The 50173-nt window shown below is 72.0% G+C and carries 45 protein-coding genes (1 of these 45 running past the window's edge); 14 read left to right on the forward strand and 31 right to left on the reverse strand.

The window, feature by feature from the left end:
* Together ACFWIC_RS16505 and ACFWIC_RS16510 are read left to right on the forward strand one after the other, a co-directional pair.
* Window positions 1–193, forward strand: the 3' end of a protein-coding gene (locus ACFWIC_RS16505; protein ID WP_380519133.1) for a hypothetical protein. It extends 1280 nt beyond the left edge of the window; 193 of the gene's 1473 nt are visible here — the last part of the coding sequence; the start codon falls outside the window, past its left edge; it ends in the stop codon at window positions 191–193.
* Window positions 194–386: 193 nt separating this feature from the next.
* Window positions 387–1646: a TerD family protein gene (locus ACFWIC_RS16510; RefSeq protein WP_329948694.1), complete on the forward strand. Its 1260-nt coding sequence runs from the start codon at window positions 387–389 to the stop codon at window positions 1644–1646.
* A gap of 117 nt (window positions 1647–1763) precedes the next feature.
* Here ACFWIC_RS16510 and ACFWIC_RS16515 read toward each other — a convergent pair whose 3' ends face one another.
* The 3 genes from ACFWIC_RS16515 to pruA all read right to left on the reverse strand — a co-directional run bounded on the left by ACFWIC_RS16515 (window position 1764) and on the right by pruA (window position 5443).
* Entirely contained in the window at window positions 1764–2459 is a 696-nt protein-coding gene (locus ACFWIC_RS16515) for an RraA family protein (protein WP_380519135.1), read from the reverse strand.
* A gap of 292 nt (window positions 2460–2751) precedes the next feature.
* Complete coding sequence (locus ACFWIC_RS16520; RefSeq protein ID WP_329876311.1) at window positions 2752–3681, reverse strand: proline dehydrogenase family protein; 930 nt, start codon at window positions 3679–3681, stop codon at window positions 2752–2754.
* Window positions 3682–3814: 133 nt separating this feature from the next.
* On the reverse strand, window positions 3815–5443 hold the full coding sequence (pruA, locus tag ACFWIC_RS16525) for an L-glutamate gamma-semialdehyde dehydrogenase (RefSeq protein ID WP_329876313.1): 1629 nt from the start codon (window positions 5441–5443) through the stop codon (window positions 3815–3817).
* 256 nt (window positions 5444–5699) lie between these two features.
* Between pruA and ACFWIC_RS16530 the strand changes: the two genes are divergently transcribed.
* A complete protein-coding gene (locus tag ACFWIC_RS16530; protein ID WP_329948650.1) occupies window positions 5700–7301 on the forward strand; it encodes a helix-turn-helix domain-containing protein in 1602 nt (533 codons plus the stop codon).
* 110 nt (window positions 7302–7411) lie between these two features.
* On the opposite strand, the gene ACFWIC_RS16535 is transcribed toward ACFWIC_RS16530, so the two are convergent.
* Window positions 7412–8893 (reverse strand): alkaline phosphatase PhoX, encoded by a 1482-nt coding sequence (locus ACFWIC_RS16535; RefSeq protein ID WP_329876317.1) that lies wholly within the window; start codon window positions 8891–8893, stop codon window positions 7412–7414.
* A gap of 214 nt (window positions 8894–9107) precedes the next feature.
* Window positions 9108–10439, reverse strand: a complete 1332-nt coding sequence (locus tag ACFWIC_RS16540; protein WP_380519138.1) for a hypothetical protein — start codon at window positions 10437–10439, stop codon at window positions 9108–9110.
* 182 nt (window positions 10440–10621) lie between these two features.
* Between ACFWIC_RS16540 and ACFWIC_RS16545 the strand changes: the two genes are divergently transcribed.
* Window positions 10622–11065, forward strand: a complete 444-nt coding sequence (locus ACFWIC_RS16545) for a VOC family protein (protein ID WP_329948648.1) — start codon at window positions 10622–10624, stop codon at window positions 11063–11065.
* An 81-nt stretch (window positions 11066–11146) separates the two neighbouring features.
* Here the strand turns inward: ACFWIC_RS16545 and ACFWIC_RS16550 are convergent, their stop codons facing one another.
* A complete protein-coding gene (locus ACFWIC_RS16550; RefSeq protein WP_380519140.1) occupies window positions 11147–12823 on the reverse strand; it encodes a hypothetical protein in 1677 nt (558 codons plus the stop codon).
* A gap of 322 nt (window positions 12824–13145) precedes the next feature.
* Between ACFWIC_RS16550 and ACFWIC_RS16555 the strand changes: the two genes are divergently transcribed.
* On the forward strand, window positions 13146–14477 hold the full coding sequence (locus tag ACFWIC_RS16555) for an MFS transporter (protein ID WP_355399838.1): 1332 nt from the start codon (window positions 13146–13148) through the stop codon (window positions 14475–14477).
* A gap of 146 nt (window positions 14478–14623) precedes the next feature.
* Here ACFWIC_RS16555 and ACFWIC_RS16560 read toward each other — a convergent pair whose 3' ends face one another.
* From ACFWIC_RS16560 to ACFWIC_RS16595, 8 genes are read right to left on the reverse strand one after another with little or no spacing between them, the layout of a single operon-like run.
* Complete coding sequence (locus ACFWIC_RS16560) at window positions 14624–15010, reverse strand: metal-sulfur cluster assembly factor (RefSeq protein WP_329876327.1); 387 nt, start codon at window positions 15008–15010, stop codon at window positions 14624–14626.
* Window positions 15011–15032: 22 nt separating this feature from the next.
* Complete coding sequence (gene sufU, locus ACFWIC_RS16565) at window positions 15033–15485, reverse strand: Fe-S cluster assembly sulfur transfer protein SufU (RefSeq protein ID WP_329876329.1); 453 nt, start codon at window positions 15483–15485, stop codon at window positions 15033–15035.
* Window positions 15486–15504: 19 nt separating this feature from the next.
* Entirely contained in the window at window positions 15505–16752 is a 1248-nt protein-coding gene (locus tag ACFWIC_RS16570) for a cysteine desulfurase (protein WP_329948692.1), read from the reverse strand.
* A 23-nt stretch (window positions 16753–16775) separates the two neighbouring features.
* The gene (gene sufC / locus ACFWIC_RS16575; protein ID WP_329948645.1) at window positions 16776–17540 is read right to left on the reverse strand and encodes a Fe-S cluster assembly ATPase SufC; all 765 of its coding nucleotides are present in this window, start codon (window positions 17538–17540) and stop codon (window positions 16776–16778) included.
* Between the two features lie 6 nt (window positions 17541–17546).
* The gene (locus ACFWIC_RS16580; protein WP_329948644.1) at window positions 17547–17864 is read right to left on the reverse strand and encodes a bifunctional 3-phenylpropionate/cinnamic acid dioxygenase ferredoxin subunit; all 318 of its coding nucleotides are present in this window, start codon (window positions 17862–17864) and stop codon (window positions 17547–17549) included.
* 4 nt (window positions 17865–17868) lie between these two features.
* On the reverse strand, window positions 17869–19101 hold the full coding sequence (sufD, locus tag ACFWIC_RS16585; RefSeq protein WP_380363238.1) for a Fe-S cluster assembly protein SufD: 1233 nt from the start codon (window positions 19099–19101) through the stop codon (window positions 17869–17871).
* A 58-nt stretch (window positions 19102–19159) separates the two neighbouring features.
* The gene (gene sufB, locus ACFWIC_RS16590; protein WP_329876337.1) at window positions 19160–20575 is read right to left on the reverse strand and encodes a Fe-S cluster assembly protein SufB; all 1416 of its coding nucleotides are present in this window, start codon (window positions 20573–20575) and stop codon (window positions 19160–19162) included.
* A 9-nt stretch (window positions 20576–20584) separates the two neighbouring features.
* Window positions 20585–21430, reverse strand: coding sequence for a MarR family transcriptional regulator (locus ACFWIC_RS16595; protein WP_329948642.1), 846 nt, complete (start codon window positions 21428–21430; stop codon window positions 20585–20587).
* Between the two features lie 323 nt (window positions 21431–21753).
* On the opposite strand from ACFWIC_RS16595, the gene ACFWIC_RS16600 reads away from it, so the two are divergent.
* The gene (locus tag ACFWIC_RS16600; protein WP_329948641.1) at window positions 21754–22680 is read left to right on the forward strand and encodes an ABC transporter ATP-binding protein; all 927 of its coding nucleotides are present in this window, start codon (window positions 21754–21756) and stop codon (window positions 22678–22680) included.
* 41 nt (window positions 22681–22721) lie between these two features.
* Entirely contained in the window at window positions 22722–23441 is a 720-nt protein-coding gene (locus tag ACFWIC_RS16605; RefSeq protein ID WP_380519176.1) for an ABC transporter permease, read from the forward strand.
* A gap of 36 nt (window positions 23442–23477) precedes the next feature.
* Here ACFWIC_RS16605 and ACFWIC_RS16610 read toward each other — a convergent pair whose 3' ends face one another.
* The 5 genes from ACFWIC_RS16610 to ACFWIC_RS16630 form a co-directional block, all read right to left on the reverse strand.
* Window positions 23478–24011, reverse strand: coding sequence for a hypothetical protein (locus ACFWIC_RS16610; RefSeq protein WP_329948640.1), 534 nt, complete (start codon window positions 24009–24011; stop codon window positions 23478–23480).
* 158 nt (window positions 24012–24169) lie between these two features.
* Window positions 24170–25870, reverse strand: coding sequence for an alpha/beta hydrolase (locus ACFWIC_RS16615; RefSeq protein WP_380519145.1), 1701 nt, complete (start codon window positions 25868–25870; stop codon window positions 24170–24172).
* Between the two features lie 3 nt (window positions 25871–25873).
* Window positions 25874–26308 (reverse strand): WXG100 family type VII secretion target, encoded by a 435-nt coding sequence (locus ACFWIC_RS16620; protein WP_380363245.1) that lies wholly within the window; start codon window positions 26306–26308, stop codon window positions 25874–25876.
* Window positions 26309–26592: 284 nt separating this feature from the next.
* Window positions 26593–27342, reverse strand: a complete 750-nt coding sequence (locus tag ACFWIC_RS16625) for an LAETG motif-containing sortase-dependent surface protein (protein ID WP_329948637.1) — start codon at window positions 27340–27342, stop codon at window positions 26593–26595.
* Window positions 27343–27644: 302 nt separating this feature from the next.
* A complete protein-coding gene (locus ACFWIC_RS16630) occupies window positions 27645–29069 on the reverse strand; it encodes a choice-of-anchor A family protein (RefSeq protein WP_380364458.1) in 1425 nt (474 codons plus the stop codon).
* A 267-nt stretch (window positions 29070–29336) separates the two neighbouring features.
* Here ACFWIC_RS16630 and ACFWIC_RS16635 point away from each other — a divergent pair, with 267 nt between their 5' ends.
* Window positions 29337–30350, forward strand: a complete 1014-nt coding sequence (locus ACFWIC_RS16635) for a COX15/CtaA family protein (protein ID WP_329948635.1) — start codon at window positions 29337–29339, stop codon at window positions 30348–30350.
* A 73-nt stretch (window positions 30351–30423) separates the two neighbouring features.
* On the opposite strand, the gene ACFWIC_RS16640 is transcribed toward ACFWIC_RS16635, so the two are convergent.
* Window positions 30424–30762 carry a hypothetical protein gene (locus ACFWIC_RS16640; RefSeq protein ID WP_329876355.1) on the reverse strand — a complete coding sequence of 113 codons (339 nt, stop codon included), beginning with the start codon at window positions 30760–30762 and terminating at the stop codon, window positions 30424–30426.
* 84 nt (window positions 30763–30846) lie between these two features.
* On the opposite strand from ACFWIC_RS16640, the gene ACFWIC_RS16645 reads away from it, so the two are divergent.
* Window positions 30847–31488 carry a DUF2461 domain-containing protein gene (locus ACFWIC_RS16645; RefSeq protein WP_329948634.1) on the forward strand — a complete coding sequence of 214 codons (642 nt, stop codon included), beginning with the start codon at window positions 30847–30849 and terminating at the stop codon, window positions 31486–31488.
* Between the two features lie 167 nt (window positions 31489–31655).
* On the opposite strand, the gene ACFWIC_RS16650 is transcribed toward ACFWIC_RS16645, so the two are convergent.
* Window positions 31656–32597, reverse strand: coding sequence for a heme o synthase (locus ACFWIC_RS16650; RefSeq protein ID WP_329876359.1), 942 nt, complete (start codon window positions 32595–32597; stop codon window positions 31656–31658).
* Window positions 32598–33104: 507 nt separating this feature from the next.
* On the opposite strand from ACFWIC_RS16650, the gene tkt reads away from it, so the two are divergent.
* The 5 genes from tkt (at window position 33105) to pgl (ending at window position 39938) form a co-directional block, all read left to right on the forward strand.
* Window positions 33105–35201: a transketolase gene (gene tkt, locus ACFWIC_RS16655; protein WP_329876361.1), complete on the forward strand. Its 2097-nt coding sequence runs from the start codon at window positions 33105–33107 to the stop codon at window positions 35199–35201.
* 92 nt (window positions 35202–35293) lie between these two features.
* Entirely contained in the window at window positions 35294–36433 is a 1140-nt protein-coding gene (gene tal, locus ACFWIC_RS16660) for a transaldolase (RefSeq protein ID WP_380519149.1), read from the forward strand.
* A gap of 63 nt (window positions 36434–36496) precedes the next feature.
* Window positions 36497–38053 (forward strand): glucose-6-phosphate dehydrogenase, encoded by a 1557-nt coding sequence (gene zwf, locus ACFWIC_RS16665; protein WP_329948691.1) that lies wholly within the window; start codon window positions 36497–36499, stop codon window positions 38051–38053.
* On the forward strand, window positions 38050–39153 hold the full coding sequence (gene opcA / locus ACFWIC_RS16670; RefSeq protein WP_329948632.1) for a glucose-6-phosphate dehydrogenase assembly protein OpcA: 1104 nt from the start codon (window positions 38050–38052) through the stop codon (window positions 39151–39153). Before zwf ends, opcA begins: the two co-directional genes overlap by 4 nt.
* The gene (gene pgl / locus ACFWIC_RS16675) at window positions 39150–39938 is read left to right on the forward strand and encodes a 6-phosphogluconolactonase (RefSeq protein WP_329876366.1); all 789 of its coding nucleotides are present in this window, start codon (window positions 39150–39152) and stop codon (window positions 39936–39938) included. The genes opcA and pgl overlap by 4 nt, the downstream gene beginning before the upstream one ends.
* Before the next feature lie 89 nt (window positions 39939–40027).
* Here the strand turns inward: pgl and ACFWIC_RS16680 are convergent, their stop codons facing one another.
* The 10 genes from ACFWIC_RS16680 to ACFWIC_RS16725 form a co-directional block, all read right to left on the reverse strand.
* Window positions 40028–40315 (reverse strand): RNA polymerase-binding protein RbpA, encoded by a 288-nt coding sequence (locus ACFWIC_RS16680; protein ID WP_329876448.1) that lies wholly within the window; start codon window positions 40313–40315, stop codon window positions 40028–40030.
* A 205-nt stretch (window positions 40316–40520) separates the two neighbouring features.
* Window positions 40521–40757 carry a preprotein translocase subunit SecG gene (secG, locus tag ACFWIC_RS16685; RefSeq protein ID WP_329876368.1) on the reverse strand — a complete coding sequence of 79 codons (237 nt, stop codon included), beginning with the start codon at window positions 40755–40757 and terminating at the stop codon, window positions 40521–40523.
* An 87-nt stretch (window positions 40758–40844) separates the two neighbouring features.
* Complete coding sequence (tpiA, locus tag ACFWIC_RS16690) at window positions 40845–41630, reverse strand: triose-phosphate isomerase (protein WP_329876370.1); 786 nt, start codon at window positions 41628–41630, stop codon at window positions 40845–40847.
* 7 nt (window positions 41631–41637) lie between these two features.
* The gene (locus tag ACFWIC_RS16695; RefSeq protein ID WP_380519152.1) at window positions 41638–42843 is read right to left on the reverse strand and encodes a phosphoglycerate kinase; all 1206 of its coding nucleotides are present in this window, start codon (window positions 42841–42843) and stop codon (window positions 41638–41640) included.
* A gap of 151 nt (window positions 42844–42994) precedes the next feature.
* Entirely contained in the window at window positions 42995–43999 is a 1005-nt protein-coding gene (gene gap / locus ACFWIC_RS16700; protein ID WP_329876374.1) for a type I glyceraldehyde-3-phosphate dehydrogenase, read from the reverse strand.
* 306 nt (window positions 44000–44305) lie between these two features.
* Entirely contained in the window at window positions 44306–45286 is a 981-nt protein-coding gene (gene whiA, locus ACFWIC_RS16705) for a DNA-binding protein WhiA (protein WP_148642545.1), read from the reverse strand.
* Entirely contained in the window at window positions 45277–46407 is a 1131-nt protein-coding gene (gene yvcK, locus ACFWIC_RS16710) for a uridine diphosphate-N-acetylglucosamine-binding protein YvcK (RefSeq protein ID WP_380360186.1), read from the reverse strand. Before yvcK ends, whiA begins: the two co-directional genes overlap by 10 nt.
* A 64-nt stretch (window positions 46408–46471) precedes the next feature.
* Window positions 46472–47413 carry an RNase adapter RapZ gene (gene rapZ, locus ACFWIC_RS16715; protein WP_380360184.1) on the reverse strand — a complete coding sequence of 314 codons (942 nt, stop codon included), beginning with the start codon at window positions 47411–47413 and terminating at the stop codon, window positions 46472–46474.
* A gap of 88 nt (window positions 47414–47501) precedes the next feature.
* On the reverse strand, window positions 47502–49568 hold the full coding sequence (uvrC, locus tag ACFWIC_RS16720) for an excinuclease ABC subunit UvrC (protein WP_329948629.1): 2067 nt from the start codon (window positions 49566–49568) through the stop codon (window positions 47502–47504).
* Between the two features lie 51 nt (window positions 49569–49619).
* The gene (locus ACFWIC_RS16725; protein WP_329876385.1) at window positions 49620–50066 is read right to left on the reverse strand and encodes a Rieske (2Fe-2S) protein; all 447 of its coding nucleotides are present in this window, start codon (window positions 50064–50066) and stop codon (window positions 49620–49622) included.
* Window positions 50067–50173 lie beyond the last annotated feature (107 nt).

Here is a 50173-nt window from a genome sequence, read left to right on the forward strand (position 1 = left end):
GCCGAGTGCCGCCCCGCGCCCGGCCACCGCGCCGGAGACCTGGAGCGCCGCGGCCTTCGGCATCCAGCACCCCCGCGCGGTCGCCGCCCTCGGCACCTTCGCACCCCCGACGGACGCACCCGGCGCCCCCGCCGGACCCTCCGCGTCCGCCGTACCGCGCCCCCGGGCCCACGCGACCGCACCGGCCCGCTGACCTGGCCCGCTGCCCCGGCCCGACCACCGGGTCGCCCGCCGGAGGACCGCCCGGCCACCGGACGGGTCGGCTCCCTTTCGGGCTCATCTCGGCCACCTCGTTCGTTACTGTGGTCGCCAGTCGGCACAGCCGTCCCGTCCCACGGGGCCGGCCCCGCACCACCGCATCCCAGGAGGAGTTCGTGTCCACGGTCCTGACCCAAGGCGGAAACGCCCCGCTGACCACCGCGCGGGTGACCGTCGAGGTCACCGCACCCAAGGCGCTGGACGTCTCGGGCCTGCTGCTGACCGATGACGGTAAGGTCCGCTCGGACGCCGACTTCGTCTTCTACAACGCCCCGAACGGGCCCGGCGTGACCCACCGTCCGGCTTCCGCCGGCGGCCCGGACGCCATCGCCATCGACACCACCGCCGTCCCGGCCGGCATCACCAAGATCGTGGTGACCGCCAGCCCGGACGAGTCCGGCGCGACCTTCGCGGGCATCGAGCCGACCGCCACCGTCCGGGACAGCGCCACGGGCGAGGTGCTGGTCACCTTCACCCCGCCGCCGCTCGGCCGGGAGACCGCGCTGATCGTGGTCGAGGTCTACCAGCGCAACGGCGCCTGGAAGGTCCGCGCGGTCGGCCAGGGCTACGCCGACGGCCTGGCGGGCATCGCCACCGACTTCGGCGTCAGCGTCGAGGAGCCGGCCGCCCCGGCCGCCACGGCCCCCGCCGCAGCCCCGGTCGCCCCGCCCGCCGCGCCGGCCCCCGCCGCGCCGACGGCCCAGACGGTCCAGACGCCCGTCGACCCCCGGGTCGCGATGGCCTCCGCCCCGCCGATGCCGCAGGGCGCCCCGCCCGTGCCGCCGGCGCCCCCGGCCGCACCGTCCCTCACCAAGGTCACCCTGGACAAGGGTCGGGTCAGCCTCACCAAGGGCGGCTCGGTCTCCCTGGAGAAGAACGGCAAGCCCTTCCTCTCCTCCATCCGGATGGGCCTCGGCTGGGAGCCCGCGGGCCGCGGCCGCAACATCGACCTCGACGCGTCCTGCATCGCCTTCGACGCGAAGCGCGAGAAGCTGGACACCGCCTGGTTCATGAAGCTGGGCATCTTCAACGGCTCCATCGTCCACTCCGGCGACAACCTGACCGGCGAGGGAGGCGGCGACGACGAGTCGATCACCGTCCACCTCAACGGCCTGCCGCCGGAGGTGTGCGGCCTGGTGTTCGTCGTGAACTCCTTCTCCGGGCAGAAGTTCACCGACGTCAAGAACGCCTACTGCCGTCTGGTCGACGCGTCCTCCAACCAGGAGCTGGTCCGCTTCGACCTCACCCAGTCCGAGCCGCGCACCGGCGTGGTGATGTGCAAGCTGGTCCGCCAGTTCTCGGGCGAGTGGGTGATGACCGCGATCGGCGAGTACGTCGACGCCAAGACCGCCCGGGCGATGGTCAAGCCCGCCGCCTCGATGCTCTGACCGCACCCGCACCGGTGCCGGCACCGGCACCACCGAGGGCCCGGCCGCTCCCGCGAACAGGAGCAGCCGGGCCCGTCGGCTCCCTGCCGCGTCAACCCGTTCGCGCCCTCGGGGCGGCTACTCCTCGATCGCCCCGCCCACCTGCCGGAGGTGCCGGCGGAAGGTGTACTCCGGCTCCCGGGCGCGGCGCTCCAGGTACTGGTCGAACGCGGTCTGCCGGCGCAGCGTGTCACCCGAACGGATCCGCTCCGCCTGGACGCGCTCGGTGCGGGCGATCCCGACGGCGGTCTCCAGTACCTCGTCCACCCGCGGGCCCGGGACGAACAGCGCGCCGTCCGCGTCCGCGAACACCACGTCCCCGGCGCTCACCAGGTGCGGGCCGAAGCGGGCCGTGGTCAGCGCCTCCGGCTCCCGGTCGTCCACCCGGACCGGCCCGAGCGGCAGGCTGCCGTAGCTGAACACCGGAAGCCCGATCTCCAGCAGCTCCGGCGTGTCCCGGTGCAGCCCCCACACCACCAGCCCGGCCACCCCGGCGGCCCGCGCCTCCAGCACCGCGAGGTCACCGACGCACGCCTCGTCGACCCGCCCGCCGTTGTCGATCACCAGCACGTCCCCGGACTCCGCGGAACCGTACGCCTCCAGGAAGACGTCGACGCTGCCGTAGTGCCGCACCGGCAGCACCCGCCCGGCGACGCGGCTCCCCGGGGCCACCGCGACCACCCCGGCGGGCGCCACCCGCACCTCGACGCCGAGCCGCACGCACGCGTCCGCCACCAACGGCGTCGACAGTTCCGCGAACCGCTTCATCACCATGCCAACTCCTTCTTCCCGCAGCCCAGTTCACCAGCGGGAGGATCCTACGCCGCAGCCGGCTCACACCATCGGGTGAAAGACCGTCGCGAACGGCGCAACTCCCCCGACCCGCCATTGGCGTGACGCGCATCCGAAGGAGGGGCATCAGGAGTGCTGTGGTGCATGACATGAGCAACCGATCACGGGTTCCCTGTCGCAGGAGGACTTCCTCCGAGCTCCGGCCCCGGACGACGAGAACGGCCCGCACCCCTCCGCGCATCGGGGGTACGGGCCGTGTCCTCGGCGGCGGTCGTCAGCCGCGGGTCGCCATGGCACGCAGGAAGAACGTCAGGTTGGCCGGGCGCTCCGCGAGGCGGCGCATGAAGTACCCGTACCATTCCTGCCCGTACGGGAGGTACACGCGCATGGTGTTGCCCTCGCCTGCGAGGCGCAGCTGCTCCTCGGGGCGGATGCCGAAGAGCATCTGGTACTCGAACGAGTCCCGCTTGCGGCCGTTCCACTGGGCCAGCTGGCCGGCGATCTTGATCATGTTGGGGTCGTGCGAGGCGATCATCGGGTAGCCCTCGCCGGCCATCAGGACCTTGAGCGCGCGGACGTACGCGAGGTCGACCTCGTGCTTGCCCTGGAAGGCGACCGACTCGGGCTCCTTGTAGGCGCCCTTGCAGAGGCGGACCCGGGAGCCGGCGCCGGAGAACTCACGGCAGTCGGCCTCGGTGCGGCGCAGGTAGGCCTGGAGGACGACGCCGAGCCACGGGTAGTCGGCGCGCAGCTCGCGCGCGATCGACAGGGTGGAGTCGGTGGTGGTGTGGTCCTCCATGTCGAGGGTCACCGTGGTGCCCGCGTCGGCGGCGGCCTCGCAGATGCGGCGGGCGTTCTCCAGCGCGATCTTCTCGCCGTCCACCGGGAGGAACTGGCCGACGGCCGAGAGCTTGACCGAGACCTCGGCGCCGGCGGCCAGGCCGGTGTCCTTGAGGGCCGCGAGCAGGTGCTCGTAGGCCTCGGCGGTACCGGCGGCCTGGGCCGCGTCCTGGGTGTCCTCGCCGAGGTGGTCCAGGGTGACCTTGCGGCCGGTGGCGACCAGGTCGTCGCAGGCGGTGACGGCGTCGTCGAGGGCCTCGCCGGCGACGAAGCGCTCGACTATCGCGTGGGTCGGCGGGAACTTCTCGACGACGGTGCGGACCTGCGGGGAACGGGAGGCCGCGAGGAGGGCGGAACGGAGCATCGTGACTCCTGGAACTGGTGCTTCTAAGGGTGGCAGAAAGGCGGGCGGCGGACCGGGGGGTGGGGTCCGCCGCCCGAGGGACGCCCGGTTGCGGGACCGGGCGTCAGGGGACAAGGTCCCGGGGGGAGGACGTTCAGCCCATGTGCGGGTAGCGGTAGTCCGTCGGCGGGACGAAGGTCTCCTTGACCGAACGGGTCGAGGTCCAGCGGGCCAGGTTCTGCTTGGCGCCGGCCTTGTCGTTGGTGCCCGAGGCGCGGGCGCCGCCGAACGGCTGCTGGCCGACGACCGCGCCGGTCGGCTTGTCGTTGATGTAGAAGTTGCCGGCCGCGTTGCGCAGCTTGAGCATCGCGTGCTGGACGGCCTCGCGGTCCTGGGAGATGATCGCGCCGGTCAGGGCGTAGTCCGACACCGACTCCATCTGGGTCAGCATCTCGTCGTACCGGTCGTCCTCGTAGACGTGCACGGCGAGGACCGGGCCGAAGTACTCGTCACGGAAGTACTCGCTCGCCGGGTCCTGGCAGACCAGGACGGTCGGGCGGACGAAGTAGCCGACGCTGTCGTCGTACGTGCCACCGGCCAGCACCTCGACCTGCGGGTCGGCCTGGGCGCGGTCGATCGCGGCCTTGTTCTTGGCGAACGCCCGGTCGTCGATGACGGCGGACATGAAGTTCGACAGGTCGCTGACGTCGCCCATGGTGAGGCCGTCGACCTCGTCGCGGAACTCGTCCTTCAGCTCGGCCCAGATGGACGCCGGGACGTAGGCGCGCGAGAGCGCCGAACACTTCTGGCCCTGGAACTCGAAGGCGCCGCGGGTCATCGCGGTCTTCAGGACGGCCTTGTCGGCGGACGGGTGGGCGACCAGGAAGTCCTTGCCGCCGGTCTCGCCGACGATCCGCGGGTAGGTGCGGTAGCCGGAGATGTTGGTGCCGACCTCGCGCCACAGGTGCTGGAAGGTGGCGGTGGAGCCGGTGAAGTGGATGCCGGCCAGCGCCGGGTGCTTCAGCGCGACCTCGGAGACGGCCAGGCCGTCGCCGGTCACCATGTTGATGACGCCCTTGGGCAGGCCCGCCGCCTCCAGCAGCTGCATCAGCAGGTGCGCGGAGAACTGCTGGGTCGGCGACGGCTTCCAGAGCACCACGTTGCCCATCAGCGCCGGCGCGGTCGGCAGGTTGCCGGCGATGGCGGTGAAGTTGAACGGGGTGATCGCGTAGACGAAGCCCTCCAGCGGGCGGTGGTCGCTGCGGTTCCACACGCCGTCCGAGGAGATCGGCTGCTCGGCCATGATCTGCCGGGCGAAGTGCACGTTGAAGCGCAGGAAGTCGACCAGCTCGCAGGGGGTGTCGATCTCGGCCTGCTGGGCGGTCTTGGACTGGCCGAGCATGGTGGCGGCGGCCAGGGTCTCGCGCCAGGGGCCGGCCAGCAGGTCGGCGGCCCGCAGGAAGATCGCGGCGCGGGAGTCGAAGGAGAGCGCCTGCCAGGCCGGGGCAGCGGCCAGAGCAGCATCGACGGCGTCCTGCGCGTCCGCCTGGGTGGCGTTGCGCAGGGTACCGAGCCTCGCCGCGTGGTTGTGCGGCTGGACGACGTGGATCTCGGCGCCGGCGCCCATGCGGCGCTCACCGTTGATCGTCATGGTCAGCTGGACCGGCTCCTGGCCGCCCAGCTCCTTCAGCTTGGCCTCCAGACGGGCCCGTTCGGGGCTGCCCGGGGCGTAGCTGTGGACCGGCTCGTTCACCGGCGCGGGGACCTGGGTCACAGCATCCATGAGCGCACGCTCTCCTTCATGTCTTGCGGGGATGCCGGCGCGGGTCGCACGACGGCCACAGGACGAACGCTATTCCCGCACCGGGGCCCGCTTGATTGGCCGGGCGGCTAAAATCATTCGCACGGCGTTGTCCAACTGGATGAACAGCCGGCCGATCGCGCCGATCGACGCGCCGACCGCCGCAACGGCGAGGCGGCGGAAGGAAGGCGGACCGGTCCCCGGACGGGGCCGGCCGGTGCCCGAAGGAGGCGGACCGATGACCAGCCCGGGCATCCCGCTCCGCCAGTTGCTGATGTCGCTCGGCGAGCCGCTGGTCGAGCTCCAGGCCGCCCCGCACGGACTGGACGTCGCCGTCCGCGACGTGGCGATCCTCGACCCGGAGGACCCGCCCACCGCCGCCACCGGCGAGCTGGTGCTCGCCATCGGCGCCCGGGGCCGGGCCGCCCTCCCGGCGCTGCGTGCGGCCGGACGGGCCGGCGCCGCCGCGGTGGCCGTCAAACTGGACGCGCCCGGGCAGGCCGACGCGCTGCGCGAGGCGGCCACCGAGGCGGGCGTGGCCCTGCTCTCGGTCCGCCGGGAGACCCGCTGGGAGCACCTCGACTCGCTCGCCCGCGCGATCATCGCCGGGCCGGACACCCCGGACTCGCCGGGCACCGCCGAGCACAACGCCGGCGACCTCTTCTCGCTCGCCCAGACGGTCGCCGTCCTCACCAGTGGCATCGTCTCGATCGAGGACACCTCCAGCCGGGTGCTCGCCTACTCGCGCTCCTCCGACTCGGACGAGGTCGACGACCTGCGCCGGCTCTCCATCCTCGGCTGGCAGGGCCCCGAACCGTATCTGTCGAAGCTCCGCGAGTGGGGCGTCTTCCAGCACCTGCGCACCTCGGACACGGCGATCGCGGTCGACCCGCACCCGGAGCTGGGCCTGCGCCGCCGGCTGGCGATCGGCATCCGGGCCGGCGCGCAGCCGCTCGGCACCATCTGGGTGCAGGAGGGGGCCCAGCCGCTCGCGCCGCTGGCCGAGCAGGCCCTGGTCGGCGCGGCGCGGGTGGCGGCGGCCCAGCTGGTGCGCCGACGCCGGGAGCTGTCCGCGGACGTCCGGCTGACCCGGACGCTGCTCACCGGCCTGCTGGAGGGCTCCACCGGCGCGCAGTCGCTCGCCACCCACCTGGGGCTGGACCTGCGCCGCCCGGCGACCGTGCTGGCGTACAGCGCGGGCTCCACCGAGGAGCTGACCCGGGCCGAGGTGACCGGCCTGATCTCGGTGCACACGGCGGCCCGGCACCGGACCGCGCTGCTCGCGCCGATCGAGTCCCGGGTGTACGTGCTGCTGCCGGAGCTGCCGGCCAACCTGCCGATGGCGACGGTGCGGGACTGGGCGCAGGAGGTGGTCGAGGCGGCCCGGGACCACCTGGGCGTCCCGCTGCGGGCGGCGATCGGGTCGACCGTGGAGGGCCTCGCCCAGGTGCCCGACTCCCGGGCGCAGGCGGACCGGATCCTGGACGCGATGGGCCGCGGCGGGGTGGACCTGGAGGTCGCGGCGCTGATCGACGTGCAGGCGGAGGTACTGGTCAGCGAGGTGCTGGCGCTGCTCCAGGAGCGCGGCGGCCTGCGCGACCCGCGGCTGACCGCGCTCACCGCGTACGACCGCCGGCACGGCACCCGGCTCGGCGAGTCGGTGCTGGCCTGGCTGGACGCGCTGGGCGAGGTCAGGGTCGCGGCGGACGCCCTGCACATCCACCCCAACACGCTGCGCTACCGGGTCCGCCGGGCCGAACAGCTGACCGGCATCGACCTGGCCCAGCCGCAGCAACGCCTGCTGGCCATGCTCCAGCTCCGGCTCCCGGCCGAGCCGTAGCCCGCCCGCTCCCCGCCCGGCCCTGGTCCGGGCCCCCGGGGGGACGCACCCGTCGGGGGACGCGACGGGGGCCCGCCGAAGCGGGCCCCCGTCACTCACCTGCGGTCGGTTCAGGCGCCGTAGCCCTGGCCGCGCTTGTGCTCGTTCAGCCGGTGCCACGGGCCGGTGATGGCCAGCTGGATGCCGGGGACCTGGATGTTGGCGAAGAGGGTCTTGCCGTCGTCCGAGAAGGTCACACCGGTGAACTCGCTGAACTCGGGCTTGGTGGCGGTGCCGATGTTCAGGTCGTTGCGGGCGATCGGGTAGGTCAGCCCGTCCTCGGTGGCGCCGAACAGGTGGGACACGCCCTCGCCGTCCTCGGCGATCACGATGCCGCCGTACGGCGAGACGGTGATGTTGTCCGGGCCGTCGTAGTTGTCGTGGTCGCCGAAGACGTCGGTGTTGACGCCCAGCAGCACCTTCAGGGTGATGGTGCGGCGGACCGGGTTGTAGAACCAGACCTGGCCGTCGTGCTGCACCGGGCTCTCGGAGCGGGCGAAGCTGGAGACGAAGTAGAAGCCGCCGTCACCCCACCACATGCCCTCCAGCTTGCGGGCGCGGGTGACCTCGCCGTCCTTGAACTGCTTGCGGATCGAGACGGTGCGGGCGTCGCGGTCCTCGACCTTGACCCAGTCCACGCCGTAGGTGGTGCCGACCGTGGTGGCGCGGGAGAGGTCGTCGACGAACTTGCCCTGGGCGTCGAAGACCTTGAAGGCCTCCAGCAGACCGGCGTCGGCGGCCAGCTTGCGCAGCTGGTAGCGGCCGTGCTTGAAGCCGGCCGGCGGGGTCCAGCGGAACAGCAGGCCGTTCGGGTTCGAGGCGTCCTCGGTCAGGTAGACGTGGGCGCGCTTCGGGTCGACGACGACGGCCTCGTGGGCGAACCGGCCGAAGGCCTTCACCGGCTGCGGGTCGCGGTTGTAGTCGTCGTCGAACGGGTCGACCTCGAAGATGTAGCCGTGGTCCTTGGTCAGGCCGTTCTTGCCGGCCTTGTCCTCGGTCTCCTCGCCGGACAGCCAGGTGCCCCACGGGCTGACGCCACCGGCGCAGTTGGTGGAGGTACCGGCGATGCCGACCCACTGCTCGACCTTGCCGTTGGCCTTGGCGTGCACGATGGTGCAGCCGCCGGCCGCGCCCGGGTCGTAGACGTGGCCCTCGATCAGCGGGACCGGGTTCGGCCAGTTGGCACGGCCGCCGGACAGCTCGTGGTTGACGACCAGCAGGTTGCCGCCGCGCTCGTCCTCGAACGCCGCGGTGCCGTCGTGGTTGCTCGGGGTGAACTCGCCGGTGCGCAGCTTGGTGACGCCGGTCCGGTTGACGACCTTGTACTTGAAGCCCTTGGGCAGCGCGAGCAGGCCCTCCGGGTCCTGGACCAGCGGGCCGTAGCCGACGGCCACCCGCTCGGCCTCGGCGACGGCGGCGGCCGGCGCCTCGCCGCCGACCGGGGCGGCGATCGCGCCCGGCGCGCTGGCCAGCGCCTCGGCGCTGCCGGCGATCAGAACACCGGCCCCGACGACGGTGGAACGGTTGACGAAGTCCCGGCGGGACAGCGACATGGCAGTCACTCCTGAGGGGTGGCGCCGACCGGGACGGTCCCCGGTGCATGGCGTGCGAGGTGTCGAGGCTGGACGTCGACGCCCAGAGACTCCGCCCGTTCGGTGAACGCACGGTTAAGCAGATGCCTCGTCAGGGTGGTCATTTGCCGACCGTATTCGAACTCATGATCCGCCCTTCCCCGACGAACCGCAGGTCGAGCGGGCGAACGGGGGCTCAGCGACCGTTCCGGGCCACCCGCCACTGCTCCCAGGAGGCCAGCCAGAGCTGTTCGCAGAGACGGTGCTCCTCGCCCTCCCCGAGCCCCTCCGGAACCCGGTCCTGCGGCCCCCGGCCGGCCCGGCCGCGCCGGACCTGTTCCCAGGCCCGCTGCGCCGGCAGGCTCGCCACCTCGCTGGCGAACACCGTGTACCGGATCACCTCCTCGACCGCGGCGTCCCCCTCCGGCGTCCCCACCACCCAGTGGGTCAGCTGGGAGAGCCGGTTGAGCTGCTCGACCATCGACGCCACCGCGGCCAGCGCCTCCTCCCGGGTCTCCGAGGCGAGCCGCATCTGCTGCCGCACGGCCGTCTCCCAGCGCAGCGCGCCCGCCTCCGCGCGGGCTCCGCGGGACGGCCTGGGCGCCCGTCCGGCCCGGACCCGCGCCTCGACCGCGGCGGCCTCGCTGATGCCCTGGGCGATCACCGCCCGGTGCGCCTCCAGGCCGGTGGCCAGGGCGAGTTCGCGCTCGCCCAGGGGTACCTGACGGCCCCGCCGGACGGCCAGGTCGCGCAGCATCGCGGTCCGGCCCCGCAGGTACCGCTCCTGGTCACCGATCCGGGCCAGCTCGACGCCGCCGGGCGGCACCCCGCGGCCGCAGACGGTGACGGTCAGCCCGTCCAGCCGGAGGCGGCCGGCCCACACGGGTTCGGCCCCGCTGATCGGGCAGCAGCCGGGCAGCGCCGCACCGGACCAGAGCCCGCGCCGGTCCTCGTGCACCTCGACCGCGCGCGGCTCGCCGTCCACGGTGATCCACTCGCGCAGCGCCCGGACCCGGCCGGGGCCGTCGCCCTCGTCCACCCCGAGCTGTTCGTAGACGCGGTCGCGCTCGTCCTCGACCACGTCGTCCAGCTCGGGCAGCGGCCCGAGGCGCTCGACGCCGGGCCGGTGGGTGCGCACGGTGATGAACGGGCCGTCGGGGGAGCTCCAGTCGCCGGAGCCGACCTCGATCCAGCCCGGCCCGGCGACGGTACGGACGCCGCCGAATCCCGCGCCGGCCGTCCCCGTACCGCCGGACCGCGCACCGGACGCCTCGGTGCCGGCACCGCCGGAGGCGGCGCCACCGGCCTCGAACGCGACCAGCACGGCCCCGCCCGGCCCGAGCAGGGGCGCGGCGCCGTACACCGGGAAGGAGGCCGAGGCGAGGGTGCGGCGGGCGAACTCCTCCTGGGCCGCCAGGCACTCCTCCAGGTCGTCACCGCGGCATCCGTCCGGCCGGTCGAACCGGTCCACCGTCCCCGCGCCGTCCCTGTGCCGGCCGTCCCGCCCGCTGCCGCTCGCCCGCGTCATCCCGCGCCGCACCTCCTGGTCCTCGCCGTGCCCCGTCGACTGCGGGCAACGATACGTGGCCCGACCTGCCGGGTCATCAGGCCCTTTGCCGCAGCGGGCCGATCGGCCCGGCAAACGGAACCGGCGGCCGGCGGCCGTGTCCGGGCGCCCGGCTGTCGGTCCCCCTTCGTACGCTGGCCGGCATGACAGCAACCACGGAATTCCCGGCCCGGATCAGCATCGTCACCCTCGGGGTCACCGACCTCGACGAGAGTGCCCGTTTCTACGAGGCACTGGGCTGGCGCCGCTCCTCCGTCTCCAGCCCGGAGATCGTCTGGTTCCGCACCGCCGACTCGGTGCTCGGCCTCTTCCCGCACGACGAGCTGGCCGCCGACGCGGGTGTGCCGGCCGGCGGCGAGCCCTCGTTCCGGGGCGTCACCCTCGCGGTGCACCTGGAGTCGCCCGCCCAGGTGGACGCCGCGCTGGAGCGGGCGGCGGCGGCCGGCGCGACGGTGGTCAAGCCGCCGGCGCCGACCAGCTGGGGCGGCTACTCGTGCTACTTCGAGGATCCGGACGGCCACCTCTGGGAGCTGGCCCACAACCCGTTCTTCCCGATCGCCGAAGGCGGCTCGCTGGACCTGCCGTGAGGCCGGCGACCGATCGGGCGGGCCGGGCGCCCCGCCGCCCCCGCAGCCGGGCCACCCGCCACCCGGGCGGCCCCGGGCGGCTCAGCCCTTCGACCGCGCCTTGAACGCCGCCTTGCGGGCCTCCTTGGCGACCGTCCGGTCCAGGTGCAGCTCGCCGACCGCCTCCAGCACGTCCGCCGTGTACGGGTGGTCGACCCGCCACAGCTCGCCGAAGTAGCTCGCCGGATTGCCGGTCACCGGCAGGTCCGTGATCAGCTCGCGCAGCTGCTCCGGGTCGCCGCCGGAGTCGAGCAGCTGGGCCGCGAACGCGTCGACCACCGTCCACAGCGCCATCGCCCGCTCGGGCGCGGGCACGTCGGCCGCGCCGAGCGAGACCAGCCAGGTCCGCGCCCCGCCGCCGAGCTCCGGGTCGTCCAGCACCTCCCGGACGGCCGGCTCGGCGGGCCCGCCGAGCATGGTCAGCGCCGAGTGGCAGAGCATCCGGCGCATCGGGGCGTACGCGTCGTGGCCGCGCGCCGCGGCGAGCAGCTCGCGCGCCGCCTCCACCGGGTCCCGGTCGGTGATCCAGACCCGCAGTTCCTCCTCGGGCAGCACGTTGGCGGCCTCGCTGATCCCGCTGAGCAGCGCGGCGGCGTCGCCCCCGGCCAGGTCGCCGACCAGCGGCGCGTCGTAGCCGTCCTCCAGCAGCCACTGCCGGATGCCGTACTGGCCCAGCGGCGTGAGGCGGACCAGCCCGAAGCGGGCGGACTCCGCCTCGTCCAGCGGCTCCTCCGTGCCGGCCTCCGGCGCCGCGGCCTCGCCCTCCTCCTCGTCGAAGAGGTCCGGGTCGATCGGCCGGTAGTCCAGCAGGCCCAGCTCGGCCAGGTCCGCGAGCATCGGGTCCAGGGCGACCATCACGTCGGTGATGTCACCGAGCAGTTCCTCGCTCGGTTCCTCGCCCTCCGGCACCACCAGGAGCGCGGCCAGCACGCCGAGCGGCACGGTCTCGCCGCCCGGCTCTGCGAAGGCCGTGGTCTCGTACAGCACCTGGAGCGCCTCGTCGAGCAGCTCGGCGGCCTCGTCGCGGGCCTCCTCGACCTCGCTGAGCCGGTCCTCGTCGTCCTCGTCCTCGTCCGCCGAGGTCTCCGAGCCCTCGGTGTCCTCCCCGTCCTCCCCGCCCGCGTGACCGCCGTGCCCCTCGTGACCCGGCTCGGGCATCGAGTCGGCCTCGACGGCCAGCTCACGGACGATCCCGGCGGCGGTCAGCCACAGCTCCAGAACGGTCTCCGGGTCCCCCTCCTCGGCCGGTTCCAGGTCCGGCCCGGGAACGGCGACGTGCTCGCCGGCCGCCGTGGTACCGATCTCGATCAGATCCAGGTCACAGGCCAGCGACCAGGCGCGCATCGCCTCGACCACGGCCTCCTCCGACACCTCGCCCTCCTCCGGCGCGAGGCCGAGCAGCCGGGCGGCCGGCTCCCGGTCCGGGTCGGTGAGGTCGCCGAACTCGTCCACGGTGCGGTGCGGGGCCGTCCAGCGGGCCAGCTCCAGGGCCCACCCGAACATCGGGACGGCCTTCGCCTGCGCGGCCAGCTCGGCCTCGGGCGGCAGCGTCACCGGCGGCACCAGCACGGCCGAGTCGTCCAGGTCGTCGTCGTCCAACCCGTGTGCGGCGAACGCCCCGTACAGATCCTGCAGCTCCAGGTCGGCGGGCAGCACCGCACCCTCGCCCGGCGTGCCCGCCTCCGAGGTCCCGGCGTTCTTACGACGTCGTGCGGCCATCGTTGCGCGTTCTCCCTACCCCGAGGTCAATCCGCCGGCCCCGCGGCATCACCCGCGCGCACCGGTCCATCACCTCAGCGTATAGGCCGCGCACGCCCGATGCCCGGCCTCAAGGGGCGCGCGCCGCGAGCGCGCGCCTACCCCTTATCCTTCGAATCGGTACCGCGCACACCCCGCGCGGGCCCACGGGCAACGAAGCCCACTTCAGCTCACCCGCTCCACCAGGGAGCCCCGCACCGAGGCCACCACCACAGCGCCCAGGACGGGCGCGCCGGCATACCCCGCCGACCCCGGTGGTGCCCGGCCACAGGAGACCCCTGCCATGGCGGACCTCTCCCCCGCCGGCTCCGGCCTGCGCACCGCGCAGCTCGACGGACGCCGACTGTCGGAGGCCCTGCTTCCCCTGGAGCTCGCGCCCCGCGCCCAGCTCCGGCTCGCCGCGATCAGCCGCTGGAACGCGCTGCGCGGTGTCCGCGTCGGCCTCGTCGCCGCCGCCCTCCTCTTCATGCTGATCGGCGCCAACCTGGCCACCCCGATCTACCCGCTGCTCCAACAGCGGCTGTCCCTGACCGCGCTGGACACCACCGTCCTGTTCACGATCTACGTGTTCGCGCTGGTCCCGGTGCTGGCCGCGGTCGGCCACTGGTCGGACCACCTCGGCCGGCGGGCGCTGATCCTGCCCGCCGTGGCCCTGGCCGCCGCCGGGGACGTCGTCTTCGCCACCTCCGGCAGCTTCTGGCAGCTCGCCGCCGGCCGCGCCGTCCAGGGCGTCGCGGTGGGCCTGTCCACCGGCGCCGCCGGGGCCGCCCTCGGGGACCTGCTGCCCGACCACCCCACCCTGGCCGCCAAGCTCACCCTCGCCTGTTCCGCGGGCGGTGTGGCGCTCGGCCCGGTGGTCGGCGCCCTGCTGGCCGGCGGCTCCGACCCGCTGCTGACCCCGTTCCTGCTGCACGCGATCGCCCTGCTGGCGCTCTGCGTGCCGCTCGCGCTGGTCCACCCCCGGATGCCCGGCCGCAACCGCCCGCCGGCCTCCCCGCCCCGCATCACGACCCCGGCCCACCTGCGTCCGCAGCGCCTGGCCCTGCCGATCACCGGCCGCCGCGAGTTCCTGCTGGCCTCCTCGGCCGGCTTCATCTCCTACGCGGTCTTCGGCGTCTACCTCAGCCTGGCCCCGGCCTTCTCCGCCAAGCTGCTGCACACCGACTCCCGCCTGACCGGCGCCGTCGTCGCGGCCCTGCTGCTCGGCTCCTCGGCCGCCGCCCAGCTGCTCGTCCCGCCGACCGCCGACCGCCTGGTCATCGCCCTCGGCATGGCCGGCCTGGCCACCGGCCTCGGCCTGGTCGTCACCGCCCAGTACACCGGCACCCCGGCCCTGCTGTTCATCGGCAGCGTCCTCGGCGGCGCCTGCCAGGGGATCGCGTTCCGCTCGCTCTTCACCGGCGCCGTCGCCGCGATGAACCCGGAGCGCCGGGGCTCCGAGCTCTCCTCCCTCTGGGTGATCGTGTACCTCGGCTCGTCCCTCCCCATCGTCGCCGTCGGCGCGCTCGTCCAGGCCTACGGCCTCCTCCCCGCCACCAGCGGCTTCGTCCTCCTCGCCGCAGCCCTCTGCGCCGCCCTGGCCGTCGCCGTCGCCCGCCGGCCCAGGCACGCCTGACCACGGGAAACGCCGCTGCCCGGGACGGAGGATCCGTCCCGGGCAGCGGCGTTCGGCCGCGTCCGCCGGCAGACGCACCACTGCCGCGCGAACACTCCCCCGAAGGGGAGGTTCGCGCGGCAGTGGATCGGCGGAAGATCCGACCGTCAGACGTTGAAGCCGAGGGCGCGGAGCTGGTCGCGGCCGTCGTCGGTGATCTTGTCGGGACCCCACGGCGGCATCCAGACCCAGTTGATGCGCAGGTCCTGGACGAGGCCGTCGGTGGCGGTCCTGGCCTGGTCCTCGATGACGTCGGTCAGCGGGCAGGCCGCCGAGGTGAGCGTCATGTCGATGGTGGCCACGTCGGACTCGTCGATGTGGATGCCGTAGATCAGGCCCAGGTTGACGACGTCGATGCCCAGTTCCGGGTCGACGACGTCCATCAGGGCCTCGGTCAGGTCCTCGACGGAGACGGTTCCGGCGGTGGTGCCGACGATGACGGTCGGACCCTCTTCGGCGGAAGCGGAAGGGGTCGGCGTCTCGGTGTCACTCATGTGTCTGTCCTCCTCTTCTGCTTCAGTCGTTGACGGCGGGGTGCTCGGCCAGGGCCTTGGCGGTGGCGTCCTTCCAGGCCATCCAGCTGAGCAGCGCGCACTTCACCCGGGCCGGGTACTTGGAGACGCCGGCGAACGCGACCGCGTCCTCCAGCACCTCCTCGTCGCCCTCGCCCTGGCCCTTGCTCTGCATCAGCGCCAGGAAGGCCTCCTGGACCGCCTGCGCCTCGCCGACGGTCTTGCCCACCACCAGGTCGTTCAGCACCGAGGCGCTGGCCTGGCTGATCGAGCAGCCCTGGGACTCGTACGAGACGTCGGCGACCGTGCCGCCGTCGAGCCGCACCCGCAGGGTGATCTCGTCCCCGCAGGTGGGGTTGACGTGGTGCACCTCGGCGTCACCGTCGCGCAGCCCCTTGCCGTGGGGGTTGCGGTAGTGGTCCAGGATGATGTCCTGGTACATCGAGTCGAGCTTCATGTTCGCGTGCCCCGTCCCGTCAGCCGAAGAAGTTCCGGACGTGGTGGAGGCCGTCGATCAGGGCATCGACCTCGCCCGGCGTCGAGTACAGGTAGAACGACGCCCGCGTGGTCGCCGGAATTCCGTACCGCAGGCAGACCGGCCGCGCGCAGTGGTGGCCGACGCGCACCGCGATGCCCTGCTCGTCGAGCACCTGGCCCACGTCGTGCGGGTGGATGTCGCCCAGCGTGAACGAGATCGCGGCGCCGCGGTCGACGGCCGTGCGCGGGCCGATGATCCGCAGGTCCGGGACCTCCAGCAGCCGCTCGACCGCGTACTCGGTGATCGCGTGCTCGTGGGCGGCGATCCGCTCCATGCCGATGTTCGACAGGTAGTCGACGGCCGCGCCGAGCCCGACCGCCTGGGCGATCGGCGGGGTGCCGGCCTCGAACTTGTGCGGCGCCGGGGCGTAGGTGGACGAGCCCATCGTGACGGTCTCGATCATCTCGCCGCCACCGAGGAACGGCGGGAGGTCCTCCAGCAGCTCCTGGCGGCCCCAGAGCACGCCGATGCCGGTCGGGCCGAGCATCTTGTGGCCGGTGAAGGCGACGAAGTCGGCCTCCAGCGCCTGCACGTCCAGCACCATGTGCGGCGCGGCCTGCGAGGCGTCGATGACGACCAGCGCACCGACCGACTGGGCCTTGCGGACGATGGCCTCGACCGGGTTGACCGTGCCGAGCAGGTTGGAGACCAGGGTCACGGAGACGACCTTGGTCCGCTCGGTGATCAGCTCGTCGATGTTCGACAGGTCGAGCCGGCCCTCGTCGGTCAGCCCGAACCACTTCAGCTTCGCGCCGCTGCGCTGCGCGAGCAGCTGCCACGGGACGATGTTGGAGTGGTGCTCCATCTCCGTGATGACGATCTCGGAGTCCGCGTCGACCCGGTAGGGCTCCTCCGCCCAGGCCAGCATGTTGGCGACCAGGTTGAGCGACTCGGAGGCGTTCTTGGTGAATATCACCTCGTTGCGGCTCGGCGCGTTGATGAACGCCGCGACCTTGTCACGGGAGCCCTCGTACAGCGCCGTGGCCTCCTCGGCGAGCACGTGCACGCCGCGGTGGACGTTGGCGTTGTGCCGCTCGTAGTAGGTGTTCAGCGCGTCGAGCACCTGGCGGGGCTTCTGCGAGGTGGCGGCGTTGTCGAGGTAGACCAGCGGCTTGCCGTCGTGCAGCAGGCGCTGCAGGACGGGGAAGTCCTTGCGGATCGCGTCGGTGTCGAGCAGGCCCGACAGGACCCTCGACTCGTGCGTATGGGTCACTCGGAAGCGCCGCCCTTCACGTAGGACTCGTAGCCCTCCGCCTCCAGCTTGTCGGCCAGCTCGGCACCGCCGGACTCGACGATGCGGCCGGCCGAGAAGACGTGGACGTAGTCGGGCTTGATGTACCGCAGGATGCGGGTGTAGTGGGTGACCAGCAGGGTGCCGACCTCGCCGGTCGAGCGGACCCGGTTGATGCCCTCGGAGACGACCCGCAGCGCGTCGACGTCGAGGCCGGAGTCGGTCTCGTCGAGGATCGCGATCTTCGGCTTGAGGAGCTCCAGCTGGAGGATCTCGTGGCGCTTCTTCTCGCCGCCGGAGAAGCCCTCGTTGACGTTGCGCTCGGCGAAGGCCGGGTCCATCTGGAGGCCGGCCATCGCCTCCTTGACCTCCTTCACCCAGAGGCGCAGCTTGGGGGCCTCGCCGCGGACGGCGGTGGCGGCGGTGCGCAGGAAGTTGGAGACCGAGACGCCGGGGACCTCGACCGGGTACTGCATGGCCAGGAAGACGCCGGCCCGGGCGCGCTCGTCGACGGACATCTCCAGGACGTCCTCGCCGTCGAGCAGCACGGAGCCGCTGGTGACGGTGTACTTCGGGTGGCCCGCGAGGGAGTAGGCGAGGGTGGACTTGCCGGAGCCGTTCGGACCCATGATGGCGTGGGTCTCGCCCTGCTTCACGGTCAGGTCGACGCCCTTGAGGATCTCGCGGGGACCGTTCTCGGTCTCGACGGAGACGTGCAGGTCGCGGATTTCAAGCGTTGCCATGGGTACTCAGGACTCCTGGTTGACGGAGACGAGCACATCGTCCCCTTCGATCTTTACGGGGTAGACAGCGACCGGCTTGGTGGCGGGCAGCCCGGAGGGCTTGCCGGTGCGCAGGTCGAAGCTGGAACCGTGCAGCCAGCATTCGATCATGCAGTCCTCGACCTCGCCCTCGGAGAGCGCGACGTTCGCGTGCGAGCAGACGTCGTTGATCGCGAACACCCCCTCGTCGGTGCGGACGACGGCGACCGGGACGCCGTTGAGGTCGACGCGCTTGGGCTCGTCCTCAGCCAGCTCGCTCAGCGCGCAGGCGCGAAGGAAGCTCATCGGGTCAGACCGCCGATTCCAGCTCGGCCTCGATCTTCTCCATCAGCTGGTCCTGGATGTCGGCGACGCCGATCTGCTGGACCAGTTCGGCGAAGAAGCCGCGCACCACCAGGCGGCGGGCCTCGTCGGCCGGGATGCCGCGGGCCTGCAGGTAGAAGAGCTGCTCGTCGTCGAAGCGGCCGGTGGCGGAGGCGTGGCCGGCGCCGACGATCTCGCCGGTCTCGATCTCCAGGTTGGGGATCGAGTCGACCCGGGCACCGTCGGTGAGCACCAGGTTGCGGTTGAGCTCGTAGGTGTCGGTGCCCTCGGCGGCGGCGCGGATCACCACGTCGCCGACCCAGACGGCGTGCGCGTCCTTGCCCTGCAGCGCGCCCTTGTAGACCACGTTGGAGCGGCAGTGCGGGGTGTCGTGGTCGATGACCAGACGGTGCTCCAGGTGCTGGCCGGCGTCGGCGAAGTAGAGGCCGAACAGCTCGGCCTCGCCGCCGGGCGCGGCGTAGGAGACGCGCGGGTGGATCCGGACCACGTCGCCGCCGAAGGTGACGACGACGGACTTCAGCGACGCGTCGCGGCCGACCAGCGCGGTCTGCTGCGCGACGTGGACCGCGTCGCGGTCCCAGTCCTGGACGGAGACGAAGGTGAGCTTGGCGCCGTCGCCGAGCAGCAGCTCGACGTTGGCGGCGCGGGTGCCGGTGCCGGTGTGGTTGATCACCACGACGGCCTCGGCGAACGGCTTGACGTCGATCACGACGTGGGCGAAGCGGCTGCCGCCCTCGCCGTGCACGTCGATCTTGACCGGCTCGGTGAGCACCGTCTCCTTGGGGACGGTGACGACGAGCGCCTGCTGGAAGGCGCTGAACGCCTGCGCGGCGACCCGGTCGACCGGCTTGCCGGCCTTGCCGAGGCGGGCGTCGTCGCGGCCGACCGTCTCGGCGGTGACGCCGTCCGGCAGGCTCAGTTCGACCTTGTCCTCGCCCTGGGCGCCCTCGGCGGCGGTGCCGTCGTGCAGGCCGGCGAGGCGGTGCAGCGGGGTGAACCGCCAGTCCTCCTCGCGGCCGGTCGGCACCGGGAAGTCCGCCACGTCGAAGGACGGCTCGACCGTGACGCGGGCGTCGATCGGCTGCTGGACGGTGGCGCGGCCGGTGCCGGGGCCGGCGAGCTGCGCGCCCGCGCCGGCCGTACCGACCTCGATCGAACCGGCGGTGGTGGAGCCGGTGGGGGTGTTGACGTCAGCCATGGCTGTTCGTTGTGCTCTCTTCCTCAAAGTGTCGATGGACGGCGGGGCGGCCGGCGGATCAGCCGACGGAGCCCTCCATCTGCAGCTCGATCAGCCGGTTCAGCTCCAGCGCGTACTCCATCGGCAGCTCGCGCGCGATCGGCTCGACGAAGCCGCGGACGATCATCGCCATGGCCTCGAACTCGGTCATGCCGCGGCTCATCAGGTAGAAGAGCTGGTCCTCGCTGACCTTGGAGACGGTCGCCTCGTGGCCCATGGAGACGTCGTCCTCGCGGACGTCGACGTAGGGGTAGGTGTCCGAGCGGGAGATGGTGTCGACCAGCAGCGCGTCGCAGAGCACGTTGGACTTGGCGCCCTTGGAGCCCTCGCCGATCTCGATCAGACCGCGGTAGGAGGTGCGGCCGCCGCCTCGCGCCACCGACTTGGAGACGATGTTGGAGGAGGTGTTCGGCGCCATGTGGACCATCTTGGCGCCGGCGTCCTGGTGCTGGCCCTCGCCCGCGAAGGCGATCGACAGGGTCTCGCCCTTGGCGTGCTCGCCCATCAGGTAGACGGCCGGGTACTTCATGGTGACCTTGGAGCCGATGTTGCCGTCGACCCACTCCATGGTCGCGCCCTCGTACGCCACGGCGCGCTTGGTGACCAGGTTGTAGACGTTGTTCGACCAGTTCTGGATGGTCGTGTAGCGGCAGCGGCCGCCCTTCTTGACGATGATCTCCACGACCGCGGAGTGCAGCGAGTCGGAGGAGTAGATCGGGGCGGTGCAGCCCTCGACGTAGTGGACGTAGGCGTCCTCGTCGACGATGATCAGCGTCCGCTCGAACTGGCCCATGTTCTCGGTGTTGATCCGGAAGTAGGCCTGGAGCGGGATGTCGACGTGGACACCCTTCGGCACGTAGATGAAGGAGCCGCCCGACCAGACCGCCGTGTTCAGCGCGGCGAACTTGTTGTCGCCGGCCGGGATGACGGTGCCGAAGTACTCCTTGAAGACCTCCGGGTGCTCGCGCAGCGCCGTGTCGGTGTCGAGGAAGATGACGCCCTGCTCCTCCAGGTCCTCGCGGATCTGGTGGTAGACGACCTCGGACTCGTACTGCGCGGCGACACCGGCGACCAGGCGCTGCTTCTCCGCCTCCGGGATGCCGAGCCGGTCGTACGTCGCCTTGATGTCGGCGGGCAGGTCCTCCCAGGACGCGGCCTGCTTCTCGGTGGAGCGGACGAAGTACTTGATGTTGTCGAAGTCGATGCCGGTCAGGTCGGAGCCCCAGGTCGGCATGGGCTTCTTGCCGAACAGCTTGAGGCCCTTGAGCCGCAGGTTCAGCATCCACTCGGACTCGTTCTTCTTCGCGGAGATGTCGCGGACGACCTCCTCGCTGAGCCCGCGCTTGGCCTCGGCACCCGCGGTGTCCGGGTCGGCCCAGCCGTACTCGTAGGTGCCCAGGCCTTCGAGCTCCGGGTGCGAAACGGTGTCAGTCATGCGAGCTTCCTAACGCGCGGACGCTGAATCATCGGTGGACGTACCGGCAGTCGGCGCGGCATCGGTACCCCGACCGGCGGCAGTGCGCAGGGCGGGCGACGATGCGGCACCGGGTGCCGGCACATAGGTGGTGCAGACCCCGTCGCCGTGGGCGATGGTGGCCAGTCGTTGCACATGGGTGCCCAGCAGTTGGGAGAAGACCTCGGTCTCCGCCTCGCAGAGCTGCGGGAACTGCTCGGCGATGTGCGCGACCGGGCAGTGGTGCTGGCAGAGCTGGGCGCCCGCCGGGGCCTGCGCCGCAGCGGACGGAACCCGCCGCACCGTGGCAGCGTACCCGTCGGCGCTCAGCGCCTGGGCGAGGGCCTCGGTGCGCTCCTCGACCTTGGCGGACCGGACGGTCTCCAGGTACTTCTCGGCCTGCCGCCCGAACCGGGCGCGGGCGAAGGCGGCGACCGCCTCCTCGCCCACCGCTCCGCCGCCGACGGCGTCGGAGATCCAGTGCAGGGCGTCGGCGGCGAGCTGGTCGTACGCCTGGTAGAAGGCGTCCCGGCCGCCGTCGGTGAGGGCGAAGACCTTGGCGGGACGGCCCCGGCCACGGCTGCCGTACACCCGCTGTTCGCGGGCGTCGACGAGGCCGGCGGCGGTGAGCCCGTCCAGGTGACGGCGGACGGCGGCGGTGGTCAGACCGAGCCGGTTCGCCAGATCGGTGGCGGAGGAGGGACCGTGGTCGAGGATCGACCGGGCGACCCGGTCCCGGGTGGCCCGGTGGCCGTCCAGGAGCACCTCGGCCGCCGTCGCGGGCACGGCGCAGCCGGGGGCCGACTCGGCCTCCGGCTGTACGGGGTGCTCGCGCATGTTTTTCACAACACCAGTGTTGCGTAATTCCTTCCGGCAGGACAAGCCGTGACCCAGACCTCATCCGTGGCATCTGTCACGCAGGTAAGCCTTACCTGACCTGCGGAAACGATCACCGGGGGTTCCGCTTCGCCGGTCACCGGGACGGCTCCGGGCCCGGGCCGGGGGGTCCGCCCAAGCGGAATCCAATCCTCCGCCATGCCCTTCTCGCCCCGTCCACCGACCCCGGCCCGCTTCGAGCCGCGCTCCCGCGCGGGCTCCGCCGGGGCTCGCGTGCGGGCTCCCGTACGGCCGCCGTGTTCGGTCCTCTTAGACTCGCCGGTATGCATTCCGATCCCGCGGTCCAGATCACCGGGCTGGTCAAGCGCTACGGCGAGAAGACCGCGGTGGACGGTCTCGACCTCACCCTCGCGCGCGGCGCCGTCACCGCCGTCCTCGGCCCCAACGGCGCCGGCAAGACCACCACCATCGAGACCTGCGAGGGCTACCGCCGCCCCGACGCCGGCACCGTCCGCGTCCTCGGCCTCGACCCGGTCACCCAGGGCGCGGCGCTGCGCCCCCGGATCGGAGTGATGCTGCAGTCCGGCGGCGTGTACGCGGGCGCACGCGCCGTCGAAATGCTCCGGCACACCGCCAAGCTGCACGCACACCCCCTGGACGTCGACGCGCTGGTCGAACGGCTCGGCCTCGGCTCCTGCGGCCGCACCACCTACCGCCGGCTCTCCGGCGGACAGCAGCAGCGGCTCGCCCTCGCCATGGCCGTGGTCGGCCGCCCCGAGCTGGTCTTCCTGGACGAGCCCACCGCCGGCCTCGACCCGCAGGCCCGCCGCGCCACCTGGGACCTCGTCCGCGACCTGCGCCGGGACGGCGTCACCGTCGTGGTCACCACCCACCACATGGACGAGGCCGAACAGCTCGCCGACCGGGTCGCGATCGTCGACCGCGGCAGGGTGATCGCCGAAGGCACCCCGGAGGAACTGCGCCGCGACGGCGCCGAAGGCGGCCTGAGCTTCGACGGCCCGCCCGGACTCGACCTCGCCACCCTGCTCAAGGAGCTGCCCGACGGCTCCACCGCCGCCGAGACGACGCCCGGCAGCTACCGCATCGAGGCGCCCGTCGACCCGCAGCTCCTGGCCACCGTCACCGGCTGGTGCGCGGCCTGCGGCATCCTGCCCGAGCGGCTCGCCGTACAGCGCCGCAGCCTCGAAGACGTCTTCCTCGACCTGACCGGACGGGACCTCCGCTCGTGACCACGTACTCCCCCCGGCCCGGTGCCGCCCCCGTCGGCCGGATGCTGCTCGCCCAGACGGCGTTCGAGACGAAGATGCTGCTGCGCAACGGCGAGCAGCTGCTGCTCACCGTGATCATCCCCACGGTGCTGCTGGTCCTCTTCTCGGCGGTCGACATCGTCGCCGTCGAGGGCCCCGGCAAGCGCGTCGACTTCCTGGCACCCGGCCTGCTCGCGCTGGCCGTGATGTCCACCGCGTTCACCGGGCAGGCCATCGCCACCGGGTTCGAGCGCCGGTACGGCGTGCTGAAGCGGCTCGGCGCCAGCCCGCTGCCGCGCTGGGCGCTGCTCACCGCCAAGACCGGCTGCGTCCTGGTCACCGAGGCGCTCCAGGTGGCGCTGCTGGCGGTGATCGCGCTCGCACTCGGCTGGTCCCCGCAGGGCAACCCCCTCACCGTGGCCGCCCTCCTGGTCCTCGGCACCGCGGCCTTCTCCGGACTCGGCCTGCTGATGGCCGGCACGCTGAAGGCGGAGGCGACGCTGGCGGCGGCCAACCTGGTGTTCATCCTGCTGCTGCTCGCGGGCGGGGTGATCGTGCCGCTGTCGAAGTTCCCGGCGGCCGTGCAGTCCGTCCTGGAGCTGCTCCCGATCGCCGCCCTCTCCGACGGCCTGCGGTCCGTCCTCCAGACCGGCGCGGGCGTGCCCTGGTCGGACCTCGGCATCCTCGCCGGCTGGTCGGTGCTCGCCCTGACCGCCGCCGCCCGCTTCTTCCGCTGGGAGTGACCCCTCCGACTCCCGGGCACACACCACCCCCGAGCGTCAGGACGGCGGCGGCGTCCCCTTCGGCCAGACGCAGGGCGTGCTGACCTCCAGCGACAGGTTGTGGCTTTCGCCTGAAACTCCGTCGAGGATCGCCAGGAACTTGTCCTTGGGGTTCTTCAGCTTCACCCAGTCGGCAGTAGCACTCGGATCCGGCTCGAATCCCTTCCCCATCAAGAACGTGCGAAAGGCAGCGGCGGCTTCCGTTTTGCTCGCCAACGGAACGTCGCCGAAATCATACCCGCGAGAGGTCTGCATCCTGCCGTGCGGACCCACGTCATTGGCATCGCAGTGCGAGTCGAGGAAATCGGCTGGACTTGCCGTGGGTTTGACCGTCAGTCTCGCCAGAATTTCCGCGAGATAGGTGTCGACCTGAGCCTTGGCCTGCTCCAGGGTGACCGTGGACCTCCTTCGTTCGGGGATGGTCTCCGCTCCGCAGGAACTCAAGGCGAGCACCACCACGGCCAAGGCGGCTACGGCGGCCGTCCGGCCGGGCCGCGCCGAGTCCGTGGATGCACGTACGACAGCTCCCATGGCTTCCACTTCCCAACAAAGACATCCCCGTGGCGGGGGAAAGCGAGTGATGTCGTTCCAGACACCGGCATTTCGGCGCCGTGAGCGCGATCGCGGACTCGATCGCCGCTCACCACAGCGCCTTGACGGCACTGCGAAGGTTCGCTCGGTGATTCTCGTCATTTCCTCCCGGCGATGATCTCGCCCATGGCCTGGAGCGAGACCGAGCCGGGATTCCAGTAGTCGGAGTGGCCGGTTCCCGGGTCAGTCGGGATTACCTGCGCGCCGAATCCGGGAAGGATGGGGTCCCGCCCGTGGATCAGGTGATGATCGGGGTTCTGGAGCACCCCGTAGTAGTCCCCGAGGTTGTTGCCGAAGTTACTCGCCAGACCGTTCGCGTTCATGGGCGGGGCCATCGAAATACCGTCGGCGTCACCTTGTGCCGCGAAGACGCGGGACGGATCGACACCAAGATCACGGGCGTGCTCCACGCCGGCTCCGGGGCTGGCGATCAGCACGACGTTGTCGACCGGCAGGCCCTTGTCACGCAAGGTGTATCCGACGGTCGTGGTTCCGTAGCTGTGGGCGAGGATCGTGTTGTTCGACGGTTCTCCGTCATGCGTGGCGCGGAGTCCCGCTTCGAAGCTGTGCAGGCTGTTCCCGGCGTTCCTGGCGTAGCTGTCGTTCATCGCCTCCGGCGTGATGGACTGCGGCGCGTCGTAGCCGACCCAGGTGATCGACGAGGTCGTCCTGGGGAGACCTGCCTTGACATTGGCGGTGTTGGCCGAGGCGACCATCCGGTCCGACCGCTCGATGTCGCTGTCGATGCTGCCGAGCCGGGCCCCGGTGCCGGGGACGTACGTCGAGACGTTGTCGGCGGTGTCGGGGTTGTTGACCGCGACGATGGCGTGGCCGTTGCCCTTGGTGTCGAAGCCGAGCAGATAGGTGGGCGGATGCTTGTCGTCGACCTTGGTCATCAGCCGCTTCTCGATGGCGTTCACACCGATGACCTGCTCCTGGAGGAGGGCCTTCCTCCGCTCCCACTCGTCGTGCGCCGGGTTCGAGACGGCGCCGTTCATGCCCGCGACCTTCGCGGGCGGTTCGGGGCCCAGGTGGTCGAGCTGGGCCTGGAGGTCCAGCTTCGCCTGTTGGAGCGTGAGGCGGTTGGCCCCGTCACGCGCGACGGCCGGGATGCCGTCGAGGTTGCCGATCCGGTCGGGGTGGTCGTGGACGAACCTCTGCTGCTGAGCCGGTGTGAGGCCGCTCCACCACTGCTTGACGCTGTTCGGGTCGGTGCCCGTGGCGGGTATCTGCTCGTGGGCGGTCTCGGCAGCCAGGTCCTGCGCCACGGTGGCGGCGTTCAGTCCCGTGCCGTTGCTCGCGTTGGTCGCCAGGTGGTTGAGCCTCGCACTGATCTCCTGGTCGGCGTGGGCCGCCTCGTTGAGTGCGGCGGTGATCCGGTTGCTGATGGCGACCGCGGTCGTCTCCGCGCCCGAGCCCGCGAAGCCCGGCGAGGCGGGCTCGTTGTCCCACGTGATGCGCCCGTCGGGCGCCACGTCGAGCTTCGCGTTCCTGGCGTCGTCGAGGGCGCTGATCAGATGGGACTGGGCCAGCGCGAACTGTTCGACGGCGTTGGCCAGGGCCTTGCTGACGAACGTGAGTTCCTGGCGGGCGGCCCGGAGTTGACCGCCGAGGTCCTTGACGCGGCCCTGGGCCACGGCGGAGGTGGGTCCGGTCCAGTGCGAGGCGCCCAGCCGGTCGGCGACCTCGTGCTGCCAGGCTTCCACGTGCTGTCCGAAGGCCGTGGCCAGGGCGTCGAAGGCGTTCTTCGCGGTGGTGATGTTGTTGAGGTTGGCGTTGTAGAGGCCGGCGATGTCCATCGGCTACCGGGACTTCCGCTCTGCGGCGGCACGCGCCGTGGCGGTGGCGGGGCTCTCGCCCGCCAGGACCGTCCCGAACGGATCGGCCCCCGGCGTCGGTGTGGCGCCGCCCTGCGCGGGGCCCGCCGCACCGCGGAGGTGCGCGTAGACGCTCTGCTCCCCCTGCTGGTAGTGGGCCGCCGTCTTGACGAGCTTGGAGCCGACGTCCGACATGTCACCGGAGAGCTTGTCCAGCAGCGTCCTCCAGTTCGTGCCGCAGGTGCGTATCGCGGTTGCCGTGAGCCAGCCCTGGAGCGTCGCGGCGGCCCTGTCGCTCGGTGCGACGATCCTCGCCGTCTCTCCCGGCACCTGACCCGCTATGTGCTGGGCGCTCTGCCCGCAGCCGGCCAACGCCGCCGGATTGACCTTGAACTCGGAAGCGAGATCGGGATTCGGCACGGTTCCCCCCTGTGCGTCGTCTCAGCGTCGTGATGCCGGAAGTCTGCCGGACCCGGCCCGGTGGCGTGAATGAGTACTCGTACTCAATTGCCCCTCGGTGTCCGGCCGTTCCTCCTCCGCGCCGCACTTCGCGACGCCGCACGGCCGCGCTGCCCGCACAGGAGGTCGGCCCGTCCGACTTCCTGTGCGGACGGCACCTCCACCGGCCCGGGCCCACGACGGCGCCGGCCCCTCGACTCGGATGAGTCGAGGGGCCGGCGCCGGCCGGAACCGAGCGGTGGGCGTCAGCTCTCGTCGCTGCTGCGGCGGCGACGGGCGAGGAGGACGAGGGCGCCGCCGAGGACCACGACACCGCCGCCTGCGGCCGCGATCACCGGGGTCGCGTCGCTGCTACCGGTGGAGGCCAGCACCGGGGCGACCGGCGTCGAGGTGGCCGTCGGGACCGGGGTGGGCGTGCGGGTCGGCGTCGGGGTGGGAGTCGGGGTGGGTGTCCGCGTGGGGGTGGGGGTCGCCGTCCGGCTGGGAGTCGGCGTGGGAGTCGGCGTAGGCGTGGGAGTCGGGGTGGGAGTCGGCGTCGGCGTAGGAGTCGGCGTCGGCGTCGGGGTGGGAGTCGGGGTGGGCGTGGGAGTCGGCGTCGGCGTCGGCGTCGGCGTAGGAGTCGCGCAGACCTCGATCGTCTTCGTCTCCGTCTTGTTCCAGTCGTTGTTCTTCGGGTCCTCGGTAGTGGTCACCACGAAGGTGGCGCTGATCGGCGCGTTGTGCGCCTTCACCGGGAACGTCTGGTGGAACTCCTTGCCGAACTCCTTCTGGTCCAGCACCTTCTCACCGTCGACGGTGAGGCTGACGGCGTTCTTCACGCCGGCCTTGTCGCTGTAGTTGACCAGGTCGATCACGATCTTGTCGCAGGTGACCTTCCAGGCCGGCGTGTGCGCCGAGGCGCCGGTGGCCAGGGCCACGGGCAGCAGGACTGCGGTGACCGCCGCCCCCGCGAGTGCCGCGCTACTGATGCCTATCTGCCGCCGCTGTCGCGCCATTTCGTTGTCCCCTCCGGACGGTCTTCTGCAGCAGGCGAATCGAGTGGATCAGCGGTGGCCCGCTACGGCTGTCCGGGGGACTCTACCGGCACCCCCGTGTCCCTCTACACCCCACCGCACGACCGGATTTCGCCTGTCCGTCCGGCCTCGGATGTGCAAGAACCAGCCCATCACACCCGCGACCTCGCAGGACGGCGGTTCGGCGAAACTCGAATGAACTCCGTCAGAGTGGCTGAAAAACAGCGACCCCCGGCGATCCGAATCGATCGCCGGGGGTGCCGCATCGGTCGGAACCGAAAGGGTCAGCCCTGGTTGGCAGCCTTGCGTCGACGGGCGACCAGCACCAGCGCGCCACCGGCGGCGATGACGACCGCGCCGCCGATCGCCAGCGGCACGACCGGGCCGGAACCGGTGTGGGCGAGACCGCCCCCGGTGCTGGCCTCGGCCGACGGGCTCGCGGAGGCCGAGGCGGCCGGCACCGCTGCCGAACCCGAGGCGGAGGCCGACGGGCCGGCCGAACCGCTCGCGCTCGGCCTGGCACTGCCCGGGACGGACGCCGACGGGCTCGCGGAGGTGCCCGGGGTCACCGAGGCGCCCGGCGTGCCCGGGGTGGCCGACGGCGTGCCCGAAGCGCTCGGCGTGCCGGTGGAGCCCGGCGTGCTCGGCGTGGTGGTGGCGGACGGCGTACCGGTCGGCACCACCGGCGGCGGGGTGGTCGGCGGCGTGGTGGGCGGCGTCACCACCGGCAGGCAGCCGGTGAACGGGAAGTGGTGCGTCTCGGCGCCTGCGGTGCCGGTCAGCGAGGCGACGATCACCGAGCCGTTGACGGGGCCGCCACCGGTGGGCTTGGCGCCCCCGACGCCCGGGGTGTTCAGGGAGAACGCGGCGTTCGGCGCCAGCACGGTGCCGGCCCAGGCGGCCGCGCCGTTCTTGATCACCTTGGTCGCGGTCGGGAAGTTCCAGAGCAGCTTGGCGCGGACCGCGCCGCCGTGCGCGCTCTGCAGCTTGTCGTCCAGGAGGTAGGTCTTCTTGCCCTCGTCCCAGAGGTTGAAGCCGGTGGTCTTCGCGGCGGACATGTCGTACGAGTCGCCGGTCACGTTGACCACGGTGACCGAACCCGCCGGCACCTTCAGGTAGATGTCGGTGGCGCCCTGGAGGGTGGCCGCGCTGACGGTGAAGCTGTTGTACGCGGCGTCGCCGCTGGTCAGGTAGAGCTTCGGGCCCTGGGCCTCGACCTTGGCGGCGGCGGTCTGCGGCACGGCGGCCAGCTGGACGGAGGCGGCGCGCAGCTTGGTGAACTCGGCCTTGAAGTCGATCGGCGAGGCACCCTGGCTGATCTTGCCCTGGTGTGCGTCGATGACGGCGCCCTCGGCCTTGGAGCCGTAGATGCCGTTGCCCTTCATCACCTGGGTGTTGTGCCCGGTCACTCGACCGGCGACGACCAGGGCGTTGCCGCCGGGGAGCGCCTTCACCTGGTCCGCGGTCAGTTCCTGGCCGACCGAGAAGCCGCCGGTGAAGTCGGCGTTTCCGCCGACCGCCACCGCACCCTCGGCGTCCGGCGTGTGGGTGTCGTCGCCCTCGACGAACTCCCCGTAGAGGTTGGCGACTCCGAGGTTCCGGCACTGCTGGCCGGGCTCGGCGGCGTGGGCGGCAGCCGGGGCGATGAGGCCGGCCAGGACAAGGGATCCACCGAGCGCGAGCGCAGCGGCGGGTACGGGTATGCGCATGTGCAGGATCTCCGCTTACGTGCGGGGGTGTGGGAGGGGTCCCGAAAAAGGTATGGACCAAACCGCACTCTTTCGGCCAAACGAGTGATTGGTCAAGACCAATGACCAGGTTGCCCGAACAGTCCGTTTTGCTCCTCCCGTTCGGACTGCGGGTTTGCCGTAGCGGCAAGGCGGGAAGATCAACCTGCCGCTCACCACGTCACCGCGCGACGCCACTCCCCCGTCGGCCCCTGCCCCGCCCGAAGATCGCCTGTAAGGGCGCATAGCATGGACGCCGTGCTGAAGACCACCCCCTTCTCCCTGCTCGCCGAGCGCTGGAAGCCCTCCGCCGCCATGGTCCGGCGTGCCGCGCTCGTCGCGCTGGTGATGAGCGTGGTGATCGTCGTGACCGGCGGCGCCGTCCGCCTCACCGCCTCCGGCCTCGGCTGTACCACCTGGCCGCGCTGCACCGACGAGAGCCTGACGCCCACACCCGAGATGGGCCTGCACGGCGTCATCGAGTTCGCCAACCGGATGCTCACCTACGTCCTGAGCGCCGCGGTCGGCTGGGCCATCCTGGCCGCCCGCTGCCACCGGCCCTGGCGGCACGGCCTCAGCAAGCTCGGCTGGGCCCAGTTCTGGCTGGTGATGAGCAACGCCGTGCTCGGCGGCATCACCGTGCTGACCGGCCTCAACCCGTACACCGTGGCGCTGCACCTGATCGCCGCGATGGCCCTGGTCTGGGTCGCCCTGCAGATGTGGGAGCGGTCCAAGGAGGGCGACGGCCCGGCCCGCCCGCTGGTGGCCGAGCCCATCAAGCGGCTCTCCTACGTCCTGGTCGGCGTGATCGGCCTGCTGGTGGCCGCCGGAACGCTGGTCACCGGCGCCGGCCACCACCCGGGGACGCCCAAGGACAACAAGTTCGTCCCGCGCATCCCGATCGACTACGACCGCCTCGCCCAGGTGCACGCCGACCTGGCGTTCGTCTCGCTCGGCCTCGCGGTCGCGGTGCTGTTCGTGTTCGCCGCGGTGAAGGCCCCGCCGGCCGCCCGGGCCCGGGCCCGCGAACTGCTCGTCATCCTGCTGCTCCAGGGCGTACTGGGCTTCGTCCAGTACTTCACCGACGTCCCGGAGGTGCTGGTCGGCCTCCACATGCTGGGCGCCACCCTGACCTGGATCGCCGCCCTGCGCATCCCCCTGGCCCTCCGCCTCCGCGAGGACGAGGACACCCCCGCGGGCGCGGTCCCCGCGTCGGCCACCGACACCGGCACCTCCCGGGCCCCGCAGACCACCTCGGTCTGACCCGCCCCGGGAACGCGCGAAGGGCCCCGGTTCCGTCCACGGACCGGGGCCCTTCGCGCGGGCCGGGGCGGGATCAGCCGCCGATCTGGATGCCCGCCATGCGCTTCCACTCGTACGGGCCGGTCTTCACCTTGAGGGCGAGCTCGCCCTCGAAGGAGTCGTGCAGGGTGACCCCGGCCAGCTCGGCGGCCCGGCGGCCGACCGCGTAGCTCGGCGCGACCTGGTCGCCCCAGGCGCCGTCCGCGCCGACCACCACGATGCGGGTGGCGACCGCGCCGACGTACTCGACGACGCCGTCGGCGCTGCCGCCGTGCTGCCGGGCGAAGGCGGTGAGGCTCTTGGCGATGCGCTTGGCGCGGCGCTCGGCGCGGGCGTCCGGCGCGGCGGTGGTGGCGGTCTCTGCGCTGCTCATGCCCGCATGCTACCGAGCGGTAGCGGGGCTGGCGACGGGAGCGGGCTGTGCCCCGGGCCACACACCGGGCGACATACTGGTGCGGTGACCTTCGATGGCTGGCCCGCCGAGGCGCTCGACTTCTACGAGCACCTGGAGGCGGACAACTCCAAGACCTTCTGGCAGTCCCACAAGGCCCGGTACGAGCACGCCGTACGGGAGCCGATGGAGCGACTGCTGGCCGAGCTGGAACCCGAGTTCGGGCCGGGGAAGATCTTCCGCCCCAACCGCGACGTCCGGTTCAGCGCCGACAAGTCCCCGTACAAGACGCACATCGGGGCCCACCTGGCGGCCGGCGGCTACGTCCAGCTCTCCGCCGACGGCCTGGCCTGCGGCAACGGGATGTACCAGCTCGCCCCCGACCAGCTGGAGCGGTACCGGACGGCCGTCGCCGAGGACGTCGCCGGTGCCGAGCTGGAGCGGGTGGTCGCCCGGGTCCGGAAGGCCGGGCCGCAGGTGGTCGGCCGGGACTCGCTGAAGTCCGCCCCGCGCGGCTACCCCAAGGACCACCCGCGGATCGGACTGCTCCGCCACAAGGGACTGGTCGCGTGGCAGGAGTGGGCTCCGGAGCCCTGGCTGGGCACCCCGGACGCCTACGGCAGGATCACCGCCTTCCTGCGCGTCTCCCAGCCCCTCAGGGACTGGCTGGACGGCCACGTCGGCCCGTCCGAGCTCCCCGCCCGCTGAGCGGCCGACCGGCCACGGACGGCCGGCGACGGCCGACGGCCGAGAAGACCGGCGAGAGGACGGGCCGGAGGACGGGCGGGAGGCGGCAGCCGCCGCGGACACCCCGTGCACGCCGAAGGGCCCCGGTCCGCAGATGCGGACCGGGGCCCTTCGGCACGGCGCGGGACTCACTTCACGAAGGGGTCCACCGCGATCACGACGAACAGCAGCGTCAGGTAGGTGATCGACCAGTGGAACAGCCGCATCTCCTTCAGCTTGGCGCCGACCATCCCGGCCTTGGCCCGGGCGTGCAGCGCGTGCGCCTCCTTCAGCCACGCGGCGCCCAGCACCACCGCCGAGACGGGGTAGAGCCAGCTGGTGTCGGCGAGCGGCCAGAGCGCCAGCGAGACGGCCACCATCACCCAGGAGTAGGCGACGATCTGCCTGGCGACGGCCAGGTTGCCCTTGACCACCGGCAGCATCGGCACGCCGGCCCGCGCGTAGTCCTCGCGGACCTTCATCGACAGCGGCCAGTAGTGCGGCGGCGTCCAGAAGAAGATCACCAGGAAGAGCACCAGCGCCGACCAGGAGACCGTGTTGGTGACGGCCGCCCAGCCGACGAAGACCGGCATGCAGCCCGCGATGCCGCCCCAGACGATGTTCTGCGCGGTGCGGCGCTTCAGTCCGAGCGTGTAGACGAACACGTAGAACAGCAGTGCACCCAGCGCGAGCGCCGACGCGAGCCAGTTGACCAGGGCGCCCAGCCAGAGCGTCGACCCGACCGCGAGGGCGATGCCGAAGACCAGCGCCTCGCGCGGCGACACCATGCCGGTCACGAGCGGGCGGCGCTCCGTCCGGGACATCACCGCGTCGATGTCACGGTCGATGTACATGTTGAGGGCGTTGGCGCCACCCGCCGAGAGGTAACCGCCGATGACCACCTTCAGCACCAGCAGCAGGTCCGGAACACCGCGCTGCGCCAGGAACATCACCGGCACGGTGGTGATCAGCAGCAGCTCGATGATCCGCGGTTTGGTCAGTGCGACGAAGGCGCCGACACGGGCCCCGAACGGCCGTTGCGCAGGCGTCGCCCCGGTGACCCCGGCGGGACGGGATTCGACGGCGGTCACTAACACCCCAACTGAAGATGAATCCTCACAGGCGGCCACCGGAACGTTGTTCCCGAATCGTCCGCTCTGCGCGTACCACGCCACCTTAGACGCTCCATATCTCCCCACCGGCCCCGGGGTGCCCCGGCGGGGCGGAACGCACACCGCCGGGTGAACCCGGCCGCCCGGGCCTGGACCGATGCCTCCGGCCCGGTCCGCGGACCCATCCGCAGGGTGACCGCCCGCCACCCGGGCCCCGGAGAGGCGAACCTCCCCAATCCGGGCGAGGGTGGACAAAGGATCCGGCCGTCCGCGGGGAATCGCGGACGGGGAGGGGACGGGGAATGGGGACCAACATGCCTGAGTTGTCCCACCACGGAGGGTGAGCCTCGCCCGGACGGTAGGCTCGCCCAAAGAAGCGGGATCTACCCTCCGTGACCGGCACCACCCAGCGTCCGGCCCCAGCGACGTGGCCGACCCGGTCCCTCACGGGGTCACTCTTCACAATGGAAGGAGCCCTGAGACAGGGTGAGCACGACGCCGAATTCATTCGAGTGGTCCGACCTCGACGAGCGGACGGTCGACACGGCCCGCGTTCTGGCCATGGACGCGGTCCAGAAGGTCGGTAACGGGCATCCCGGGACGGCCATGTCGCTGGCCCCCGCGGCGTACCTGATCTTCCAGCGCTTCCTGCGCCACGACCCGACCGACCCCGCCTGGGTCGGCCGCGACCGGTTCGTCCTCTCTCCGGGACACACCAGCCTGACCCTCTACACCCAGCTCTACTTCTCCGGCTACGGCCTGGAGCTGGACGACCTCAAGGCCTTCCGGGTCGCCGGCAGCCGCACCCCGGGTCACCCGGAGCACGGTCACACCGCGGGCGTCGAGACCACCACCGGCCCGCTCGGCCAGGGCATCGGCAACGCCGTGGGCATGGCGATGGCGGCCCGCTTCGAGCGCGGCCTCTTCGACCCGGACGCCCCGGCCGGCGAGTCGCCGTTCGACCACACCGTCTGGGCCATCGTCTCCGACGGTGACCTGGAGGAGGGCATCTCCGCGGAGGCCTCCTCGCTGGCCGGCCACCAGAAGCTGGGCAACCTGGTCGCGCTCTACGACGACAACCACATCTCGATCGAGGGCGACACCGAGACGGCCTTCTCCGAGGACGTCCTCAAGCGCTACGAGGCGTACGGCTGGCACGTCCAGCGGGTCTCCCCGAAGGCCAACGGCGACATCGACGTGGCGGCGCTCGCCGACGCGCTGGCCGCCGCCAAGGCCGAGACCTCCCGCCCGTCGATGATCGCCATGCGCACGATCATCGCCTGGCCGGCCCCGGACGCCCAGAACACCGCCAAGGCGCACGGCTCCGCGCTCGGCGGCGCCGAGATCGCCGCCACCAAGAAGGTCCTGGGCTTCGACCCGGAGAAGACCTTCGAGGTGAGCGACAAGGTCATCGAGCACGCCCGCCTGGTGATCAAGCGCGGCAAGGCCGCCCGCACCGAGTGGGAGCAGTCGTTCGACGCCTGGCGTGCCGCCCACCCGCAGCGCGCCGCCGAGTTCGACCGCATCGAGGCCGGCGAGCTGCCCGAGGGCTGGAAGAAGGCGCAGCCCGTCTTCGAGGCCGGCAAGGCCGTCGCCACCCGCAAGGCCAGCGGCGAGGCCCTGAAGGCCTTCGGCGCGGTGATCCCGGAGCTGTGGGGCGGCTCGGCCGACCTCGCCGAGTCCAACCTCACCACCATCGACGAGGACAGCTCCTTCCTCCCCGAGGGCAACCCACTGAAGTCGGCGAGCCCGTACGGCCGGACCATCCACTTCGGCATCCGCGAGCACGCCATGGGTTCGACCATGAACGGCATCGCGCTGCACGGCGGGACCCGCGTCTTCGGCGGCACCTTCCTGGTGTTCGCCGACTACATGCGCCCGGCCGTCCGCCTCGCCGCGCTGATGAAGCTGCCGGTCACCTACGTGTGGACGCACGACTCCATCGGCCTCGGCGAGGACGGCCCGACCCACCAGCCGGTCGAGCACCTGGCCTCGCTGCGCGCCATCCCGGGCCTGTCCATGGTCCGCCCGGCCGACGCCAACGAGACCGCCGTCGCCTGGCGCACCGTCCTGGAGCGTCACAGCAGCCACCCCGGCCCGGTCGGCCTGGCACTCACCCGCCAGAACGTCCCGACCTTCGACCGCACGGTGTTCGGCTCCGCCGAGGGCACCGCGAAGGGCGGCTACGTCCTCGCCGAGGCGTCCACCGGTGACCCGCAGGTGATCCTGCTGGGCACCGGCTCCGAGGTCCAGCTGGCCGTCAGGGCCCGCGAGGTCCTGGAGGCCGAGGGCGTCGCCACCCGCGTCGTCTCGCTGCCGTCCTTCGAGTGGTTCCAGGAGCAGGACCAGGCCTACCGCGACAGCGTGCTGCCGCCCTCGGTCAAGGCCCGCGTCTCGGTCGAGGCCGGCATCGCCCAGGGCTGGCGCGAGCTGGTGGGCGACCACGGCCGGATCGTGTCGCTGGAGCACTTCGGTGCCTCCGCCGACTACCAGGTCCTCTTCGAGGAGTTCGGCCTGACCGCCGAGCGCGTCGTCGCCGAGGCCCACATCGCGCTGCGTTCGCTGGAAGCCGTCAACCGCTGACGGCAGCCGCCGGCCGGGCGCCCGACCGCACACCGGGCGCCCGGCCGGCACCCGAGGACCCCACGGATACACGGACGAAGGACTGAAGCACCATGACTGACGCACTGAAGCGCCTCAGCGACGAAGGCGTGGCGATCTGGCTGGACGACCTCAGCCGCAAGCGCCTCAACAGCGGCAACCTCGCCGAGCTGGTGCAGCACAAGCACGTGGTGGGCGTCACCACCAACCCGACCATCTTCCAGAAGGCCATCGGCGGCGGGGACTCCTCCTACGACGGCCAGCTGCGCGACCTCGCCGTCCGCAAGGTCACCACGGACGAGGCCGTCCGCATGATCACCACCTCGGACGTGCGGGACGCCGCCGACGTGCTGCGCCCGGTCTACGACGCCTCGAACGGCCGTGACGGCCGGGTCTCCATCGAGGTCGACCCGCGGCTCGCCCACGAGACCGCCGCCACCGTCGCCGAGGCGAAGCAGCTGTGGTGGCTGGTCGACCGCCCGAACGTGTTCATCAAGATCCCCGCGACCAGGGCCGGCCTGCCCGCGATCGGCGAGGTCATCGGCAGGGGCATCAGCGTCAACGTCACGCTGATCTTCTCGCTGGAGCGCTACAAGGCCGTCATCGACGCCTACCTGACCGGTCTGGAGGCCGCCAAGGCCAAGGGCCTGGACCTCTCGCAGATCGAGTCGGTCGCGTCCTTCTTCGTGTCCCGTGTCGACACGGAGATCGACAAGCGCCTGGACAAGATCGGCGGCGACGCCCGGGACCTCCGTTCCAAGGCCGCGCTCGCCAACGCCCGCCTCGCCTACCAGGCGTACGAGGAGGTCTTCGGCAGCGTCGACGCCAAGACCGCCGGCAGCGACCGCTGGCGCGCCCTGGAGGCCGCCGGCGCCAAGCCGCAGCGCCCGCTCTGGGCCTCCACCGGCGTCAAGGACCCGGCCCTGCCGGACACCCTGTACGTCACCGAGCTGGTCGCCCCGGGCACCGTCAACACCATGCCCGAGGCCACCCTTGAGGCGACCGGCGACCACGGCGTGGTCACCGGCGGCACCATCGTCCCCAACTACGCCGACGCCAAGGCCGTCATGGACGCCATCGCCGCCGCCGGCGTGGACTACGACGACGTCGTGCAGGTCCTGGAGGACGAGGGCGTGGAGAAGTTCGAGCAGTCCTGGAACGAGCTGCTCGACACCGTCACCGCTTCGCTGGCCTCCTTCGCCGGCGAGAAGTGACCCCTGCTCACACAGCCAGCGCACGAAAGCGGAGTTCATCAAGTGAGCACTGACTTCCCTGAGTTGACGTCGGACTCGGACGCAGGCGACCCCACGCCGGCCCCCGTCAACCCGCTTCGTGACCCCACCGACCGGCGGCTCCCGCGCATCGCGGGGCCGTCCGGCCTGGTCATCTTCGGGGTCACCGGCGACCTGTCCCGCAAGAAGCTGATGCCGGCCATCTACGACCTGGCCAACCGCGGCCTGCTGCCGCCGGGCTTCTCGCTCGTCGGCTTCGCCCGCCGCGAGTGGGAGGACGAGGACTTCGCCAAGGAGGTGCACGACGCGGTCAAGGACCACGCCCGCACCCCCTTCCGCGAGGAGGTCTGGCAGCAGCTCGCCAAGGGCATGCGCTTCGTCCAGGGCGACTTCGACGACGACGACGCCTTCGACAAGCTCCGCGCGACCATCGAGGAGCTGGACAAGGCGCAGGGCACCGGCGGCAACTTCGCCTTCTACCTCTCCGTCCCGCCGAAGTTCTTCCCGACCGTCGTCCAGCAGCTGAAGAAGCACGGCCTGGCCGACCCGCCCCAGGGTTCCTGGCGCCGCGCCGTCATCGAGAAGCCCTTCGGCCACGACCTGGAGTCCGCCCAGGAGCTGAACCGGATCGTCCACGAGGTCTTCCCCCGGGACGAGGTCTTCCGGATCGACCACTACCTGGGCAAGGAGACCGTCCAGAACATCCTGGCGCTCCGCTTCGCCAACCAGATGTTCGAGCCGATCTGGAACCGGTCGTACGTCGACCACGTGCAGATCACCATGGCGGAGGACATCGGCATCGGCGGCCGGGCCGGCTACTACGACGGCATCGGCTCGGCCCGGGACGTCATCCAGAACCACCTGCTCCAGCTGATGGCGCTCACCGCCATCGAGGAGCCGGCGTCCTTCCACCCGAAGGCGCTGGTGGCCGAGAAGCTCAAGGTGCTCAGCGCCGTCAAGCTCCCGGCCGACCTCGGCAAGCACACCGTGCGCGGCCAGTACGCGTCCGGCTGGCAGGGCGGCGAGGAGGTCGTCGGCTACCTCGACGAGGACGGCATCAACCCGGACTCCAAGACGGACACCTACGCGGCCATCAAGCTGGAGATCAACAACCGCCGCTGGGCGGGTGTGCCGTTCTACCTGCGGACCGGCAAGCGGCTGGGCCGTCGGGTCACCGAGATCGCGGTGGTCTTCCAGCGCGCCCCGTACCTGCCGTTCGACTCCTACGCGACCGAGGAGCTGGGGCAGAACGCCCTGGTCATCCGGGTCCAGCCGGACGAGGGCGTCACCGTGCGGTTCGGCTCCAAGGTGCCGGGCACCTCCTTCGAGGTCCGCGACGTCACGATGGACTTCGCCTACGGCGAGTCCTTCACCGAGTCGTCCCCCGAGGCGTACGAGCGGCTCATCCTCGACGTGCTGCTCGGGGACGCCAACCTGTTCCCGCGCCACCAGGAGGTCGAGCTGTCCTGGCAGATCCTCGACCCGATCGAGAGGTTCTGGGACGCGCACGGCAAGCCCGCGCAGTACCCGGCCGGCACCTGGGGACCGGCCGAGGCTGACGAGATGCTCGCACGAGACGGCAGGAGCTGGCGCCGGCCATGAAGATCGACCTTACGAACACCACGTCCAGCAAGATCAACGCCGCCCTGATGGAGGCGCGCCGGGCCAGCGGTTCCACCGCTGCCGGCATGGTGCTCACCCTGGTGATCGTGACCGACGAGGGCAGCGCGTACGACGCCCTCAAGGCCGCCAACGACGCCTCCCGCGAGCACCCCTCGCGCACCCTGGCGGTCATCAAGCGCGCCGGGCGTTCGCCCCGGGCCCGCGCCGAGACCCGCCTGGACGCCGAGATCCTGGTCGGCTCCGACGCCGGCTCCGGCGAAACGGTCATCCTGCGCATGCACGGCGAGCTGGTCTCGCACGCGCAGTCGGTCGCCCTGCCGCTGCTGCTGCCGGACGCCCCGGTCGTGGTCTGGTGGCCGGAGAATGCGCCGCTGCACCCGGCGCAGGACCCGCTGGGCTCGATCGCCCAGCGCCGGATCACCGACGCGGTCACCGCCGAGTCCCCGGTCGGCCAGCTCGCCCAGCGCGCCCAGAGCTACACCCCGGGCGACACCGACCTGGCCTGGACCCGGATCACCGGCTGGCGCTCGATGCTGGCCGCCGCGCTGGACCAGCGGCCGTCCACGATCACCTCCGCGGTGGTCGAGGGCGAGCCGTACAACCCCAGCGTCGAGCTGCTCGGCCTCTGGTTGCACACCCGGCTGCACGTGCCCGTCGAACGGGTCGTCACCAACGGCCCGGGCATCACCGCGGTGCACCTGCGCACCACGGACGGGGACATCACCCTGGACCGCCCGGACGGCCTGATGGGCACGCTCTCCATGCCCGGCTCGCCGGACCGCCAGGTGGCGCTGAAGCGCCGCGAGACCTCGGAGCTGATCGCCGAGGAGCTGCGCCGGCTCGACCCGGACGACATCTACGCGGCGGCCGTGCGCACGCCGGTGGACCGGCTGCTCGAACCGACCGCCGCCGAGTCGGCCGCGCGGGCCGAGGTGGCCGACAAGGTCGCCGAGGAGGCCGTGGCGGAGGCCGCCGGGGCCGCGGTGGCCGCCGAGGCCCCCGCACCCGCCCCTGCTCCGGCCCCCGCTCCGGCGAAGAAGCCGGCCGGCAAGCGCGGTGCCAAGAAGGCGGAGGCATGACGGCCGCCACCCCGCAGCTGGTCGTCCACCGGGACAAGGAGCTGATGGCCCAGGCGGCCGCGGCCCGGCTGATCACCCGGATCGTGGACGCCCAGTCCGCCCGCGGCACCGCCTCGGTGGTGCTCACCGGCGGACGCAACGGCAACGCCCTGCTGGCCGCCATCGCCGCCTCCCCGGCGCGGGACGCGGTCGACTGGGCCCGGCTCGACCTCTGGTGGGGCGACGAGCGGTTCGTGGCCGCCGCCGACCCGGACCGCAACGCCGTCCAAGCCCGGGCCGAGCTGCTGGACGCCGTCCCGCTCGACCCGGCGCGGGTGCACGAGATGCCCGCGTCGGACGGCGTGGACGGCTCGGACGTCGAGGCCGCCGCCGCGCGCTACGCGGAGGAGCTGGCGAAGGCGGCCGGTCCCGGCGACCGGCTCGGTGTCCCCGCCTTCGACGTGCTGCTGCTCGGCGTCGGCCCGGACACCCACGTCGCCTCGCTCTTCCCCGAGCACCCCGGCGTCCGGGAGACCGCACTGACGGTGGTCGGCGTGCGCGGCGCGCCCAAGCCCCCGCCGACCCGGATCTCGCTCACCCTCCCGGCGATCCGGGAGGCCCGCGAGGTCTGGCTGCTGGCGGCGGGCGAGGACAAGGCGGGCGCGGTCGCGCTGGCCCTGTCCGGCCCCGGCGAGCTCCAGGCGCCCGCCTCCGGCGCGTACGGGCGCGGGCGCACGCTGTGGCTGCTGGACCGTTCCGCGGCGGCCCAACTGCCGCCCCAGCTCTACCCCCCGGCCTCGGCCTGAGCATGCGCGAAGGGCGTCACCGTTCTCCCGAACGGTGACGCCCTTCGGCGTTGCTCGTCGCCCGCAGCCGGGCGGTTGCGACCCGTGGCTCAGATCTCGCCCCGGAGCTTGGCCAGCGCCTCGGCGAGGATCGCCTCGCCGTCGGCGTCGGTGCGCCGCTCGCGGACGTAGGCGAGGTGGGTCTTGTACGGCTCGTTGCGGGACGGGGCGGGCGGGTTGTGCTCGTCCTGGCCGGCCGGGAACCCGCACCGCGGGCAGTCCCAGGTCTCCGGGATGACCGCTTCGGCAGCGAAGCTCGGACGGGTCTCGTGCTTGTTGGCACACCAGAAGGTGATCCGGTTGCGGGGGGCGGACTCGCCACGCTCCGCCTCACCCATCGGGCCGGCTCCGACCCTGCTGCCACGGATGGCGTTGCCACTTGCCACGGTCTGACTCCCTGCGTGCTGGTGCGCCGACCCGCCGCGATGCGCGTCGGTGGCGAAAGTCGTCCTAGTGTAAGCAGGAGTTAAGGTTGCGCCATCACCGGCTCCGCCCCGGACCGTTCCAGCATAGGCCGCGGGGCGACGGGGCGTCAGAGGTACGTCAGCTCTTGTACTTCATGACCAGGCCGAGCACCATGATGGACGCGAACCAGCCGAGCCCGACCACGATCGTGATGCGGTCCAGGTTGCGCTCGGCCACCGCCGAGCCGCCACCGGTCGACATCGCGCCGCCGCCGAACATGTCCGACAGGCCGCCGCCCTTCCCCTTGTGCAGCAGCACCAGGAGGATCATCAGCAGGCTGAAGACGATCAGGGCAATCGAGAACCCGATAACCACGACGGGACCAACTCTCTCGTATCTTCGGCGAAGGGGCCGGGCCGCGTACGGCGGCCCGGCCCCAAAGCCTACGTTGCTGCGGCGGCGTTAGCCTACTGCCTGGTCACGGTACCGCACGATCTTGACGAACTCGTCGGCGTCCAGCGAGGCACCGCCGACCAGGCCGCCGTCGACGTCCGGCTTGGCCATCAGGCCGGCCGCGCTGGAGGACTTGACCGAACCGCCGTAGAGCACGCGGACCTTCCCGGCCAGCTCGGCGTCGTACAGCTCGGCGATCCGCGCGCGGATGGCGGCGCAGACCTCCTGGGCGTCCTCGGGGGTCGCCACCTCGCCGGTGCCGATCGCCCAGACCGGCTCGTAGGCGACCACGACGGACTCGGCCTGGTCGGCCGGGACGCCCTGCAGGCCGCCGTCGAGCTGGGCCAGGGTGTACTCGACGTGGGTACCGGCCTTGCGGATCTCCAGCGGCTCGCCGATGCAGAGGATCGGGGTGATCCCGGCACGGTAGGCGGCCTTCACCTTGGCGTTGACGATCTCCTCGTTCTCGCCGTGGTACTGGCGGCGCTCCGAGTGGCCGATCACCGCGTAGGTGCACTTGAGCTTGGCCAGCATCGGGCCGGAGATCTCGCCGGTGTAGGCACCGGAGTCGTGCTGCGAGATGTCCTGCGAGCCGTACTTGATCTTCAGCTTGTCGCCGTCGACCAGGGTCTGCACCGAGCGGAGGTCGGTGAAGGGCACGAGGACTGCCACCTCGACCGACTCGTAGTCCTTGTCGGCCAGCGCGAAGGCCAGCTTCTGGGTGTGCTGGATGGCCTCGAGGTGGTTGAGGTTCATCTTCCAGTTGCCCGCCATCAGCGGGAGACGCTCAGTCATTGCGTTGTCAGCCTTCCAGGGCGGCGAGACCGGGAAGGGTCTTGCCCTCCAGGTACTCGAGGCTCGCGCCACCGCCGGTCGAGATGTGCCCGAACTTCGTCTCGTCGAAGCCCAGGATACGGACGGCCGCGGCGGAGTCACCGCCACCGACCACGGAGAACGCGTCGCCGTCGACCAGGGCCTGGGCGACGGCCTTGGTGCCCTCGGCGAAGGCCGGGTGCTCGAAGACGCCCACGGGACCGTTCCAGAACACCGTCTTCGCGTCGGCCAGCTTCGCCGCGAACAGCTCGCGGGTCCTGGGGCCGATGTCCAGGCCCTCCTTGTCGGCCGGGATGCCGTCGGCGCCCACGACCTCGAAGTCCTCGACCGGCGCGAACGTCTTGGTGTCGGGGAACGACCCGGAGATCGCGACGTCCACCGGCAGCACGAACTCGACGCCGCTCTCCTCGCCGCGCTTCAGGTAGTCCAGCACCGTCGGGATCTGGTCCTCCTGCAGCAGCGAGATGCCGACCTCGTGGCCCTTGGCCTTGAGGAAGGTGTACGCCATGCCGCCGCCGATCAGGATGCGGTCGGCCTTGCCGAGCAGGTTGTCGATAACGCCGACCTTGTCGGAGACCTTGGAGCCGCCGAGCACCACCACGTACGGGCGCTCGACCTCCTCGGTGAGGCGCTTGAGCACGCCGACCTCGGTGGCGATCAGGTCGCCGACCGCGTGCGGCAGGCGGGCCGGCAGGTCGAACACCGAGGCGTGCTTGCGGTGCACCGCACCGAAGCCGTCGCCGACGTAGAGGTCGGCGAGGTCCGCCAGCCGGTCGGCGAAGGCGCCGCGCTCGGCGTCGTCCTTGCTGGTCTCCCCGGCGTTGAACCGCAGGTTCTCGAGCAGCGTGACCTCGCCGTCGGCCAGGGCGGCGACGGTGGCCTTCGCGCTCTCACCCACGGTGTCGGTCGCGAACGCGACCGGCGTGCCGAGGATCTCGCCGAGGCGGACGGCCACCGGCGCGAGGGAGAACTGCGGGTCCGGCTCGCCCTTGGGGCGGCCGAGGTGGGAGGCGACGACGACCTTCGCTCCGCGCTCGACGAGCTTGGCGATGGTCGGGGCGACGGCGCGGATCCGGCCGTCGTCGGTGATCGTGGCGCCGGACAGCGGCACGTTCAGGTCCGCGCGGACGAACACGCGTCGGCCGGCGACGTCCAGGTCTTCGATGGTCTTCACGGTCTTCGGTCTCCTGGCGAGAAGGTGGAGCAGGCGACGGCACAACGGCGGGCCGTCAAAGGGGAGTTGAGGGTGCGCAGACGGAGGGCCCGGACGGCGTCGCACATGCCTTCCGGGCCCTCCCCCCTACTTCACATCAGCTCCCGCTGCGTCAGAGCCGGTCACCGACGAGGGTGGTCAGGTTGACGAGGCGGTTCGAGTAGCCCCACTCGTTGTCGTACCAGCCGAAGATCTTGACCTGGTTGCCCTGGACCATGGTCATCAGCGAGTCGAAGATCGTGGAGAACGGCGAGTTCACGATGTCGGAGGAGACGATCGGGTCCTCGGTGTACTGCAGGATGCCCTTGAGGGTGGTCTCCGAGGCCTTCTTGAACGCCTCGTTGACCTCGGCGACGGTGACGTCGCGCTCCAGGGTGACGACCAGGTCGGTGATCGAACCGGTCGGGACCGGAACGCGCAGCGAGGTGCCGTCCAGCTTGCCCTTGAGCTCGGGCAGGACCAGGGCGGTCGCCTTGGCGGCACCCGTCGAGGTCGGGATGATGTTGAGGGCCGCGGCGCGGGCGCGACGCAGGTCCTTGTGCGGGAAGTCCAGGGTGACCTGGTCGTTGGTGTACGCGTGCACCGTGGTCATCAGACCCTTGACGATGCCGAAGTTCTCGTTCAGCACCTTGGCCAGCGGCGCCACACAGTTGGTGGTGCAGGAGGCGTTGGAGATGACCGTGTGCTTCTCGGCGTCGTACTTCTCGTCGTTGACACCGATGACGATGGTGATGTCCTCGTCGGTGGCGGGCGCCGAGATGATGACCTTCTTGGCACCGGCGGTGACGTGCTTCTTGGCCGCCTCGGCCTTGGTGAAGATGCCGGTCGACTCGATGACGATGTCGACGCCCAGCTCGCCCCAGGGGAGGTTGGCCGGGTCACGCTCGGCGATGACCTTGAAGGTCTTGCCGTCGACGGTGATGCTGTCGGCGGTGTGCGAGACCTCGCCCTGGAAGGTGCCCAGGATCGAGTCGTACTTGAGCAGGTGCGCCAGGGTCTTGGTGTCGGTCAGGTCGTTGACACCGACGATCTCGATGTCCGCGCCCTGGGCCTGAACCGCACGGAAGAAGTTGCGGCCGATGCGGCCGAATCCGTTGATGCCTACCCGGATCGTCACGAACCGATCTCCTCGTTAGGTACGCCGGACGCTATGCCGACGGGGTGGAATTTGGGATGTCCCCGACCGCCTATGACCCTACCCCTCCGAGGCCGGGTAGAGCACATCAGCCCGCTTCGCAACCCCTGGCGTGGCGCGCGTTCCACGCACCTTCGGGCCTTCCGTCCTTGCCCTCCGGGGCAGTTGGTCCCGGGCCCGCGGGGCCCTCCGGCACGGGCCGCCGTCCCAGTCCCCGGACACGGCACCGCCGGTGCCCGAGGAACGGACACCGGCGGGGAGATCACCGTCGAGCGCGGTCGTCAAGAGTCAGTTGAGTGCCATCTCGTCCGTCAGGTTCGCCTCGGTGCTCGGCAGACCGAGCTCGGAGGCACGCTTGTCGGCCATCGCCAGCAGCCGGCGGATCCGGCCGGCCACCGCGTCCTTGGTCAGCGGCGGGTCGGCGAGGGCGCCCAACTCCTCCAGCGAGGCCTGCTTGTGCTGCATCCGCAGCTGGCCGGCGGCGGCCAGGTGCTCCGGCACCTCCTCGCCGAGGATCTCCAGCGCGCGCTGCACCCGGGCGCCGGCCGCGACCGCGGCGCGGGCCGAGCGGCGCAGGTTGGCGTCGTCGAAGTTGGCCAGCCGGTTGGCGGTCGCCCGGACCTCGCGCCGCATCCGGCGCTCCTCCCAGGCCAGCACCGACTCGTGGGCGCCGAGGCGGGTGAGCAGCGCGCCGATGGCGTCGCCGTCACGGATCACCACCCGGTCCACGCCGCGCACCTCGCGGGCCTTGGCCGGGATGCCGAGCCGGCGGGCGGCGCCGACCAGGGCGAGGGCCGCCTCGGAGCCGGGGCAGGTGATCTCCAGCGACGAGGACCGGCCGGGCTCGGTGAGCGAGCCGTGTGCCAGGAAGGCCCCGCGCCAGGCCGCCTCGGCGTCGCAGGTGGCGCCGGAGACCACGGCCGGGGGCAGGCCCCGGATCGGGCGACCGCGGCCGTCCACGAGGCCGGTCTGGCGCGCCAGCAGCTCGCCGTCCTTGACCACCCGGACCACGTACCGGCTGCCGCGCCGCAGGCCGCCGGGGGCCATCACGACCAGGTCCGAGGAGTGTCCGAAGATCTCCAGCAGGTCCTTGCGCAGACGACGCGCGGCAGCGCCGGTGTCCAGCTCCGCCTCGATCACGATACGGCCGCTCACGATGTGCAGCCCGCCCGCGAATCGCAGGATCGCCGACACCTCCGCCTTGCGGCAGCAGGCCCGGGTGACCGGGAGCCGGCTGATTTCGTCCTTCACCGCTGGAGTCATCGCCATGGCCCGATCCTTCCATGTGTCCGGAAAATCCGGTCGTACGCGGCTGCCAAGAGCTCCGGGTCGTGTCGCGGCGTGCCGTCGGTGCGGGCGACCCGGCCGAGCACCAGGGCCGCGCCCATCCGCTCGGCGGCCTTCTCCAGGCCCGCCAGGTCGGCCTGGCCGAAGGCACCGCCGGTGACGGCGCGCTCGTCCACCAGGATCGCATCCACCGCAAGGGCGGGGGCGTGGTCGGCGATGACCTCCAAGTGGCGCTGCGGGGTGAAGCCCTCGGTCTCGCCGGGCTGCGGGGCCAGGTTCAGGGTGAGCAGGCGGCGGGCGCGGGTCTCGACCAGCGCCTTGACCAGGTCGGGCACCAGCAGGTGCGGCAGCACGCTGGTGAACCAGGAGCCGGGGCCGAGCACCACCCAGTCCGCCTCGCGGACGGCGGTGACCGCCTCCGGCACGGCCGGCGGCTCGTCCGGCACCAGCCGGACGGACTGCACGGTGCCCGGGGTCACCGCGACGCTGGCCTGGCCGCGGACGGCGGCGAGCTCGGCCGGGTACGCCGGGTCGTGGCCGCGGACGACCGCCTCGATGTCGAGCGGGACGGCCGACATGGGCAGCACCCGGCCCTGGACGTTGAGCAGCCGGCCCACCCAGTCCAGGGCGGCGACCGGGTCGCCGAGCTTCTCCCACAGCGCGACGATCAGCAGGTTGCCGACGGCGTGGCCGCCCAGCTCGCCGCTGCCGGTGAAACGCTGCTGGATCACCTCGGACCAGGTGCGGCCCCAGTCGTCGTCGCCGCAGAGCGCGGCCAGCGCCTTGCGGAGGTCGCCCGGCGGCAGCACGCCCAGCTCCTCACGGAGCCGGCCGCTGGAGCCGCCGTCGTCCGCGACGGTGACCACCGCGGTGAGGTCGGTGGTGAGCCGGCGCAGCGCGGAGAGCGAGGCGGACAGGCCCTGACCGCCGCCGAGGGCGGTGATCCGGGGCGCCTGGTTGGTCCGGGGCGCCTGGTGGGGACGGGCCGGGCCGGTGCGGGCCGCCCCGGAGCGGGACCGGCCGGTCACGAAGGACCGGGCCGGGAGCCCACTCCGGTCGGCGGTCTTGTTCTGAAACTGCCGCCCGGGCACGTATCCCGTCACACCTACCTCGCGTTCCTCTTGCCCGCCGCCGGCCTCCGCCGGCGGCCGGCAGGGGGTACGGCGGCTACTCCCGTCCCATGTCCCGGTGGACGAGCACCGTTTCGACGCCGTCCGAGATGAGACGTTTCGTCAGGCGCTCGGACATCGCGACGCTGCGGTGCTTGCCACCGGTGCAGCCTACGGCAAGCGTCATGTAGCGCTTCCCCTCGCGCCGGTACCCCTCGGTGACGATGCGCAGCAGCTCCGCGTAACCGTTGAGGAACTCGTTGGCACCGGGCTGCTGGAAGACGTAGTCGGCGACGTCCCCGTCGGTGCCGGTACGGGCCCGCAGCTCGGGCACCCAGTGCGGGTTGGGCAGGAAGCGGCAGTCCACCACGAGGTCGGCGTCGACCGGCAGGCCGTACTTGAAGCCGAACGACATCACGGTGGCCCGCAGCTCGGGCTCGTCGTGGTCGGCGAACTGGGCGTCGAGCTTGGCGCGCAGCTGGTGGACGTTGAGGTTGGAGGTGTCGATCACCAGGTCGGCCTCGCCGCGCAGCTCGCGCAGCAGGTCGCGCTCCTGGGCGATGCCGTCGACGATCCGGCCGTCGGCCTGGAGCGGGTGCGGGCGGCGCACGCCCTCGAAGCGGCGGACCAGTGCGTCGTCGGACGAGTCCAGGAAGACCACGCGCAGCCGGATGCCGCGCTTCTCCAGTTCGTCCAGGGAGGTCAGCAGGTCGTCGAAGAACTGCCGGCCGCGGACGTCCACGACGGCGCCGATCCGGGCGACGTTGCCCTGGGAGCGGGCTCCGAGGTCGACCATGGTCGGGATGAGGGCCGGCGGCAGGTTGTCCACCACGAACCAGCCCAGGTCCTCCAGGCACTTGGCCGCGGTGGAGCGGCCGGCTCCGGACATGCCGGAGATGATCACCAGCTCCGGGGCGTTCTCTCCGCCGGCCTCCGGCCGCGCGGTGCCCCCGTAATCGGACACGGTCACTTCGGTTCCCCGCTCTCGGTGGTTCTGCATGTGGAGAACGCGCGACGCGCGGGCAAGCTTCCCCGGTCCACTCGGGCGAGTGATCCGGGGCGCGCAGGCTGACGGGCGGCGTCGGCCGTCATGGCGTCTCCTGGATGGGTGCGGTCTCGGGCGCCGCGGGCACCGGATCGTCGGCGCCGTCCTCGATGATCTCGCCCGTGGCCGTGTTCACGGCTGGTGCGGCAGGTGTACGGGACGACAACGCCGCCGCAACTGTCTCCGCCGTCCGCCGGCCGATGCCGGGGACTGCGCAGAGTTCGTCGACGGTGGCCGCCCGGAGCTTCTTCAGCGAGCCGAAGTGCTTGAGCAGCGCCTGACGGCGAGTCTCGCCGAGGCCGGGGACGGAGTCCAGTTCTCCGGCGGTGAGTCGCTTGGAACGCTTGCCGCGCTGGTAGGCGATGGCGAAGCGGTGGGCCTCGTCGCGGACCCGCTGGAGCAGGTAGAGGCCCTCGCTGCTGCGCGGGAGCACGACCGGGTCGTCGTCGCCGGGCAGCCAGACCTCCTCCAGGCGCTTGGCCAGGCCGCAGAGCGCGACGTCGTCGATGCCGAGCTCGTCCAGGGCCCGCCGGGCGGCGGCGACCTGGGGCTGACCGCCGTCGACGACGATCAGCTGCGGGGGGTAGGCGAAGCGGCGCGGGCGGCCCGTCTCGGGGTCGACCGGACCGCCCGGCACCTCGGCGGCGCCGGGCTCGTCGTCCGGGCCCTCCTCGGGGACGGCCCATTCGCCGGTCCGCTCGCGCTCCTGGAGGTAGCGGCGGAACCGCCGGCTGATCACCTCGTGCATCGAGCGGACGTCGTCCTGCCCCTCGAAGCCCTTGATCTGGAAGCGGCGGTACTCGCTCTTGCGGGCCAGGCCGTCCTCGAAGACGACCATCGAGGCGACCACGTCCTCGCCCTGGAGGTGGGAGATGTCGAAGCACTCGATGCGCAGCGGGACGGAGTCCAGCTCCAGGGCGTCGGCGATCTCCTGGAGGGCGCGGCTGCGGGTGGTGAGGTCGGAGGCGCGCTTGGTCTTGTGCAGGGCGAGCGCCTGTTGGGCGTTGCGCTGCACGGTGGCCATCAGGTCCTTCTTGTCGCCGCGCTGCGGCACCCGGAGGTCGACCTGGCTGCCGCGCAGGCCGCTCAGCCAGTCGCGGACCGGGTCGACCGGCTCGGGCAGCGCCGGGACGAGGACCTCGCGGGGGACGGACTCGCTGCGCTCGTCCTCGTCCGTCCCGCCGTAGAGCTGTTGGAGGGCGTGCTCCACCAGGCCGGCGGTGTCGACGTCCTCGACCTTGTCGGTGACCCAGCCGCGCTGGCCGCGGACCCGGCCGCCGCGGACGTGGAAGATCTGGACGGCGGCCTCCAGTTCGTCCTCGGCGACGGCCAGCAGGTCCGCGTCGGTGGCGTCGGCGAGGACGACGGCGTTCTTCTCCATCGCCCGCTTGAGCGCGCCGATGTCGTCGCGCAGCCGGGCCGCCTTCTCGTACTCCATCTCGACCGCGGCCTCCTGCATCTCGCCCTCCAGGCGGCGCAGGTAGTTGCCGGTGCGCCCGGCCATGAAGTCGCAGAAGTCCTCGGCCAGGGCGCGGTGTTCCTCGGGCGAGACCTTGCCGACGCAGGGGGCGGCGCACTTGCCGATGTAGCCGAGCAGGCAGGGGCGGCCGACCTGGCGGGCGCGCTTGAAGACGCCGTTGGAGCAGGTGCGGACGGGGAAGACGCGCAGCAGCAGGTCGACGGTCTCGCGGATCGCCCAGGCGTGGCCGTACGGGCCGAAGTAGCGGACGCCCTTCTTGTGCGAACCGCGCATGACCTGGACCCGGGGGTACTCCTCGTTGAGGGTGACCGCCAGCTCCGGATAGCTCTTGTCGTCGCGGTACTTGACGTTGAAGCGGGGGTCGAACTCCTTGATCCAGGAGTACTCCAGCTGGAGCGCCTCGACCTCCGTGGCGACCACGGTCCACTCCACCGAGGCGGCGGTGGTGACCATGGTCGCGGTGCGCGGGTGCAGCCCGGCGAGGTCCTGGAAGTAGGAGGAGAGCCGCGGGCGCAGGCTCTTCGCCTTGCCGACGTAGATGACCCGCCCGTGGGCGTCGCGGAACTTGTAGACGCCTGGCGAGACGGGGATCGCGCCCGGCGACGGGCGGTAAGTGGACGGGTCAGCCATGGGTCCACCGTACCGAGTCGGGCCGGGCCTGCGGAGGGGAGATCAACTGCTTCAGCTCGGGGTGACCTTGAGGTTGCCGCCCTCGACGGCCACGGTGTACGCGGGCAGCGGGGTGGGGGCCGGGCCGTCCAGCACGGCGCCGTCGGTGATGCCGAAGAAGCTGCCGTGACAGGGGCACTGGATCTTCTGGTTCTTGACCTGGTCGACGATGCAGCCGGCGTGGGTGCACTTGGCGCTGAACGCCCGGTACTGGCCCTCGGTCGGCTGGGTGACGACGATCTTCTTCTCGCGGTAGACGGTGCCGCCGCCGACGGGCACGGCGGAGGCCGGGCCGACGTCCACCGGGGTCTTGGGGGCGGCGGAGTCGGAGGAGGACGAGGAGCATCCGGAGACGGCCAGGGTGCCGCCGGCGGCGAGGACGGCCGCGGCCCCGCAGAGCAGGGTGCGGCGGGACGTGGCGGGGCTGCCGGAGGGCAGGCGGTCGGGGGCCTCGGGCATGAGGGTGCTCCTGGTCTGGCTGGTGTCGCCGCGGCCCCCAGGTGGGCGCGGGGGCCCGGCGGGGGGGGGGGGCGGGGGGCGGCGATGCAACCCGTACCCCGCCGCGC

This window comes from Kitasatospora sp. NPDC127035, assembly GCF_042726075.1.
Lineage (GTDB): Bacteria > Actinomycetota > Actinomycetes > Streptomycetales > Streptomycetaceae > Kitasatospora.

What these genes read in the sequence shown, in the direction of transcription:
- ACFWIC_RS16515 (WP_380519135.1), bottom strand. Translation starts at nt 2,459, where the DNA reads ATGGTGATGAAGCGGTTCGCGGAACTGTCGACGCCGTTGGTGGCGGAC.
- ACFWIC_RS16520 (WP_329876311.1), bottom strand. Translation starts at nt 3,681, where the DNA reads ATGCTCCGTTCCGCCCTCCTCGCGGCCTCCCGTTCCCCGCAGGTCCGC.
- pruA (WP_329876313.1), bottom strand. Translation starts at nt 5,443, where the DNA reads ATGGATGCTGTGACCCAGGTCCCCGCGCCGGTGAACGAGCCGGTCCAC.
- ACFWIC_RS16530 (WP_329948650.1), top strand. Translation starts at nt 5,700, where the DNA reads ATGACCAGCCCGGGCATCCCGCTCCGCCAGTTGCTGATGTCGCTCGGC.
- ACFWIC_RS16535 (WP_329876317.1), bottom strand. Translation starts at nt 8,893, where the DNA reads ATGTCGCTGTCCCGCCGGGACTTCGTCAACCGTTCCACCGTCGTCGGG.
- ACFWIC_RS16540 (WP_380519138.1), bottom strand. Translation starts at nt 10,439, where the DNA reads ATGACGCGGGCGAGCGGCAGCGGGCGGGACGGCCGGCACAGGGACGGC.
- ACFWIC_RS16545 (WP_329948648.1), top strand. Translation starts at nt 10,622, where the DNA reads ATGACAGCAACCACGGAATTCCCGGCCCGGATCAGCATCGTCACCCTC.
- ACFWIC_RS16550 (WP_380519140.1), bottom strand. Translation starts at nt 12,823, where the DNA reads ATGGCCGCACGACGTCGTAAGAACGCCGGGACCTCGGAGGCGGGCACG.
- ACFWIC_RS16555 (WP_355399838.1), top strand. Translation starts at nt 13,146, where the DNA reads ATGGCGGACCTCTCCCCCGCCGGCTCCGGCCTGCGCACCGCGCAGCTC.
- ACFWIC_RS16560 (WP_329876327.1), bottom strand. Translation starts at nt 15,010, where the DNA reads ATGAGTGACACCGAGACGCCGACCCCTTCCGCTTCCGCCGAAGAGGGT.
- sufU (WP_329876329.1), bottom strand. Translation starts at nt 15,485, where the DNA reads ATGAAGCTCGACTCGATGTACCAGGACATCATCCTGGACCACTACCGC.
- sufC (WP_329948645.1), bottom strand. Translation starts at nt 17,540, where the DNA reads ATGGCAACGCTTGAAATCCGCGACCTGCACGTCTCCGTCGAGACCGAG.
- ACFWIC_RS16580 (WP_329948644.1), bottom strand. Translation starts at nt 17,864, where the DNA reads ATGAGCTTCCTTCGCGCCTGCGCGCTGAGCGAGCTGGCTGAGGACGAG.
- sufD (WP_380363238.1), bottom strand. Translation starts at nt 19,101, where the DNA reads ATGGCTGACGTCAACACCCCCACCGGCTCCACCACCGCCGGTTCGATC.
- sufB (WP_329876337.1), bottom strand. Translation starts at nt 20,575, where the DNA reads ATGACTGACACCGTTTCGCACCCGGAGCTCGAAGGCCTGGGCACCTAC.
- ACFWIC_RS16595 (WP_329948642.1), bottom strand. Translation starts at nt 21,430, where the DNA reads ATGCGCGAGCACCCCGTACAGCCGGAGGCCGAGTCGGCCCCCGGCTGC.
- ACFWIC_RS16600 (WP_329948641.1), top strand. Translation starts at nt 21,754, where the DNA reads ATGCATTCCGATCCCGCGGTCCAGATCACCGGGCTGGTCAAGCGCTAC.
- ACFWIC_RS16605 (WP_380519176.1), top strand. Translation starts at nt 22,722, where the DNA reads ATGCTGCTCGCCCAGACGGCGTTCGAGACGAAGATGCTGCTGCGCAAC.
- ACFWIC_RS16610 (WP_329948640.1), bottom strand. Translation starts at nt 24,011, where the DNA reads ATGGGAGCTGTCGTACGTGCATCCACGGACTCGGCGCGGCCCGGCCGG.
- ACFWIC_RS16615 (WP_380519145.1), bottom strand. Translation starts at nt 25,870, where the DNA reads ATGGACATCGCCGGCCTCTACAACGCCAACCTCAACAACATCACCACC.
- ACFWIC_RS16625 (WP_329948637.1), bottom strand. Translation starts at nt 27,342, where the DNA reads ATGGCGCGACAGCGGCGGCAGATAGGCATCAGTAGCGCGGCACTCGCG.
- ACFWIC_RS16630 (WP_380364458.1), bottom strand. Translation starts at nt 29,069, where the DNA reads ATGCGCATACCCGTACCCGCCGCTGCGCTCGCGCTCGGTGGATCCCTT.
- ACFWIC_RS16635 (WP_329948635.1), top strand. Translation starts at nt 29,337, where the DNA reads ATGGACGCCGTGCTGAAGACCACCCCCTTCTCCCTGCTCGCCGAGCGC.
- ACFWIC_RS16640 (WP_329876355.1), bottom strand. Translation starts at nt 30,762, where the DNA reads ATGAGCAGCGCAGAGACCGCCACCACCGCCGCGCCGGACGCCCGCGCC.
- tal (WP_380519149.1), top strand. Translation starts at nt 35,294, where the DNA reads ATGACTGACGCACTGAAGCGCCTCAGCGACGAAGGCGTGGCGATCTGG.
- opcA (WP_329948632.1), top strand. Translation starts at nt 38,050, where the DNA reads ATGAAGATCGACCTTACGAACACCACGTCCAGCAAGATCAACGCCGCC.
- pgl (WP_329876366.1), top strand. Translation starts at nt 39,150, where the DNA reads ATGACGGCCGCCACCCCGCAGCTGGTCGTCCACCGGGACAAGGAGCTG.
- ACFWIC_RS16680 (WP_329876448.1), bottom strand. Translation starts at nt 40,315, where the DNA reads ATGGGTGAGGCGGAGCGTGGCGAGTCCGCCCCCCGCAACCGGATCACC.
- tpiA (WP_329876370.1), bottom strand. Translation starts at nt 41,630, where the DNA reads ATGACTGAGCGTCTCCCGCTGATGGCGGGCAACTGGAAGATGAACCTC.
- whiA (WP_148642545.1), bottom strand. Translation starts at nt 45,286, where the DNA reads ATGGCGATGACTCCAGCGGTGAAGGACGAAATCAGCCGGCTCCCGGTC.
- rapZ (WP_380360184.1), bottom strand. Translation starts at nt 47,413, where the DNA reads ATGCAGAACCACCGAGAGCGGGGAACCGAAGTGACCGTGTCCGATTAC.
- uvrC (WP_329948629.1), bottom strand. Translation starts at nt 49,568, where the DNA reads ATGGCTGACCCGTCCACTTACCGCCCGTCGCCGGGCGCGATCCCCGTC.
- ACFWIC_RS16725 (WP_329876385.1), bottom strand. Translation starts at nt 50,066, where the DNA reads ATGCCCGAGGCCCCCGACCGCCTGCCCTCCGGCAGCCCCGCCACGTCC.